Consider the following 55,501-nt stretch of genomic DNA (forward strand, 5'->3'; position numbering starts at 1 on the left):
CAGAAGTTCGAGTCAGGACGCTGGGTGCCGTTTGGTGACCTCGTGAGTGGGGAATAGCGGGCCATCAGGCCCTTTCTTTTGCACAGACAACCGGGACCAGCTCTTCCCAAGGCTTGTTGCCGACCTTCCGCAGAGCACGATTCGTCCGCGAGGCGCCATGTTGTTGACCGCTGCTTGCAGAATTTCTCCACCGACATTGTCGTAATAGACATAGACATGGCCGCTGCACCCGCTCAAGCTTTTCTATCGGCCTTGCTGCAAGTCTTGTCGTTGACGTCTTCGAAGACGGACGGAAATCACACGAAGTGATTCAATGCCCCATCTCGATAATAGATTGATAAATCGACGGCGGACGCTTCCGAGGTGCGCTCAGCGTGAGTCGAAAGCCGGAAGCATTGAAGAATGCGTGAAACTGCGACAGCAGCGACGAGTTGCCAGGCCCCCCTGCTGCCGCGGGCATACAACTGCCAAGCGACCGAGCATTTCGCACGTCCACAATTGCCGGCGGCAGCTGTAACTGCGTCAGAGTCCTCTGGATGCTGAGCAGGCAGACGATCAACTACCAGCGCCCACCCTGAAGACAAATCCCCGCGGCCGCAAATCGCACAACCCAAAATAGTCTCATTTCTTTTTCATGACCTTGGCAGTTGGTCGTCATGGATAACCGGTCGCGGCAAGCCGGCCGATGAGAGCAAACAATTCGCGCGCGACAGGCGGCGCAAGACCGGCAGACGGCTCGTCGAGCAGGATCAAACTCGGCTCGGAGACGAACGTGACCGCAAGCGCCAATGCCTGCCGTTGGCCGCCGCTAAGCAGTCCGGCTTTTCTTTCCCGCAATGTTTCGAGTATCGGAAACCATTCCCACACCTGATTGATCTCGCGCGGCGTACGACCCCGTGCGCGCGCCAGCCGCTGTCCCAGAACGAGGTTCTGTGTCACCGTCAACGAGGCAGGCAGCCTCCCGCCTTCACGAAGCAGCGTGAGACCCTTCAGCGCTCTTTCCGAAGCTCGCAAGCCGGCGATAGACAGATCGCCCAGCCGAATCTCGCCGCTGCAGTGGTCGTGAAGGCCAGCGATCGACCTGAGCAGAGTTGTCTTACCGGCCCCATTGTGACCGAGAATTCCAACGACGCGGCCTTTCTCGACCGTAAGACTAATATCGTCCAGAGCGAGAGCCTGGCCGTACCAAGCCGACATGTGCGCCACCGCAAGGTTCATGATGCTGCCCGCACCGGAGTTGGAGTCGGATCATGTCGGAGATATGCCGCCAGGCTGGCGGGAAGCCGTTCCTTCAGATCGGCGCGGCAGGTCACCTGACCGTTTTCCAACAGCAACAGTCTGTCGCAGACCCTGAGAACGAATGGCACATTGTGTTCGACGACAAGGATGGTGATGCCTCGTGCGGCGATTTCTTTCAGCCGGTCGCCTAGATCCTGCCGTTCCGAATCGTTCAATCCGGCGCATGCTCGTCGAGCAGCAGGATCGTCGGCGCCGAGACCGCTGCCCGCCCAATTTCGACGATCCGTTTGAATCCGAGCGACAACTCGGCAACAGGCCGGCTCAGACTCTCGGGCACGAATCGCATCGCGCGGAAAGTGGCAAGCGCGGCCTCACGACGGAGCCGATTGCGCCTCAGATCCACCGGAAGCCGAAGAAGCGCCGCAGCCAGGCCACCCTTTTCGCGGCCGACTAGACCGATCTCGATGTTCTCGATCGTCGTCAGTTGATCGATCAGTTGCGGCACCTGAAAGGTTCGGCCGATTCCCGCCCGCGCGAGCTCGTCCACCCGCCAGGCGGTAACATCCTGGCCACGGAAGCTGATCGCGCCTGCGTCAGGCGTAAGGAATCCCGAAAGGACATTGAGAAATGTGGATTTACCCGACCCGTTCGGTCCGATGAGACCAATCAATTCGCCCCGCCGGATTGAAATATCGATAACCCTGTTAAATCGGACGGACCGCCGAGCGGATCACCACCGAGGCAATCCCAAGGCACGCGTGAACAACGATCTCGTGTCGCCACTGACGATGTTCAGGGCGATCCGGATGTGGATGGACGAACCCAAGCTGCAGGTGGACCACCGGGTCTCGGCCCTCTCCGATCTGCTTCGGTCCCTGGATTGAAGTCGCGGAGGCGCCGCCGCCGTTCCCACTAACGGCGCGCGAAGGCCCCGACCTTGTTCGACGGCTGTATTTTCGGAACGACGAGTAAACAGCGAAGCTCATCGATCTGGCCGGCCATGCTCAGGGCCTGCCGCTTGAGCACTTCCACCGCGAGGCCGCGATGGCCTTCCGTTTCCAGTTCCTTGATGCGCTCGTTGAATACAGCGAGGTCCTGATGCAGGACCTCGATCTGGTGCTGGACCGGATAACGCGCGGGGTGAAACCTGTCGCTCGCGCTCTGCTTTGCAGTGTCCGGCTTCGACGCGACGCCGTAAAAACGCTTCTCACCCTCTACGTCCATGAATCACACCCCCGTGCTGCGTCTTAGCATTGCGGAAGTGTGGCGGTCTTACAAGGGGGAAGAAGGCCGGATGACCGGCGCCCCGTAGTGGTACCGGGCAACCCTGAGCCGGCATCGGCCAAGCGCTGGAGCGGGTTTGTTTTTTATTAGCAATCCCAATTACTTACGCGTTTCGATAATTCTCATATTGGACGTCATTGGACACTCCTGCGCAGCTCAGCCTGGTTCGGTGCCCCACAAGATCCGTTTCCGCCTCTATTCCCGTTTGTACACCGCACGCGGCGCGTTGGCGGCTTTGATCAGTGTTTCGGCTGCCTTTCGATCAAGAGCGATAAAATTTGCAAACTCTTCTGGCGAAGTCGGGGCCGCAACGACTGCTTGCTGCTCCAGAAATTCAACGAATTTTGGTTCCTTGAACGTTTCGACAAAAGCGGCATTCAATTTGTCGATGAATGCAGCAGGCGTGCCCTTGGGCGCCGCCAGGCCCCACCACCCTACGCCCGGATAATCACCGAAGCCCGCCTCGGTGTCCGTTGGCACATCGGGGAGCAGAGGCGACCGCTGCCTTGACGTAACCGTCAAGGCCTTGACCGAACCGGTCTGCAGCAGGCCGATGAAATTTCCGAGGCCGAAACGCGTCAACTGTACTTCGTTCGCGGCCGTGGCCTGGGCGGCCGGTCCGCCGCCTTTATAGGGGATGCCTACAATCCTGGTTCCCCATTGGTTATTCAGCCACTTCAGAAACAAATCCTGAGAGGACCCATCGCCCAGCGTCGCGAAATTGAGTCCGTCAGGCTTGGATTGCGCGAGGCTTTTGAGTTCTGAGACGGTGTTTACCCCCAGCGCCGCAGGCACGAACGTGCCTTCGGTGAGAAAGAACAGTCGGGTAATCGGAACGATGTCGTCCGGATTGTACGGAAGGTGTTCAAACAGCAAGGGATTGTAGGACAGCGTCGAATGATAGATGACGCACAAATTGTAACCATCCGGCGCTGCGGCAGTGCAGGCCTGGCCGCCGAGAATGCCCGAAGCCCCGCCCTTGTTTTCGATGATGAGGGGCTGCCCGAGCTTTGGCCCGATCTCACTTGCCGCTTTGCGCATGATCACATCGGTAACGCTACCGGCTGCAATCGAGACAATCAGCCGGATGGGCCGTTCCGGATAGGTTTGCGCCTGCGCGCTGGTGGCTGCGCCAACACCGAGAAGACCGATCAAAACCATGCTGATCCACTTCATGTCGCTCCTCCCGATTATTCCCTCAACCCACACCTTGCGCCGGCAGCGTTCTAAAGCGCCTGTTCAAATGCATCCGTGATGAACTGATCGAGCCAGCGATAGCTCTGCCGCGCTGCGGGCTCGTTGTATTCGGCGATCCCTGGTACGCCCGCCTCCGGCTCGCAGAATGAGTGCACGAGGCCGCCGAATGTGAGCATCTGCCACTTCGCCTTGGCCGCATCCATCTCCGTTTCGAAAGCATCACGCTGCGCCTTGTCCGAGACCGGATCGCGCGACCCGTGCAACACGAACAGCGGGGATTTGATCTCGCCCGGCTTCGTCGCAGGCTTCGACGTCGTCAGGTCGCCGTGCAGGCAGACGACCGCCTGGACGTCCGCGCCGGTGCGCGCGAGTTCCAGCACGTTGCCGCCGCCGAAGCAGAAGCCGACGGCGGCCTTGCGGCTTGCGTCCCCGATGCCACGCTTCTCGGCCTCGACGATGAGCGTCACCAGCGCGGCGTTGATTCGCAGCCGCCGCTCGTCCGGGGCGTTGCGGAGCGCTTCCGCGAGGTGGGCCGCCTCCGGCGGGCCGCTCGATGTCTTGCCGTCGCCGTACATGTCGGCGACGAAGCCGATGTAGCGAGAGCCGGCCATCATCTGCGTGCGCGCGATGGCGTCGTCGGTCACGCCGAGCCAGTTCGGCGCCATCAACATCAGCGGTCGCTTGCCGCTTGTGCGTTCGTCGTAGACGAACGCTCCGATGAAGCTGTTGCCGCCGGCCTGATAAATGAAGCGTTCGACTGCCATGTCTGTTCCTCAACCTGGTATGACTTCGCCGATGAAGCCGCCGTCGAAAGCCGTAAAGAACAACCGCCCATCCGCCCATGCGCAGATGCAGCGCGCGCCGGCATTCGGTGCCGGAATGTCGTATTCGCCGAAAACTGTGCCTTTCGGCGTCATGCGGCCGATCTTGTTGGCTTGGTTCGCGGTGAACCACAGGTCGCCATCCGGCGCGACGCAGACCCCGCGCAGCGAGGAATTGGGAGTCGCCACCGGATGTTCAGTGATGGTCCCGTCGCCATCGATTCGAGCGAGTGCGTTCGTGCTGGTCTCGACGAACCAGATGCTGCCGTCCGGGTGCTCCGCCATGGCGCGCGGCTGGCTGTCGTGGCTCGGGATCGGATACTCCGTAACGCAGCCATCGATGGTGATACGGCCCACGCGGTTGCCTGCGGCCTCGCTGAACCAGAGCGCGCCGTCGCGCATCGCGATCGAAAGCGGTCTGCTTCCGGGCGTGATGCCATCGCGGAACTCGGTGACAGTGCCGTCCGGCGTTATGCGCCCAATCTGACCGGCGTCGCTCTCGGAAAACCAGACGTTGCCGTCCGGGCCGGCAAGAATGCCGTCGGGCCCGGCATGCGGCGTCGGCAGATCGAACAGCGTGATTTCGCCGCGCACGGTGATCCGGCCGACCTTGTTGGCCTTCTTGGCGCAGAACCAAAGGTTACCCGCGTTGTCCGCGGCTATGCCGATCGGCATCGCGTTCTCGACCGGCAGCTTGAATTCAGCGAAGGTGTAGTCGGTGACGTTCAGGCGGCCGATCGTGGACGCACCGCTTTCACAGAACCAGAGATGGCCGTCGGGGCCCGCTACACAGATATAAGGCTCGCTGTTCGGAGAAGGAATTCGATGGGTCCGGATGGTGACCCTCGTTTCGGTTTGCGGTCGCGCTGTCCCCGAGACCATGGATATGCTCCCTCCTCACGCTGTACCGTTATGCAGTACAACTGTATTGTTGAAGAGTATTCAGCAGCCCCGTGTTCTGGTCAATCGGAAACGGCGGTGCGACACACGACCGTTTGAGATGCCTCGGTTGCGTTGCACACCTCTTGATGAGAGGCGCGGCTACCGCCTTCCAACAAACGTCCGAAGCTTCTCGCGAAAGATGAGCAGAGCCTGGGAGAGCGCCTCACGTTGCTCGTTGAAACGATGGTTCGGCGCGGGAATCGAGACCGCGACCGGCCTGCCAAAGGGATCAAGCACGGCGATCCCGACCGCGCTGATGCCGATGCCGTGCTCCGCCGGATCGAATGCCAGGTGCTTGCGCCGAGCCGTATCGAGCTCGCGCACCAGCTTTGCGCGATCCCTGAGCGGATGCTCGGGATGCTCCGTGGCGCTCTTTTCGATCAGCGTGGCGGCGTCTTCCTTGGAAAAGCACGACAGGATCGCCTTGCCGTTGGCGGTGCAGTGGAGCGGAAAGCGTTCACCGATGCCGGACAGCGCGACCAGCCGTTGCTTGCCCGGTATCTGATCAATGAAGACCGCGGAGCCCCCCGACAAGATCGACAGGTCGACGGTTTCGCCGACCTCGTCGCGCAGCGCGACCAGATGCGGATGCAGGATCTCGGTGAAGTTCGAATTCAGCGACGCCGCAATCCGGGCGAGACCCGGGCCGATGCGCACGCCGCGGCCGGGCTGCGCTTCGGTGACGAAATCCTCGGTGACGAGCGCCGCCACGATGCGCTGGACCGTCGAACGGGCGAGACCGATCTCGCGCGCGATCTCACCGAGACTGAGCCCGTCGGGTTTGCCCTCGAGAGCGCGCAGTACGCTTGCCGCCCGCGCGATGACCTGCACGCCGAGGCCGACGCCTTTCTCATCCTCATCCGTCATCCGCACGTTCACCGCGAATCCCCCTGGCGACTCGTTGCCGCACCAAGCCATAGCGCGCCAACCGCACGCAAACAAATCACGTCGACCGTCTTGACTGCATTGTGATACACATGTACTGACTACCAGTACAGTAAAAAATGAGCGGGGCCGCGCGGCCGCGCCGGTGGAAACGCAAGATCAGGAGGCACGTGCCGATGAAAATTCGCGGCATCGAATTCGAGGGCAACCTCGACAACGCGATGGGGCTGGAGTTCTACAATCTCTCGCATCGCTTCGGATTCCAGTCGCCGAACTGGCCGTATTTCGAAGACGTCAAAATCGAGCGCATTCATTACATGGCGAAGTCGGGGGTGCTGTCGCAGCGCATCACGACCAGCATGCACAACACCACCCATATCGACGCCCCCGCGCATGTGGTCGAGGACACGCCGTTCATCGACGAAGTGCCGCTTCCGCATTTCTTCGGATCGGGAATTGTGGTCTCGATTCCCAAAAAGCTGTGGGAGCCGATTACCTATGACGATCTCGAAAAGGCTGCCGGCCATGCGGTGCGGCCCCACGATGTGGTGATCGTCAACACCGGCTGGCATCACAAATATCGCGACAGCGAAGAGTATTTTTGCAAGTGCCCGGGTTTCGTGCCGTCAGCCGGCGACTGGTTTGTCGAGAAGAAGGTCAAGGTCGTCGGCCACGACACTCAGGCCAATGACCATCCGCTCGCCACTGCGATCGGACCACACCGCAACGGGCCGTTGCATCCGCATCTCGCCGAAGAATTCAAGAAATGGTCGGGCGGAATCGACTGGAAGGAAGCCCATCCCGAATGGGAGCCCGTGCATCGCAAGCTCTTCACCAACGGCATTCTCGGCATCGAGAACGTCGGCGGTGACCTCGATGCGGTGACCGGCAAGCGCGTCACCTTCGCCTTCTTTCCATGGAACTGGGACCGCGGCGACGGCTGCATCATTCGCCTCGTCGCGATGCTCGACAAATCGCAGAACTACCGCATCGAGAAGGGCGACGCGTTCGGCAAATAGCAAACGCCGACCACCCAACAGATCACGGCCACGGCTGGAGGAGACGTCCATGCATGTCAAACGGTTTGCCGACGCCAAGCCCTATGAGGCGCCCAACCACCGCGGCGTGATGGGCCTGCGGCTGCAGGGTTTTGAGCCGGGCGGCCCGACCAACCAGTGGATCGGCTACTCGCAGTTCCTGCCCGGCGGCGGCGCCGGGCCCGATTCGACCCCGTTCGAGAAGGTCTATGTGGTGCTGAGCGGCCAGATGACCGTGCTGATCGACGGCAAGGAGACCGTGCTGGAAGCCATGGATTCCTGCACCATCGCGCCCAACGAGGTGCGCGAGATCGTCAACCGCACCAACCATGTCTGCAACATGCTGGTTGTGATCCCCTATCCACAAGGAGGTGCGCCGCGATGACCGCCCCTACCGATCCACTCGCGCTCTTCTCGGTGAAGGGCAAGGTCGCCATCATCACCGGTGCGTCAGGCGCCTTCGGCACCGTCGCCGCACAGACACTGGCCTCCGCCGGCGCCAAACTGGTGCTGACCGCCGGTCGGGCGCCGGAATTGCACGAGGTGGCGGAAGATTGCCGCAAGCGCGGCGCCGAGACCGAAGAGATTGCCACCCGTCCCTCCGACGAGGCCGCCTGCGATCGCATCGTCGCAGCCGCCGTTGCGCGCTTCGGCCGGCTCGACATCCTGGTCGTTGCATCCGGCAAGAACGACGTGTCGAAAATCACCGAGATGGCGCCCGCCCGGTTCCTCGACGTGATGGATGCCAATGTCACCCAGAGCTGGCTGATCGCCCGCGCCGCAGGCAAGCAGATGCTGGCACAAGGCGACGGCGGAAAGGTCATTCTGATGTCTTCGGCGCGCGGTCTGCTCGGCCACCCCGCCGGATATACCGCCTATTGCGCCTCCAAATCCGCGGTCGACGGCATCACACGCGCCCTCGGTTGCGAATGGGGACCCGTCGGCATCACCGTCAACGCCATCGCACCGACGGTTTTCCGTTCGCCGCTCACGGCCTGGATGTTCGGCGACGACGAGCGCGCGCGAACGACGCGCGCGGGCTTTCTCGCGCGCGTGCCCAAGGGACGGCTCGGCGAGCCCGACGATCTCGCGGGGCCGTTGCTGTTCCTCGCCTCGAAAGCGTCGGATTTCTACACCGGACACATTCTTTATGCCGATGGCGGCTACACGGCGGGATGACGATGGCCCCCCAGTGCATCAGCATCGTCGGCGGCGGCCTGATGGGACACGGCATCGCGCTGGTGTTTGCCGCGGCGGGACACCATGTCAGGATCACCGATCCGGTCGCAGAGATACGCGCGCGCATTCATGACCGGATCGGCACGACGCTCGACGAACTCGGCAACGATCGCGCGGCACTCGACCGCATCGCGATCGCCGAGACCCTCGAAGCCTGCGTCGCCGACGCGCAATGGGTGATCGAGGCGGCGCCGGAAGATCTGGCGCTGAAGCAGCGCATCTTCGCCGACATCGAGAACGCGACGCCGGCCGACGCGATCCTTGCTTCCAATACATCGGTCATTCCGATCGGCCAGATCATGGCCAGGATCGGGCGCAAACAGCGCGCGCTGGGAACGCATTGGTGGAATCCACCCTATCTGGTGCCGCTGGTCGAGGTCGTCCGCACCGCCGAGACGTCGGACGCGGCAATCGCATCGACGATGGCCCTGCTCAAAAGCGTCGGCAAGGCTCCCGTCGAGGTGAAGAAGGACGTGCCCGGCTTTGTCGGCAACCGGCTGCAGCACGCGCTGTGGCGCGAGGCCATCGCGCTGGTCGCGGAAGGCGTCTGCGACGCCCGGACGGTCGACGACGTCGTCAAATCGAGCTTCGGCGCCCGGCTTGCGGTGCTGGGCCCGCTCGAAAACGCCGACCTCGTCGGCCTTGATCTGACCCGATCCATTCACGGCTACGTCTTCCCCGCGCTCGATCGGGCCACCACGCCCTCCCCCTATCTCGACCGGCTGATTGCCGAAGGCCGGCTCGGATTCAAAAGCGGCCGCGGCTTTTCCGACTGGACCGCGGAGCAGCAGGCCGCCTTGCGGGCTCGGCTGACGCAACACCTCAAGGCCAGCTTCGGCCCATCGGCCGCGCGCAGGGAGTAGACCATGGCGAAGCCTCGATCCGACAAGGTCATCATCACCTGCGCCGTCACCGGCGGCATCCACACCCCGACGATGTCGGATGCCCTGCCCTTCACGCCCGACGATATCGCCGCGCAGTCGATCGCAGCCGCCGAGGCCGGCGCCTCGATCCTTCATCTGCATGCACGCGATCCGAAGGACGGCCGGCCGTCGCCGGATCCCGCGGTGTTCATGCAATTCCTGCCCCGCATCAAGCAGTCGACCGACGCGGTCATCAATGTGACGACCGGCGGCAGCCTCAGCATGACGGTGGAGCAGCGGCTCGCAGCTCCCCTCGTCGCCAAGCCCGAGATGTGCTCGCTCAACATGGGCTCGATGAATTTCGGCATCTTTCCGCTCGCCGATCGCTACAAGACCTGGAAGTACGACTGGGAAGAGCCCTATCTGCGCAACACCGACGATTTCATCTTCCGCAACACGTTCCGCGACATCGAGCGGATCCTGAAGCTGCTCGGCGAGGATCACGGCACGCGTTTCGAGCATGAATGCTACGACGTCGGTCACCTCTATAACCTTGCACATTTCGTCGACCGCAAGCTCGTCAAGCCACCGTTCTTCGTGCAGACCATCTTCGGCATTCTCGGCGGCATCGGCGCCGAGATGCGCAACCTGATGTTCATGAAGGAAACCGCCGACCACCTGTTCGGCGACGATTATCACTGGTCGGTGCTCGCGGCCGGGCGATCGCAAATTCCCTTTGCGACACAGGCCGCGATGATGGGCGGCAACGTTCGCGTCGGCCTCGAAGACTCGCTGTTCATCGGCCGCGGCAAGCTCGCATCCTCCAACGCCGAACAGGTCGCCAAGATGCGGCGCATCCTCGAAGAGCTCGGCCATTCGATCGCGACGCCGGCGGAGGCCCGGGAGATGCTCAAGCTAAAGGGCGGCGATCAGGTTGGTTTCTAGCAGCGGACCGGACTGCACAAGGGGACGGCCATGAAATTTGAAGACGCTAATGACCTGCTGAAGCCGGGCTACCTGCCGTTCGAATCCGGATATCAGGAAATCGAGGACGGCAAATGGGTGGTGGCCGGCCTCACCCGCATGCCGGGATGCCGCGCCAAGATGGTGGACTGGTGGTTCTCCTGGCTCGGCGACATCGAATGGTACCGGCTCTGGCATCCACGCGACCACGTCTATAGCGGCTGGGAAAACCGCGTGAACGGCAAATATATCGGCGCCTCGCATCTCGTGCACGAGTACCTGGCCGGGAAGGACGGCCCGCTCTACAAGCTGCGCGTCGACTTCCACGATCCGGCCGAGACTTTCGACGCCTCGCGCTACAAGGCCTCGGGAATGCTTGCCGTCTGCGCCCGTCCGGGTTTGCTGGAGGCGCCGTTTTACGTCGGCCGCATGACGCATCTGGTCCGCGACACCGATTACGGCTGCGAAATGCGGTCGCGCTTCTGGCTCGGCATGATCGCACATCGCCATCCCACGATCACGCTGCCGGAGGCCCAGATCAGGCAGATGCGCGCCGAAAATCTCAATGCGGAATTTTCCCGCCGGCTCCACCAGCATTGCGTCGAAGAGATGGGATATCTCGCCGAGGTTCTGCCGGCGCTCTATCGCCGCGTCACGCTCGACGACACATTTTGAGGACATCCTGACTGCACTGAACAACACAAGAAAAGCACAAAGACATTTGGAGGAGGAAACAGATGAAGCGTCATATTGGAACGTCTCTCGCCACCACCATGTTCGCTTCGGCAATGTTGGCGCTCGGTATCGGCGCCGCGGCAGCCGATGACATCGTCATCGGCGCTTCATTGCCGCTTTCCGGCCCGCTCGCGGGCTTCGGCAGCTTCCAGCAGTGGGGCTACAAGCGCGCCATCGACCAGGTCAACAAGGCCGGCGGCATCGCCATCAACGGCACCAAGCAGCAGGTCAAGCTCATCATCCGTGACGACAAGACCGATCCCAACGCCACCGCCTCCAATACCGAGACGCTGATCTCACGCGATCGGGTGGTCGCAATGCTAGGGTCCTGCACGCCGGCGCTCGTCAATGCCGGCGCGCTCGTCTCCGAACGCGCGAAAAAGCCGATGGTTACCGGCTGCGACCCGCTCGAGGCTTTCAAATCGGTGCGCAAGTGGAATTATGTATGGGACATCTTCTTCCACGAGCCCGAACTCGCGGCAGCGCAATTCAAGGCGATGGACGAGCTCGGCGCTAAGACCAACAAGAAGCTCGCGATCTGGCATGACAACGGTCCCGACGGACAGGTGATCGGCGGCAAGATATGGCCGGCGCTCGCCAAGGAATTCGGCTACGAGGTGGTTCAGAACGCCGAATTCCCGATCGACAATTCCCAGTTCATCTCCATCATCGGCGAGGCCAAGAGCAAGGGCGCCGAGGTCGTGCTCGTCGATGCGATCACGCCGCAGGCTATCGCGATCCGCAAGCAGATGGCGTCCGCCGGCTACACACCCAAGGTTCTCAATATCGAGAAGGGCGCCGAGCCGGTGCAATTCGCCGAAGCGCTGGGCAAGCTGTCGGACGGCATCATGGTCGGCGGCTATTGGGACCCGACATTCCCCTATCCCGGAGCCGCGGACCTTGCCAAGGCCTTCGAGAGCGAGACCAAACTGAGCAGCAGCCAGCATATCGCGGATTCCTATGCCGCCGCGCAGGTCCTGCTCGATGCCATCGCCGCGGCGGGCTCGACCGATCCCGAGAAGATCAACGCCGCCATTGCCAGGACCGACAAGTCCTATGTGGTCGGCCCCGTGAAGTTCGACGAGAACCACACCGCCAAGCTTCCGATCGTCTCGCTGCAATGGCAGGGCGGCAAAGCCGTGATCGTCTGGCCGAAAGCCGCCAAGACCGGCGACTTCCTGTTCCCGCTGCCCTGACCGCGGAAGGCCCAGCCGGCATGTTCGACGTCAGCATCATCTCCAGCACGATCGTTTCGGGCGTGTTGCTCGGCGGGATCCTCGCGCTCACCGCGCTTGGACTGTCGATCGTGCTGGGCGTGATGCGTCTCGTCAATCTCGCCCACGGCGACTTCCTGGTGGTCGGCGCCTATGCCGGCCTGTTCTTTCTGCAATTCACCGGTATCGATCCCCTGCTCGGCGTGCCGGCGGTCGCCGTGCTTGTCGGCCTGCTGGCGCTGCCCGTCTATCGCCTGCTGCTCGCCCCGCTCGCCGACCGCGGCGCGGAAGCGCAGATGATGACGATGTTCGCGGTGTCGATCATTCTCGAAAACGCCTTCGTCCTCGCGTTCAGTGCCGACACGCGTTCGATCGCGCGCAACTATGCCACTGTTCCGCTGACGCTCGGTCCGGTCACGTTTCCCTTGATCTACCTGATTGGCTTTGTCATCTCCGTCAGCCTGATCCTGGCCGTACACTGGCTGGTGTCCGTCACCGCGTTCGGCCGCGACCTGCGCGCCAGTGCCGTCGACGCCGAAGCCGCGTCGACGCTCGGCGTCGATGTCAAACGGGTTCAGATGCTGACTTTCGCGCTGGGCGCGGCCTGCGCCGGCGTCGGCGGCACGCTGATCGGCGCCGCCTTCCAATTCTCGCCATCCAGCGGGGGGGCCTATCTGCTCAACAGCCTCGCGGTCGTGGTGCTCGGAGGGCTCGGCAGCGTGATCGGCACCCTGGTCGGCGGCATCGCGCTCGGCGCCCTGCAGAGCATCGGCGGCCTGACACTGGGCGACGGTTACCGCGACCTGGTCGGCATGGCGGTGTTCCTGCTGGTGCTCGCGTTCCGGCCCGACGGCTTTCTGGCGCGGGGACGGACATGAGCGAAGCGGTCGCATCCTGCCCGCGCCACGGCTACGCGCGCGGCCCCGGACTCGTCGAAGTCGCCGTTCTCGGCGGCGCGCTCGCAGTATTTTGGTTCGCCCCGGATTTTGCCGGCGACTACTGGCTGCAGCTCGGCTTTCGGACTTGCATCTTTGTTGTCCTTGCCCAGGGGTGGAACCTGATGGCGGGATCGGCCGGGCTGGTCTCGCTGGGCACCTCCTGTTTCGTCGGGCTCGGCGCCTATGTGGCGTTCGGCCAGCTCAATCATCTCGGCATGCCACTGCCGCTCGCACTGCCGATCTGCGCAATTGCCGGCGGAGCATTGGCTGCCCTGGTGTCTCCGGCGCTGTTCCGGCTGCGTGGCCTCTATTTTACGGTGGGCACGCTTGCGCTCGCGGAACTGCTGCGGTTGTTGATGGCCAATGTCAGCACCTTTGGCGGCGCAAGCGGTATCTTCCTGCGGGAAGATCCACCGGCGCTCGCCGTATTGTTTCGCTACGCGCTTGTGCTGGCGCTGCTCGCATCGCTTGCGATGACGCTGTGCGCGCGAACCCGGATCTCGGTGATCCTCCGCGCGGTTCGCGACGACGAGGACGCCGCCGCGCAGATGGGCGTTCGTCCCTATCGCGTCAAACTCGGCGCCTTTGTGCTCGCCAGCGCGCTCGCAGCCATGGCCGGCGGCGTTCAGGCGGTAAAGCTTGGCGCCATCGAACCTTACGGCATGTTCGGGCTGCAATGGTCGATCGACGTGCTGTCGATGGTGATCATCGGCGGCGTCGGGATGCGGCTCGGGCCGCTGGTCGGCGCGCTGTTCGTGGTGGTGCTTGGCGAAGCGCTCGCCGATTATCCCGAGGCGCATATCGCGATCGCCGGCACAATCCTGATCGTGCTGATCCGGTTCGCGCCCCATGGCGTCGTCGGCCTTGCCGCAAAGCTTCCCTTAACCCGGCGGATGCCGGCATGAACGCGATGGACCCGCAGCCGCTGCTCCAGGTCGACGGCCTCGTCAAACGTTACGGCGGGCTTGTCGCCATCGATCACGTCGATCTTGCGCTCCGCGCCGGCACCATCACCGGGGTGATCGGCCCCAACGGCGCCGGGAAATCAACGCTGATCGGGCTGATCGGCGGCGCCGTCATGCCCAGCGCGGGCTCGGTCAGGCTCGATGGCCGTGACGTGTCCCGCCTGCCGGCATCCGAGCGCGCCCGCGCCGGCATCGGGCGCACTTACCAGATCCCGCGACCCTTCCTCGATATGTCGGTCGAAGAAAACCTGGAAGTCGCACAATACTCGATTGCGCCGTTCATACGGGCAGCGGCCGCCCGCAACGAGCGCGAGGCCTTGCTGGCCCGCACCGGACTTGCCGACGTCGCGCAGCTGACGGCGCGTGCGCTGCCGCTGCTTCGGCGCAAGCGGCTGGAAGTCGCGCGCGCGCTCGCACTCAAGCCGCGCGTGGTTCTGCTCGACGAAGTCGGAGCCGGCCTGGTCGACAGCGAGATCACCGAATTGATCCGGCTCATTCACTCGATCCTCGACGCGCGTACCGCGATCCTGATCGTCGAGCATGTGATCCGCGTCGTCCGCGAATGCTGCTCGCGCACGATGGTACTCAATTTCGGCAAGCCGCTGATCGAGGGACCGACCGCCGACATCCTCGGCAACGACCAGGTCGCCGCCGTCTATCTCGGCACCGGCGGCACACGCGTGGCTGACGCGGCCGTACCGGCGACCGATGGCGCCATCCATGTCGGCGCCCCCGAGACCGAGACCAGGGTTCTCGCGCCTCTCACGGCACCGGCGCCGGCGGAGACGACCAAAGCACCCGCGCTGCAGCTTACCGGGATCTGCGCGGGCTACGGCCAGGCGCGCGTTCTGCAGGGCGTCGATCTGACCGCGCAGAGCGGCCAGGCGATCGCCATTCTCGGCGCCAACGGCGCCGGCAAGACCACGCTGGCGCGAACGATCAGCGGCGTCATCGCCCCGACGGCCGGCGCGCTTCTGATCGATGGCCAGAACGTCTCGGGCCGCCCACCGCACCAGATCGCCGCAATGGGTGTCGCCCACTGCATGGAAGGACGACGCATCTTCTCCACGCTTTCGGTGCGGGAGAACCTCCTGATTGCGGCACGCGGCGCCGATGCACCGACCGCGCGCGCCAGGCTGGAGGCCGTCTACGATCTCTTCCCGATTCTCGCCGAGCGCAGGAACCAGGGCGGCACCTCGATGTCCGGCGGCCAGCAGCAGATGCTGGCGATCGGGCGTGCCCTGATGGCCCGTCCGCGGCTGGTGATCTTCGACGAGATCAGCCTCGGCCTCGCACCTATCGTGTTGGACAAACTCTACGAAGCGCTGGCGTTGCTGAAAAAGGCACGGATGACCCTGATCGTGATCGAGCAGGATGTCGACCGGGCACTGGCGCTCGCCGACCACGCTTACGTGCTGGAGCACGGCACGATCGCGCTGTCGGGAACGCCGCGGCAAATCGCCGACGACCCGCGGCTGCGGCACATCTATATCGGGGCCGCCGAAGGAGCGCTTGAACATGCGGCTGGCTGATGCAAACCAGTTGTTGGACAGCCCGATCTCGCCGTTCGAGAGCGGCTGGATCCGGCATCCGGACGGTCGCGCCCATGTCGCGGCACGCACGCACATGATCGGATGCAAGGCCGCCATGGTGAGATGGTGGTTCGGCTATGTCCACACCACCGAGCAGTACAAATGGTGGCATCCGCGCGACCATGTGTTCAGCGACTGGATCGGCGAACGCGGCACCGGCCGCTACATCGGCGGCACCCACATTGCGCACGAATATTTCGGCGGCGGGCCGACCCGGTTCAAGCTCAAGATCAATTTTCGCGATCCCGGCGACATCCTCGATCTGTCGCGATTCAAACAGGCCGGCATTGGTGCGGCGATCTATGCCAGGACCGGACCGCTCGATCGCGATCTCTGGATCGGTCACACGCTGCACCTTGTTTACGACACGCCGGACGGATGCGTCATGCGCTCCCGCTTCTGGCTGGGCGAAATCGAACCGGCGCCGACCGGTATCTCGCCACAGGACATGCGGGTGCTGGTCCCCGACGAACGCGTGCAAGGCTTGCACCAGCATTGCTCGGAAGAAATGAGCATTCTCGCAGGCTTTCTTCCGATGCTGTTTCGGCTGAACAACCCCGGCGTGGAATGATGATGTCGACGATCACGAGAGCAAAACCACAAGCGCGAGACGCGCGGCAAAGGCCGAACAAGGAGACCTCCATTGGTTAGCAAGATCGCGCTCGAAGAGCATTTTCTCTGTCCGGGTTTCGAGGGGTATTGGGCGACGACCGTCGGTGGCGTGGCACCCGAAGCCTTGCAGAAGATCAAGGGGCGGTTGTCCGATTTTGACGACAGCCGGATCGAAGCCATGGATGGGGCAGAAATCGCCAAGGCGGTTCTTTCCCTCGCTGGCCCGGGCGTGCAGATCGAACCCGACCGCGCGACCGCAATCAAGCTGGCCATTCAGGCCAATGATTTTCTCGCCAAGGAACTTCAAAAGCGTCCGGATCGCTATGCCGGATTTGGCCACCTGGCGATGCAGGATGCATCTGCCGCGGCCGACGAACTGGAGCGCTGCATGCGCGATCTCGGTTTCCGTGGCGTGATGATCAACGGCCACACCAACGGCCAATATCTGGACCATCCGTCGCTGGCACCGTTCTGGGAAAGGGCCGCGGCACTTCGCGCACCGGTCTACATCCATCCAGGCGATCCGGTGGCACTTAGCCCGGTGCTCGACGGACATCCCGCGTTGCGACGGGCAACGTGGGAATGGGGATTCGAGACGGGGTCGCATGCGTTGCGTCTGGTATTCGGCGGCGTGTTCGCGCGCTATCCGGATGCGACGGTCATTCTGGGCCATCTCGGAGAAACCCTGCCCTATCTGCTGTGGCGCTTCGATAGCCGCGCCAAGCTGTACGGCGTAGAGCTCCCTCGTCCGCCCTCGGCGTACATCAGGTCCAATATCGCGGTGACGACATCGGGCATGTTTTCGGCAGAGCCCTTGAATTGCGCGATTGCGGCAATCGGGCACGAACGCGTGATGTTCTCGAGCGACTATCCATTCGAAGCGCCCGAGGAAGCCGGCCGCTTCATGGATCAGGTCGCGCTGCCGGAGGACGTCCGCGCCGCCATCGCCTTCAACAACGCCAAGCGAATTCTGAACCTGTGAACTGATCGATATTCCGTCCGCAGCCGGCACCAGATCGGCAGGACTTCACGCCCTGGAGGAAACCATGATGAAGGCTATTTCCCGAAGAACATTCGCGCTTACCGGCGCTTGTGCACTGATCACCTCACATTCGGCGTCCGCCCAGACCGCCGAGTTGAAGGTGTCGCACTTCCTGCCGCCGAACCACACGTTCCAGAAGGCGATGGTGGCGTGGAGCGATGACCTGGAGAAGCAATCGGCAGGCCGGATGAAGCTGCGGATCTATCCGGCGGGCCAGTTGGGCGGCGGCCCCAACCGGCAATTCGATGCAGCACGAAACGGAGTCGTCGACATCGCCATCAGCCTGCACGGCGCGACTCCGGGTCGCTATGCCATGACCGAACTCGCCAGCCTTCCGTTCGCCTCGCCTTCGGCAGGCAACACCAGCACGGTAGCGTCCCGCCGGCTCAGCGAGGTGGCACCGGACTACCTGTCAAAGGAGCACGAGGGGCTTCGGGTTCTTTGGATGGCCGTCACGCCGCCCTTGATGTTCCACAGCAAGGCGCCGCTCCGGACCATCGCCGATTTCAAGGGCAAGCGCATCCGCTACGCCGGGGTGCAATTCAAGAACATCATCGACAGCCTCGGCGCGGTGCCACTGCTGATTCCGCCGCAGGAAACGCAGGATGGCCTTGCCAAGGGCATTATCGACGCCGCGACCTTCCCCTACGAAGGCGCCGCCAGTTTTGATATCGCGACGATCGCCAAATACACGCTGGAGCCCGGCGTCAGCTCGGCGACTTTCGCTGTGGTCATGAACCCGGCGAAATACGGCTCGCTTCCCGACGACCTCAGGACCTTGATCGACAAGACCACCGGACCGGAAGCCGCGGCCAGGTTCGGCGCGATGTGGGACGAGGCCGAACGCGAGGGAAAGGTCTCGATGCTGGCGAAGGGTACGCAGGTGTCAACGCTTGCCGAGGACCAACTCGCGCAGATGAAGGGCATTTTCAAATCTCAGGTCGAAGCAGCGCTCGCCGAGGTGGAAAACCAGGGCAAGCCTGGCCGCAAATTCTTCGCCGCCTATTTGAAATAGACGCCCCATCATGAAGAACCAGGTATCCCCACCTTCGGCACCGCCGGCCAACGTTCACCGGCTGCAGGCCGCGCAGCTTCGACTCGCTGCGGTCGCGCTTCTGACCATGATGACAGGGACGGTGCTCGATGTATTTTTCCGTTACGCTTTCAACAAGCCGTTGCGAATCTCCTACGATCTCGTCGAGAGCATGCTCGTGATCTACGTCTTTCACGGCATATCGAGCGTGTTCCTGGCGCGGCGCAACATCGTGATCGACGTGATCGATTCGCTGGTCAGTCCGCGCATTCTGCGCGTGCTGGCCGTCATCGCCGATATCGTCTCGGTGATGTGCCTGTTGCTGTTTGTCTGGGGGATGTGCCAGCCCGCGATGCAGGCTTTCCAGTACGGCGATCGCAAGCTTGAACTGGGGATGCCGCTTTATGTGTTGTGGGGTTTCGCGCTGGCGGGACTCTTCGGCACCGTCGTCTGCGCCATGGCTGCCTTTGTCTACATTTCCCTGCGCCAGCTACGGAGCCCACAGTGAGCCCAGGCATTATCGGCGCCATCGGCATTGCATCGCTGCTGCTGCTGTTATTCATCCGCATTCCGGTGTGGGCGGCATTGGCGCTGGTCGGCTTTGCCGGCAATTTCATCCTGTCGGGGCTGCCAAGCGCGTTGACCCTGACCGGTACGTCGGCGTTCGATGTGTCGTCCGCCTACACGCTATCGGTCATTCCGCTGTTCGTGCTGCTGGGCGAGGTCGCCTCGAACACGCGGCTGTCGGCCGACCTCTTCAATGCGGCGCGCCTGCTGCTTTCCGGCGTGCGCGGCGGCCTTGCGATTGCCACCATCGCCGCCTCGGCCTGCTTTGGCGCCGTGTGCGGCTCGTCGATCGTCACGGCCGCGACCATGACACGGATTGCCCTGCCGGAGATGCGCAAGGCGGGCTATGACGACAGGCTGGCGACGGGATCGCTGGCCGCGGGCGGCAGCATCGGGATACTCATCCCGCCGTCGATTATCCTGGTGATTTACGCCTCGATCGCCGAACAATCGGTCCCGAAGCTGTTCGCGGCGGCTCTGTTGCCGGGACTGTTGCTGACGGCGCTCTATATGGCTGTCGCGGTCGGCATCGCTTTCGTCTATCCGGACTATGCACCCCGCCAGAAGCGGGCCTCGACGCGCGAACGGCTCAAGGCGCTCGCCGGACCTTGGCAGTTCATCCTGCTGTTCATCGTCACGATCGGCGGCATCTATGCCGGAATCTTCAGTCCGACCGAGGCCGCCGCGGTCGGCGCCTTTGGCAGCATCGTGCTCGGCGCCATCGCCCGCCGCCTGACATGGAGGACGCTGTGGCAGTCGATCGAGGCATCGATCCGGACAAGCTGCATGCTGTTCGTGATCATCATCGGGGCCAACCTTTTTTCATCCTTCATGGTGCAAACCCAGTTTCCGACCATGCTCGCAGACGGCGCCAGTGCCCTGAACCTCTCGGCGCCGGTCGTGATGATCATGATCGTGCTCGCCTATATCGTGATGGGATGCTTTCTGGAAGGAATCGGCATGGTGCTGATCACCGTGCCGGTATTCCTGCCGCTGGTCGTCAAATTCGGCTATGATCCGATCTGGTTCTCCATCCTCGTGGTCATCGTCGTCGAAGTCGGACTGATTCATCCGCCGGTCGGCATGAACCTGTTTGTGATCCAGGCGCAGGCGCCCGATGTCCGGATCACGAGCATCTACCGCGGCATCGTTCCGTTCCTGATCGCGCCGCTCGTCCTCATTGTCATTCTGTTCCTGTTGCCCGGCCTGGCGCTGTGGCTTCCCAAACTCCTGTACGGCTAAGCCCATGACCAATGTCCTTGTTCTCGAAGCCCATGCCGAACCCTATGCCGGCGGTCTGCGCGGTGAATTCCGAGACCTGAAGGTTCAGGTGGCGCGATCGGCGGCCGATACCCATGTCGACTATGGCAAGGTGGAGATCCTGGTTGCGTTCGGCATGGACGTGACGGATCCACTGTTTGCCCGGATGCCTGCATTGAAATGGGTGCAATCGTTGGCGACCGGCGTCGATCATTTCCTGCGCAGCAAAACCCTGTCTGCCGAGGTGATCCTGACGAGCGGTCGCGGCATTCACGGGCCGGCGATGCGGGAAACCGTCCTGCATCTGATGCTGTCGGTCGGCCGTGACAGCCTCGGATTGGCCAGCGACAAGGCCGGCCGCCGCTGGGATCGTCGTCCCTGGTCACTGCTTGCCGGCAAGACCGCGGTCGTCGTCGGCACCGGCGTCGCCGGTTCGGCGATCGGCTTGCTGCTGCAGGCACTGGGCATGCGCGTGGTCGGCGTCAGCCGTACGCCTCGCGACGCAGAGGGATTCGATAGCGTGCTATCCCAAGGCGAATTGAAGGAGGCCGCCGCAATGGCGCACTACCTCATCAACGTCCTGCCCGGCGACCCAGCAAATCGAAACCTGGTCGGTCGCGACGTCTTTGCGTCGATGAATCCGCGCGCCCATTTCATCAATGTCGGGCGCGGGGAAACCGTCGACGAGGCCGCCCTCATCGAGGCTCTGCACGATCGCAAGATCGCCGGCGCCGGCCTCGATGTCTTCGCCACCGAGCCGTTGCCGGCCGAAAGTCCGCTGTGGGCTCTGCCCAACGTCTTCATCACGCCGCACACTGGCGGCCTGTTTCACGAGTACCAAGAGATGGCGATGCCCCTGATTATAGGCAATATGCGCGCGTTTCTCTCCGGCCGGACCGACCAGATGACGAACGTGATCGATCGCTCACCTCTCGCAGCAAAGGTGCATTGACATGACCATCGTGATAGATCCCGCCAGCCGTATTCTGACCCGGATTTCGCAAGCTGAACTGACGCGGCGCTGGAACGAGGTTCGTCGCGTCATGAAGGATCGCGACATCGACGCTATCGTGATGCAAAACACCAACGACTGGCTGGGCGGCTACGTAAAATGGTTCACCGACCTTCCCGCCAACAACGGCTATCCTCGCACCGTGGTTTTCCACGCGGAGGCCCCGATGAGCCTGGTCGAGATGGGACCGTCGAATGCCCGGCGAGCCTTCGCGGCTGACGAAACACTGCACCGCGGCGTCGGCGAGATGCTGCATACGCCATCATTTACGTCGATCGGTTATACCGATCTTGATGATGCCCGGCTGACGATCGATGCGCTCCGCCGTCACCGCCATCATACCATCGGCCTCGTCACACCCGGGGCGCTGCCTTACGGATTCGTCGCGGCGCTAAAGGACCAGCTTGGCTCGACCTCATTCGTCGACATCACCGCTGATATCGACGCCATCAAAGCCATCAAGAGCGACGAGGAGATCGCGCTTATCCGGCGTACCGCCCGGCTGCAGGACGAGGTCTTCGCAGAAGTTCTCAAGGAGATTCGTCCGGGATTGCGGGACATCGACGTCACCTCTATCGCCCAGCGCAAGGGCCAGATCCTCGGCAGCGAGCAGGGTATCTTCCTCGGCGGCTCCTCCCCGCTCGGAACCCGGTCGCCCTTCGTCCCGCGCTACATGCAGGGCCGGACGCTTCAGAGAGGCGACCACCTCTCTCTGTTGATCGAAATTAACGGACCTGGTGGCTTCTATACGGAAATTGCGCGAACGATCGTCCTGGGCAAGGCCACCTCGGAGCTGACCGACGCGTTCGCCGCCGTCAAAGCCGCCCAGGCCTACTCGCTCAGCCTCATGAAGCCCGGCGTATCCGTCAGGGACATCTTCGCCGCGCACAACGTCTATATGAAGCAAAACGGCATGCCCCAGGAAACGCGGCTTTATGCGCATGGCCAGGGCTACGACATGGTGGAGCGGCCGCTCATCCGGCAGGACGACGATATGGAGCTGCGGCAGGGCATGTGCCTCGCCGTCCACCCCGGCTATGAGACCCCCTCTCTGTTCGCGGTGATTTGCGATAATTATGTGATCGAGGAAAACGGCGTCGGCGAATGCCTTCATCAAACGAAGAAACAGATCTTCGAGGTCGACTGACCGGGTCGACGGCTGGGATCACTCCATGATGGCTCATTCCATCACAGATTCTCCTTGGCGTTCATCTGAGGCGACAGCAGCAGGAAGAGAACAGCGCTGGCAACCAACGCAAGTGCGTAGGCAAGGAGCCCGGGCGCGTAGCCACCGAGGTAAGTTCGACTGAGCGGCAGTACAGTTGCACCGAGTGCTGCTCCGAACTGGAACACGGCGAAGATCAGCCCGTAGACGCGACCAAAGATGGCGAGCCCAAAGAAGCGCTTTACAACATAGCTCAGCACATCGAATTCGGCGCCATAGATCGCACCAATCAGGATGGCGCAGATGAATTCAACGCCCCAAGCGGATCCGATTGCATAAAGGCTGCAGGCAACCGCCCCACCGACGCAGACGATGCTCATCAGCTTCTTTGCCGCGACATAGTCCAGCAGCACTCCGGTCAGAAACCGACCGATCAGCACCGACAGACCAAAGACGGACTGAACTGCAGCCGCATGTGCCGGGGTTGCTCCACCGTCGAGGTGCCGTCCGGAATGCGGTTGGAATTCAGTGTGGTGCATTCTCCGGGAACATGAAGGTATCGTTTCAGGCGGCGAGGTCAATCGGCTGATCGATGGGTTTTGTGGCGAGCGTCTGCCAACCATCAACCTTGCGCATGTTGATCTGACCGAGGCGAGCAGTGCCGATGCCGGTATACCAATCGTGGGCCGCCCTGTAATAGGTGCGCCGGTAAGGTGCGCCGCCGGCCGCGCCCATAGCCGCCATCCACATGCGGATCTCTTCGCAGCCATTGCCCGCCGTATGGACGAAGTCGGTCGCGTACGAGATCGTGCCGTCGATATCGCCGTCTTCCATCAGGCCGAGGAAAGTGCGGTCGAACTCCTCGTTCACCATGCCCATTCGAGGCGTGGCGATGTCATGGCTAATTCCGCCTAATGCCATTACGATCATAATATGAAATTACGATCGTACGTCAATGGTGATTTTCCCGTCCATGCTGTGTTGCCGGACACATGTTCGTGAGGCGCCGATGACACCGTTGATCGAGGGGAGCAATCAACCGTTCGACGAATGACCATCAGTGACGCAGGGCCTGCACACACCCTCTATTCGCGCTTTCAACCCGCGGCGCGATTGCTGGCCTACGTCATACCGAAGCAGGGGACGGCGTTTGTCGGGTCGAGTAGATGACTTCTGCATTGGGTCAATCGCTACACGAGCGACGGAGCGGCAAGTCCGGCCACGTCAGCTATACCGCCGAAGCGGAAGCAGAGCGTAAGCCGCTCCGCCATAGGCCAATGCGGGTTGATGGCGCTGCTCGCGGGTGCCGCCGACTAAGAACCGTTAACTAACCCCGTGCGCGCCGCAACGCGGCTTCCAATCGCTCCTTCTCCTTATCCCAGCGGGCTTCTTCGGCTTGCAATCTCTTCTCAAGAGCCTCGATCTCGGAATGGATGGTGATGGCCCGCTTGGCGCGCCCCTGCCCGGCCTTGTCCAGCGCAGCCTGCGCCTTGTCGATCGCCTGCTGACGGCGTTTACGCTCCTTCTGCTTGGCGGCCTCTTCCTTCGCCCGTTCAAGCTCGCCGCGCGACTGCTCTCGTTCGTAGCCGAGAGCGGCCTTCCGCTCCGCAGCCTTGTCGACGGGGCGAGACGAACGCTTCTTCGCCTTTGGGCCTTTCGACTTGCGGGCGGCTTTCCTTGGTCCACCGACGCCAAGATCGGTGGGCAGCTCGGCATGTTCGTTGAAAGGCCGGTCGGTGCCAACCGGGCGCCTGAGAACGACGCCGGGCTTTGCCATGGTGGCGGCGATGACGTCCGGATCGTGGCTCTCCTTCGCCGCACCCTGATGGAAGAGATTGCTGTCTGCGCCCAGGCTTCCAGAGCCGCTTTCATGGAGGGAGCGGCCATCGCCAGATCGAAGAAGCCCAGCGAAGTCTGGTAGGTCTTGAGTTTTCTCGCCATCTGTTTCGCCGCCCTCCCCGATCATCAACGCCCGCGCTATTGGATTGTCCCGGCGCATGACGGAACATGGCGCGGCCGTGGAGCGTTCCTTAATCCTTGAAGGACGTCCATGCATTACGCAACGAGTTCTGAAGGATTGGCCCGCGAATGAGCCGGACGTCGACCCTGCCCAAGCGCCTGTAGCCGATGCTCGCTACGCTCACCGACGCGCCGTTCGACGACCCCGGCTGGGTTTTCGGGGACAAGTACGACGGCTTCCGGATGATCGCGGTCATCCGGCGGGGCAAGGTTGCGCTCTACAGCCGCAACGGCAAAATCATCAGCCGCAGTTATATGGAGGTCGCCAAAGCGCTGGAGGGCGTGAAGGGCGACGCTGTGATCGATGGCGAACTCGTCGCGATCGGAAAGGACGACGTCTCGCATTTCCAGCTGCTCCAAAATGCGCTGCGCCATGAAGCGAAGCTCCTGTATTGCGCTTTCGATCTCATATTTGAGAACGCAGTGGACTTGCGCAGGCAGCCTCTCCTTGAACGCAAGAAGCGGCTGAAGGCGATTCTACCGCGCGACAAGCTGGTCGCCTTCAGCGCGCTCACCGCAAAGGGGATGGTACCAAATTCTTCTCCGAGGCGGAGCGGAAGGGTTTGGAAGGCGTCATGGCGAAGCGCGCCGACAGCGCGTATACGTCCGGAAGCCGGACCCCGGATTGGCTGAAGATCAAGACGGTAAAGCGACAGGAAGTGGTGATCGCCGGCTTCACAGCGCCCAGACGCACCAGGCCGTTCTTCGGCGCCCTGGTCCTCGCCGTGCGGGAAGACGACGCGTGGCGCTACATCGGACATGTAGGCACTGGCTTCAGCCACAAGGTCCTGGAAGACCTTCACGCCAAGCAGGTGAAGCTGGCGGCTCCCAAATCACCCTTTCCTGCCAAAGTGAAGGACGAGGCCGCCACGTCCTGGGTCAGGCCCTCGCTGGTTGCCGAGGTCCAATTCGCGGAGTGGACGGGCAAGGGCGAACTGCGTCAGCCCGTCTACCTCGGACTCAGGTCCGACAAGCGGGCGAAGGACGTCGTGCGCGAACGAGAACGTTCACGTAAATAGCGATCCCACCGCGGCGGTGGTTCAGTCGCCTCCAAGGTCGTGGATTTCCGGTCGTATGCCCTCAGGCGTGACTTCGAGCGTCGCAAGCGTGATCGGCAACTTGAAGCGCCGCCGTCCCGCGCTGCCGGGATTCAGGTAGAGAACGCCGCCGACCGTGTCGAAGTTCGGTACGTGGGAATGCCCTGAGACGATCACGTCGATGCCGGCGCCGGGATCGACCTGCAGCGTCTTCAGGTCGTGCAGAACGTAGATCGACTTTCCCGCCAGGCGCACGAGTTTCGTGTCGGGGTATTCGCGGGCCCACTCGCCGCTGTCCACGTTTCCACGGATGGCGGTGACGGGCGCGATCCGGCGAAGCGCGTCGACAATCTCGGGGCGCCCGATATCGCCGGCGTGAACGATGTGATCGACGCCCGTCAGGCGTCGTTCCGCCTCGGGCCTCAACAGGCCGTGCGTGTCCGAAATGATTCCAATCTTGAACATCATTTCCCGGCGCTCTCACCCGCGATCGCCAAAAGACGATCGAGAAGCTCCATTTGTCCGGACAGCATCTTCGTTCGTGCGAACTCGATATCGAACCATTCTGCGCGGTCGACTTCGGGAAAGTTCTGTCGCCGACCGCTTCGGGGCGGCCATTCGATATCAAAAATATTGCTCGCCAGTGTCGCCGGGTCAAAATGTCCCTCTCCGGCGAATGCGATGACGCGTTTGCCTCCTCGCTGGCGAACCTCCCCTAAGGCCTGCAGCCGACCAATCGAGGCGCTGGTGCCGAGTTCCTCGGCAAACTCACGTCGCGCGGCCTGCTCTGGATCTTCCGCGGCATCGATTTCACCCTTCGGGATGGACCAGGCGCCGTCGTCCTTCTTGCGCCAGAACGGACCGCCGGGGTGAACGAGCAGAACCTCGAGCCCGTGAGCGCCTTTCCGGTAGGCCAGAATGCCCGCGCTCAATGTCGATCGCCTGGTAGTCTTTGTCAGCGCTGCCATATCGCTTCCAGTTTGCGACGCAAATCGAGGCTGAGCAACAGCGCAGGATCCGAGGCGCGACGTTTGGCTATTTGCGCAGCAACGAACGTTCGAAACAGGCTAGTAGCGCAGCAGGCCCCGGATATACCTCGACGCATCCGGCTTGCCTCAGCGAGCTCTCAGCAAAGCCGCCGCAAAGCACGCCGATGGTCGCGATGCCAGCCTTCCCCGCCGCTTCAGCGTCATAGGGCGTGTCACCGATCGCGACAGCGTCGCCGCCTTCGATCTTGAGCTTCTCGAGCACGATCTCGAAGATATCCGGTGCGGGTTTGGATTCTTCTACATCGTCCGAAGATGTTTTCAGGTCCACCAGGTCGGCGATGCCTGCGATGTCGACCGATCCATCTCGAAGAGAGCATCCGGAGCATGATCGTGTCCAATAACCACGCGCACGAAGGCTATCGCATGCTCTTTGACCATGTCGGACCTCACAATCCTGATGGCCCTCAGAACATGGATCGGGTTCTGGGTCTATGTACCAGCGAGCTAACTGCAATTCTCATTCGCTTTCTCGCCGGTCGCGAAGAAGAACCAGTTCGTGATGAGCTTCGTGATTTCGATTTTCCGCACGAACTGCCGGAACTCGATCCCGCTCGCTGGTCTATCCAAGACATCCAGAATGCCAAATACGACCTGCAAACCATTGCAATCCAGGCGTCGGACTGGCAGCTCAGGCCGCCGCCTCCCGCTGCGCCAGGGGACACTTTGGAGGGCTGACCGCGGCTGCCCCTCGTTGAAACGACCGCCTGCAATATGCCCGTTATCCCGCCGGGCGAGACAAGCCCAGCGAATCGCGCAAGGTCGAGCCGTCGTACTCGGTCCGGAACAAGCTACGGCGCTGCAACTCCGGCACGAGGCCGTGGACCAGTTGCTCCAGGCCCCCTGGAAGATATGGGACCTGCAGCATGAAGCCGTCGCAGGCACCGGCCTCGAACCACTCCTGCATGCGGTCAGCCACCGTGCCGGGCGTGCCGGCGAAGCCGCTGGTGGTTCTCCCCGCGCCATAACGCTGTCCCAGATCCGCGAGGCTCAGGCCCGAACGACGCGTCAGTTCGGAGACCTCCCGGTAGTGCCCTTCGACACCGGGCACGTCGAGATTCTCGGGCAGGACCTGATCCTGTGGGAAGCGCGAGAGATCGACGCCGAGATGATAGGACAATGTCGAGAGGCCGGACTCCGGATGCGACAGTTCATGGAGTTGGTCGTGCAGCGCCTTGGCCTGTTTCTCCGTGTCGCCGATCACAGGGACGATGCCGGGCAGCACCTTGATCGTATCGGGGTCTCGACCGAAACACACCGCGCGAGCGCGCAGGTCATTGCGGAATTCGACAGCGACGTCGATCAGGCCTGGCGTCACGAAGATGACCTCCGCCCATCGCGCAGCAAAGTCGCGACCACGATCCGAAGCACCGGCCTGGATGAAGACCGGGCGTCCTTGCGGCGGCCGGCTGACATTGAGCGGGCCGCGCACGTTGAACCATTTGCCGGAATGATCGATCCGGTGCACCCGTGCAGGGTCGGCGAACAGCGGTGTCTGGCGATCGCGAACCAGCGCACCATCCTCCCACGAATCCCATAGCTTGGTCACGACCTCGAGAAATTCGTCAGCGCGTTCGTAGCGCCCCTCGCGAGACAGCTGCTCAGTCAGGCCGAAATTGCGAGCCTCGGCCTCCTGGAACGAGGTGACGATGTTCCAGGCGGCGCGACCGCCGCTGAGATGATCGAGCGTCGCGAGCGCGCGCGCCAGGACATAGGGCTGGGCGTAGGTTGTCGAAATGGTCGCGCCAAGACCGAGATGCTTGGTCGCGCCCGCGATGATCGAGAGCACCACCAGCGGATCGAGCCGCAGCGCGCCCAGCGCGCCGTACCGCAGCTGGCTGTCCAGGCTGCCGCCTAGCGTGTCCGGGATCGCGAGGATGTCGGCAATGAACAGAAGGTCGAACCGCCCCTGCTCCAGCAACCGCCCGATGTTCTGATAGTAGACAGCGGACAGCAGGTCGCCGTCGGCATCCGGATGCCGCCATCCGGCGTGGCTTCCGGAGACGGGACCTGCGGAGACAAAGGCGGCAAGATGCAGTTTCTTGTCGGGCATGGATCAGCTCACAGTCCAGGAGATCTCGACGGGACCGCCGCGCTTCAGCGTGTTGTAGATCGGACAGTTCGCGGTGAAGCCAGCGACCAGCGTCTCAGCCTCGCCCGCCGTCACGCCGGACAGGCGCACGGCGATGCGAATCCATTCGTACTGGGTCGGATCGGTCGCGTGACGGCGGAATGAGACTTCGGACCTGGCCTCGCGCAGCACGATCCCCTGCTCCTTCGCGGTCTTTTGAATGAGCCCGAGCGAGCAGCTCCCGAGCGACGACAGCAGTAATTCGCCGGCGTTGATCGCCTCACCGGGGCCACCGATGGCGACGCGCTGGTCCGAAACGAAATGGTTCCGACCCGCGCTGAGCAAATAGCGGCCAAACTGGCCGATGGTGGCAGAGGTGATCGATACCGTCTCGCCGCTTTGAGCGTTCATGATGTTTCTCTCGTGTTACCGGCGTGGCCGCTTAGGCGCCGAGCTCCAGCGCAACGGCCTTCTTTGTCGTGTCGAACTGCGTGCCAAGCAGGAACGATCGGACGTCGACCTTGTTCGGAAGCACGCCGAGCGCCTGGAAATTGTCGGCGAGATCCTGAGTCGACGCTGCCGCCGCATCATCGATCGGCTTGAGCGCAACCGCGGTCGACTCCGACAGCCTGGCATCGCGGACAAGCTTCTCGTAGACGGCCTGCTCGGTCCCGTTCGGCGGAAAGCCGCCCTGCGAGGCCCACAGCGCAACGGACTCGGCCGGATGCGCGAAAATGTAGGCCTGGGTCTCCCGGATAATCTTCACGAACCTGGCGAAGAGCTGCGGATATTTCACCGCGACGTCACTGCGCGCGACGTAGAAGGCGTAGTCGTAGGTCTTCACGTCAGGCAGCAGACGTGCCTTGCCGCCGAGCTTTGTCAGCGCCAGCGCCGTGGCCGGCTGCCAGTGAATCCAGCCGTCGATGCTTCCTTGCGCGAAGGCCGTGAACGCATCCGCACCGCTCAGGCTGACGGCCTGGACGTCAGACAATCGCAAGCCGGCAGTCTCCAGATATTTGATCAGGCTGTAAGTCCCGGTCGTACCGTTCTGATGGGCGATCTTCTTGCCTTTCAGATCGGCCGCCGTCTTGATCGGCGAGTTGGTCTGCACCAGGAAATCGACTTCATCGACTGGCAGCGGATAGGCCGCAAGCGGCACGATCGGTACGCGCGCAGGAACGGCGTTCACAACCGCGGTTGCGGTTGCAAACGTGAAATCGACGGAGCCGGCCTTGATCGCCTCCATAACCGGCAGCGACGCGGTAAAGCCGGGTTGCCAGACGATCTTGGTGCCGAGCTCCTGCTCGAGATTGCGGCCACCCACGCCTGCGCGCAGCGATGCCCAGACGCCGGTGCGGCCGTCTCCGATGACCGCGACGGTCAGTTGCGACGGCGCCGGCTCGGCGGCTTTCGCGCGCGGCATTCCACCTAAACCTGCGGACGCCGCAGCAAGTCCCGCGCCGACCGACAACACCGTTCGCCGGGAGATACCAATGCGATCGCTGGTCGAGCCATTCAAAGTCATGTCGTCATCCTTTTGTCTATTCATGCAACGGCAGCCAAGTCGCGCTCGGCCGTCAGCAGACCGTCGAGCAGTTCCTCCTTCAGGGTCGCCAGCACCGGATCGCTGCGATGCCGGGGACGCGGCTGATCGAAGATCAAGTCGCGTGCGATGCCTCCATCCTTGACCAGGAGCACGCGATCGGAAAGCAACAAGGCTTCCTCGACGTCGTGCGTTACCAGCACGACGGTGCGGGGCCGTGCGACGAGCAACTGCTCCAGCAGCAACTGCATCGCAGCGCGGGTGATGGCGTCGAGCGCGCCGAACGGCTCGTCGAGCAGCAACAGGTCTGGCTCGTGGATCAGCGCCCTCGCCAGCGCCACGCGCTGGCGCTGGCCGCCGGACAGTCCGACCGGAAATTCACTTTCGCGCCCCTGCAACCCGACTGCGTCGAGGATACGCCCGGCGTCCTGCTTCCTGCCCTTGACGCCCAGCAGCACGTTGCCGAGCACGGTCCGCCACGGCAGCAGGCGATCCTCCTGGAACATCAGGCGCACGTCAGCCTTGTGGCCCGTCGCGCGAAGCTCGATGAGACCGTGCGAGGGCGCGTCCAGACCTGCCACGAGGCGCAGAAGTGTCGACTTGCCGGCTCCGCTCGGCCCGATGATCGAGACGAATTGGCCGGCGGCGATGTCGAGATCGACGCCGTTCAGGACCGTGCGGCCGGCGAACGATTTGCCGACCGAACGCAGGCTGACGCTGGCTCCGCTCATGCCTTCAGCCGATCCGCATAGTTCGGATGCCAGCGCAACAGACGCCGTTCGATCACACGCGTGACGAGATCCGACAGCCAGCCTGCGATGGCGTAAAGGATGATGGCGAGCACGATGATGTCGATGCGCAAAAGCTCTCGGGCATTCTGCACGAGGTATCCGACGCCGTCCCGCGACGCGATCGTTTCCCCCACGACCAGGGTGAGCCAGGCTACGCCGAGCGCATAACGCATGCCGACCAGGATCGGCTGCAGCGCCGCCGGCAGAATGATCGACCAGACCAGTTCGGCGCGGCCAAGCCCGTAGGATCTTCCGAGTTCGATCAGTTTGGGATCGACGTTGCGGATGCCCCCGACCGTGTTGATGTAGACCGGGAAGAGCGAACCCATCGCCACGAGAATGAGCCGCGGCTCCTCCCCGATGCCGAACCAGAGGATCATCAGCGGGACCAATGCCAGGTGCGGAATGGTCCGGATCATCTGCAGCGACCGATCGAAAAGATCGTGCAACAGCTCGAACAACCCGACGGCCAGGCCGAACAGCAGCCCACCAAGGGCACCGATGCTGAAGCCGATGGCGACCCGGCGAAGGCTGACAAGGACGTCGTGCTGCAATTCGCCGCGCTCAGAAAGCTGCCGCGCAGCGTCCCAGATGTCGGAAGGAGCGGGCACGATGGCTGTAGACACAATTCCTGTCGCCGACAGGAATTGCCAGACCAGAAGCAGGCCCAACGGTAGAAGCCAGGGTAAAAAAAATGAGCGCCATGGCAGACCGCGCACGCTCGATCCCGACATGCCCGACGGACGCGCAACGTCGGCCACCACCGTCACCACGGATTCACAGGGAAATGGTTCCGTGCGACCGGCCGCCGGCGACGCCGTCGCATCGGCAGGCCCGGAAAGTAGCGACGCATCCGTCATGAAATCGAACTTGCTCCGTCTCACCTGAGACGGCGTCACCTTCGCAAACTCCGGCGCGCAATTCGATGGTAGTAAAATTCAATTTTCGCTTGCCGGCATCAGTGCCGTTCTACTGCGCTCCGCCTTTTGCAGAATGTCTTTTCAATTTGGCGATGCGTCACGCGACATAATGCGATCGAGAGGATCGTCTCGAAGCTGAACCCGGCCCAACGCGCGAGCGAGGCGACAACAGTTGCGGTGTTCGGTCGCAGACTGCCCCCAATCGCGCGCATTCGCGCTGGAAACGAAGCAGCTATCACGCTCACTGCCCCGATCCAGAGGCATTTGTTGTCCGTCTCGTGCGAAATTTGGAATGGCCACGCCTCTTCATTTCGCTTCTCCTGTGCATCTTCTCAGATCCGAAAAATGTGACCCGATCGACGCCGCCGATCATCAGGAGCTATCCATGACCGCACGCTTCTCTTCGCTCTCGCCTTCCCGGCGACGCCTGTTGGTCACCATCTCCGCAGTGACGGCCGCCGCCTTGACGACAATGGCGGGTCTGTCTCAGGTTCACGGTGCGGGCGGTCAGAAGAATGGCGGCGACATCACCTTCCTGATCGACTCGCTGGGCAGCACCTGGATCCCGAACAACAGCTCCATCTCCAGCTTCCAGGGCCACATCTGGGGCCATGTGACCGACAAGCTCGTCTATGTCGACGCGGACGGCAAGGTCAGCCCCTGGATCGCCGAGAGCTGGGAGCAGAACAACGACGCCACCCAGTTCACCCTGCACCTCAAGAAGGGAGTGACCTTCTCCGACGGCACGCCGCTCGACGCTTCGGCGGTCGTCGCCAACCTCGACATCTGGTACGCCGGGCGACGAAACGAGGGCATCAACCCGGTTGGCCTCTTCCCGAAGACCTACGACCGCGCCGAGGCGGTCGACGCCAACACGGTGAAGGTCGTATTCAGGGCGCCGACGCTCGGCTTCATCCCGACCCTCGGCTACCACGGCTCGATCCTCATCTCTCCGAAGACGATCGCGCAGCCCGCTGCCCAGCAGGCCGACCTTGCGAAGACATCCGGCAGCGGCCCGTACCAGGTCGCGTCCTGGAAGGAGGGAGACTTCGTCAAGCTGGTCAAGCGCAAGGACTACAATTGGGGTCCTGCAGCCGTCGGCCACACCGGCCCGGCCTTCCTCGATTCGATCACCTACAAGCTGGTGTCCGAGCCATCGCTGCGGGTCGCCGCCGTCCAGTCCGGCCAGGCCGAAATCGCCTACAACGCCTCGCCGCAAGAATTGAAATCGCTCAAGCAGGCGGGCTTCACCGTCGCGACGCCGCGCTATCTCGGCTTCGTCAACGGCCTGGCGGTCAACACCAAGCTGGAGCCGTACAACGATGTGAAGGTGCGCCAGGCCCTCCAGGCCGGAATCGACCGGAAGGAAATCCTCGACACCGTCTACACACCCGACTGGAAGCCGGCGACGTCGTTCATCCAGAGCAACGTACCCGGTGCAACCGACCACAGCGACCTCCTGGTCTACAATCCCGGCAAGGCCGAGAAGCTGCTCGACGAGGCCGGCTGGACCAAGGGCGCCGGCGGCATCCGGACCAAGGACGGCAAGCAGCTGACGCTGACGCTCTACTCCAACCCATACCTCGCGACTGCGAAGTCGATCGACGAACTCATCGCCCAGCAACTCGGCAAGATCGGCTGGAAGGTCACCATCCGGGCCTATGACGTCGTGACGTTCGGCGAGAAGGTCAGGTTCGGCGGACCGGCCGTGCCGGCCTACGAGGTGACGCGCAGCTTCATCGACGCCGGCACCGTGGCCAGCATTCTCACCGACGCCAACAACGGCGAGAACTGGTTCAACCTCGGCGACAGCGACAAGAAGCTAAACGACCTGCGTGACAAGATCGCCAGCGCCGCCTCGACCGAAATTCGCAATCCGCTTCTCGACGAGTTGCAGACCTATGTGCTCGAGCAGGGCTACTTCATCCCGCGCACGCAGATCGTTCAGCGCATCTACGTGCAGTCCCCCAGGCTGAAGGGCGAGGTCTACAACGGCATCGCTTACGCCAGCTATTACACGGCCACGATAGGCGAATAACGATGCGACCGAGCGGCGTGAGAAGGAGGCCGGCATGAGCAATGCCTATTTGCGCTATGCCGCAAAGCGCCTCGCTCAGGCTGTCGTCGTCATCCTGCTGGCCTATGTCTTCACCTTCGTCGTCGTCAGCATCCTGCCGGGCGACCCCATCACCAACGTCCTGCGCGACCCGCAGAACGGGTTCACCGAGAGCCAGATCAAGGAGATCATCGCCGCTCAGGGCCTGGACCGGCCGATTCCGGTCCAGCTATGGACGTCCTTGTCCAACTTCGTGACCGGCGATCTCGGTCTGTCGATGCGGTCCAACCGGCCCGTGACGACGCTGGTCGCCGAGGTGCTCCCCTCGACGTTGCTCCTCGCGTCCGCGGCTTTTGTCATGGCGCTGCTGCTGGCGGTGACGATCGGCTACGGCACGCAGTTCCTTCCGAAGCGCTTCGGCGGGGGCCTGCTGCGGGGCTTCCCGTCGTTGTTCCTGTCAGTGCCCAACTTCGTGATCGGCCTGGTGCTGATCCACGTCTTCGGATTCCAGCTCGGCCTCTTCCGCGTGATCGATCCCAACAGCTTCTGGGCGACCTTCTTCGCCGCGGTTGCGCTCGGCGTCCCCGTCTCCGCACGGATCGCCGAGGTGCTGATCGCGAACCTCGACAACGAATCCGAGCAGGAGTACGCCGCGGTCGCGCGCGGTCGCGGTCTCACGCAGATGCGCCTGTTCGCCAAACACCTGCTCAAGCCGTCTTCGCTTCCGGTCGTCACCGTGATCGCTCTCGCCATCGGCGAGCTGCTCGGCGGCTCGCTGATCACCGAGACGGTGTTCGGACGCACAGGCATCGGCAGCCTGGTGCAGCGTTCGGTGAGCACGCAGGACCTGCCCGTCCTGCAAGCAGTCGTCTCGCTGGCCGCAATGGTGTTCGTGCTCGTCAACTTGATCGCCGACCTCGTCTACCCCCTGCTCGACCCGCGCGTGAAGCTGATCGGCGGTCGCAAGGTTCGCCCGACCACCGCTGACGACAGCTCCGCTGGCATGTCCCATGCGATGACATCATGACTCTCGCTTCCTTCCCCTCCGCATCGCGGGTCACGACGATCAGCCGGCTGACAGCCTTTCGACTGCCGCCGACTGTCGTGCTCTCGTTCGCGGTCATCGCGCTCGTGATTGCATGGTCGCTCGCACCTGGCTTGTTCACGAGCCATAGCCCGGTCATCGGCGTCCCCGCCGACAAGCTGCTTGGCCCCAGCGCAGCGCATTGGTTCGGCACCGACCATCTGGGCCGCGATCTCTACACCCGCGTCGTCTATGGCACGGCGTCATCGGTGACGAGCGCACTCATCGCCGTCGTCATCGCCACTGTTACCGGCGGCCTCATCGGCCTTTTGGCCGGCTTCCTCGGCGGCTGGGTCGACATCGTACTTGCCCGCCTGGTCGATGTGCTGCTGGCGATCCCGAACTTCCTGTTGGCGGTCATCGTCGTCACCGCCATCGGTTTCGACACGACGAACGCAGCGATCGCGACCGGCGTGTCGGCGGTGGCCGTGTTCGCCCGGGTGATGCGTTCGGAAGTGATCAAGACCCGGCAGGCGACGTTCGTCGAGGCGTCGTTGCTGCTGGGCGGCTCGCGCTGGCATATCCTGCTGCGACACGTGCTGCCGAACGCATCACGCTCGGTGCTCCCGCTCGCCGTGCTGCAGTTCGGCCTGTCGATCCTGGTGATCGCCAGCCTCGCCTTCCTCGGCTACGGCGATCCGCCGCCGGCCTCCGACTGGGGTCTGCTGATCTCGATCGGCAAGGACTACCTCAAATGGCCGTGGCTGGTGTACGCGCCCGCCTTCGTCACGATCGCGACCGTCCTCTCTGTGAACAGGATCAGCCGATGGCTGCGCAAGACAGACTGACCACCCAGCCCGCTCGCGCCGAGATTACCGCGCCGATCCCGCTGCGGTCGATTCCGCTGCTCCGGGTCGACGGCCTGTCGGTCTGCTACGGCAAGCAGGAGGTTGTTACCAAGATGGGGTTCGAACTCGGCCGCGGCGACAGCCTCGCCCTGATCGGAGAGTCCGGCTCGGGCAAGTCGACGATCGCCCGCGCGGTCCTTCGGTTGCTCCCCAGCGGTGGCCACGCCACCGGCCGCGTCGCGTTCGACGGCCAGGAGGTTCTGGGGATTTCCGAGCGTGGCTTCCGGCCGCTGCGGGGGCGCGCCATCGGGTTCGTCCCGCAGGACCCCGCCAACGCACTCAACCCGGTGCGCACGATCGGCGCTCAGGCGCAAGAGGCCGCCGCGCTGCTCGACGAGCCCGACAGGGCGATCCGCAAGCAGCTCATATTAGACACATTCGCCCAGGTGGGGCTCGACAATCCACGGCGCGTCTACGACTCCTACCCGCACCAACTGTCCGGCGGCATGCTCCAGCGTGTGCTAATCGGCCTCGCAATTCTCCCGCGGCCATCACTGCTAGTCGCCGACGAGCCGACTTCCGCGCTCGACGTCACGATCCAGAAGCGGATCCTCGACTTGCTCTCGCGGCTACAGCACGAACTGAATATCAGCCTGCTGCTCATCACCCACGATCTGGCGATCGCAGCCGAGCGGGCGAATTCGCTGGTGGTGCTCAAGGACGGCGTCATCCAGGAAGCCGGCAAGACCGCTTCTGTCTTCTCCGCGCCGGCTTCAGTCTACGCAAGGAAGCTGCACGCCGACGTCCCGGCGCTCAACCCCGACCGCTACGCCGCGCTGCGCGACCCCGGCTTCCGTTCGCTTGGGACTGACGCTGGCGAAGCACCCAAGATCGAAGTCAGCGCCGTCACGAAGACCTTCACTGTCGATGGCAAGACGACGACCGCCGTCGACAATGTGTCGTTCTCCGTCCCGGCTGGCACCACGCACGCGCTGGTCGGCGAGTCCGGTTCGGGCAAGACCACGGCGGTGCGGCTGCTGCTTGGCCTCGAGCAACCCGACACCGGGACCATCTCGGTCGCCGGGGAGCAACTCACCGGCCGCTCGCCCGGTGAGTTGCGCGCGGCGTGGCGCCACCTTCAACTCATCTACCAGAACCCATTCACTTCGCTCGACCCGACCTGGACCGTCGAGCGGCTGGTGCGCGAGCCGCTCGACCGGTTCAAGATCGGAACCGACAAGGAGCGGGTCGAGCGAGTCCGTCAGTCTTTGGCCGATGTCGGGCTCCGCGAGCATTTGCTCACCCGCAAGCCGGGAGCCCTGTCAGGCGGCCAGCGCCAGCGCGTTGCGATCGCCCGATCGCTGGTGCTCAAGCCCGACGTGATCGTGCTCGACGAACCAACTTCCGCGCTCGACGTCACCGTTCAGGCCGGCATCATCGAGGTCCTGCTCTCGCTGCAAGCCGACCTCGGCCTGACCTATGTCTTCGTCTCTCACGATTTGGCCCTGGTGCGCCAGTTTTGCCATACCGTCTCGGTGATGCACCGCGGACGCATTGTCGAACACGGGACCGTCACCGACATCTTCGACAATCCCCGACAATCCTATACGAGGTCGCTGCTGGCTTCGATTCCATCAGGTGGCGCCGGTGTCGCACATGGGGCGCAGCCGCGCCCTCGGCTGGTCATGGCTGCCGATTGATCGAGCGACGTCGTCCTGGATTGCAGCAGACGTTCGCAGGCGCGCTCATTCATCATCATCGAGCGCGAGAACGGCGAAGCTCGCGAGCCAGTGCTCTCCCATATAGTGCTCAGCGAGATGGGGAAGGCCTGCGGCCAGATGCTCCTGCGCCGCGTCATGAGCAACGGCGCGACGGATGTCGCCTGCCGGCAAGGCGTCACCGAGAGAACGCCAGCACCAGGCCCGGCTGAGATTGAGGCCATCAAGATGGGCGATCTTGCCGTCGGTACGATCGGTCACCGTCGCGGGCCGGAACAGCGTTGCCGGCTGCCCCTCGGTGAGTCGCGGCAGAAACCGATCGAACCAGGGCAGGAACGCATCCGGGGTCAACAGGCGCCGCATGCACTCGGCCTCGATGAGAGCGGAGGACTGGAAATCGTCGCCGCTCGGCTCACCCCAGGCCGGGCAGTCGCTGTCCTCACCGTACCAGCGCAAGCCAGTCTCCCGCAGTAGCGCGACCAGCGATTCATCCTTCTTGATCCCGGCATAGTCGGCCGCCATCCGCAGGCCAAACGCTGTGTTGAAATGCGTGCCGACGCGGACCGGATAATGCGCCAGCGGCAGAAAGTCGCGAAAGCGCTGCGCGATGACCTCGGCCAGCGGTGCGAGATTGCGGCTCCAGCGATCGTCGGGGTGGAGTGCGAGCTCGGTCGCGAGCTTCAGGAGCCAGCCCCAGCCATAGGGCCGCTTGAAGCCGCGGGCAGTTGGGCGAACGAAGTAAGCACGCTCGGCGGCGACCTTGTCGGGCACGAATTGCGTATCGAACAGAGCGCGGATGTCGGAGCCCGGCGCAAAATCAGGATAGCGGCGCAGCAGTCGCGCCAACATCCAGTAGCTGTGGACGCAGGAGTGCCAGTCATAGCTGCCGTAGAAGATCGGGTGCAGCTGGCTCGGCGTACGAGCGTCCGACGGCTCAGCCAGCGCGTGGTCCACATTGTTGGGATATTCCCGCCTGACATGGCCGAGTGCGATGCGAGCGAAGTGCTGGGCGTGGTCGAGGGTGAGATCGGGCGTGGTCACGGCTTGGCCTTTCTAGTGTGTCGGCCGATCAATGTTTCGATCAGGCGCGGCAGGAGGTAGATCGGAAATTGCGTCGCGGCGAAGTATAAGGCCACGCGTGGCGAGGCGGCAGCACCGAGCGCCGACCAGACCAGGCCGACATTGCGATTACCGAGGATAAGGCCGATCATCAAGCGCTGGCTCAGATTGCCCGGCAGCAGAGCGGCGCCCGCCATTTGAAGGGCGATATTGCAGGCAAAGGCGAGTCCAAGGCAGAGCGTCGCGGCTTGCACATCGGCCGCGATCTGCGCGCGAGTGCCGGCCATGGCCGCAACGGCAAAGACGAGGAGCGCCGCGACGATGACCGCGTCGACAACCCCGCCATGGGCCGCCAGCATCGAGGCCGCGTGCCGACGGACGAGGAAAGCCACGCCTTCGGCGCTGCCGATCAACAGCGCCAGCCGAATCGCGAGTTCGAGCGCACCGATCTCGAGTCCCCCGAACCAGCCCGCAAGAAGCGGCACGGTGATCGGGGCCAGCACCATGGACAACACCGTCACCACGAGCGGCACCGCGCCGTCGAGCCCTAGCATACGTGCCACCGCCGCCGTGCCGCTCGATGGCGGTGCCGAGACGGCGAGCACGACCGCAAGCGCGATCTCCGGACCGAGACTTAGAGCGTGTCCGGCAACACCGACCAGCAGCGGACAGGCAACCATGACGATTGCGGGCAACAGCACGGAGAGCGATGGCTGCCGCAGCGCGGCGATGACAGCCTGGCTGTCGATCCGCAACAGCTTCCAAGTACGATCAGGAAGATCGTGGCCGGCATCAACGGGTGCGCCAGATTCGCGAGAGCTGGAAAGACCAGTCCAAGCAGGACGCCAAGCGCCAGCAATGTCGGTCCGCGCGGAATGAGGCGCAGGAGTGAAGGTCGCATACGCCTCGTCCAGTCGTGTTCTCTCGCAACAGGATCACGCCTGGCGTCATTCTTGAAATCGATTATTACCATATCTATCATTGCTCACATGAATTTAGCTTCCATCGATCTCAACCTCTTGGTCGCCTTCGAGGCGCTGATGGAGGAGCGACATGTGACCCGCGCTGGAGAGCGCATCGGCCTGGCGCAACCATCGATGAGTAGCGTATTGACGCGGCTGCGCGCCCTGTTTGGCGATGAACTGTTCGTGCGCTCGGCCTCCGGCATGCAACCGACGGCCAAGGCGCTCGCGCTGATTCAACCGATCGGCGACGCGCTGGCGCAGATCAGGGGCGCGCTCGCACCCACGCCAACGTTCGATCCCGCGACAGCTCGCCGTCGCCTGTCCGTTGCGGCAACCGATTATGGCGACCTCGTCGTGGTGCCACCACTGGTTAAGGCGCTGCGGCGGGCGGCTCCGGGCATCGATCTCTTGGTGCGTCCCATCATCGATCCCGTCGCGAGCGTCACGAGCCTGGAGCGCGGCGATGTCGATGTGCTGATCGGCGGCCATCTTCCCGCTTCCCCGCGCGTCACCCGATGCACACTGTTCACGGAGAACTTCGTCTGCGTTCGTGACACCAAGCGCGCCGAAGGGAAAGCCCGACTCACGAAGGACGATTACGCGCGTCTTCCGCATGTGCTGTTCTCTTCCGCAGGCGGCGACGGGTTACCGGGCGCAATCGACACGATGCTGGCCCGGCACGGACGCAAGCGCCGGACGGCGGTTACGCTCGCCCATGTGGTCGCGGTGCCATTTGCAGTTGCCGGAACCGATCTCGTGGCGACCATGTCCGAGCGCATCGCGCGCCGCTTCGCGAGGACCGCCGGCGTATCCATCGTTCCGGTTCCTTACGATGTGGAGGCATTCACGATCGATCTGCTCCACACCCGCCGCGCCATGGCAGATCCGGCCCTGCGCTGGTTCATCAAATTGGTCGGTCGTGTTTGCAGGGAGCTTTGACAAGATCGTTCCGGTAAACGGCACTTCAACAGAGTGTCATCCCTCTTTTTTGGCCCGCGACGAGAATATAGAACTTGTCTGACAATCAACGCATTTGAGCGGTAGAACCAAAACCGATCCTGCAGCGTTAATCGGCTGATCAGTGGGGCGGCACGATGGGTCCGGAAGGGCGGCATGCGATCGTCATCGGCGGGGGCGCCAGTGGCGTTCTTCTCGCCTTTCAACTCCTGAAGACCAATCCGTCTGATCTCTGCGTGACGCTGATCGAAAAGCGAGCGGAGATCGGACGCGGACTTGCCTATCATGCAGGCAATCCCGAACATCTCCTCAACGTGCGCGTGACCAATATGAGCGCACTGCCCGACGAGCCCGAACATTTTTGGAATTGGCTGTGCGGCCGGCCCGATGGGCCGCTATGCCCAGATCCCTACTGCTTCGTTCCACGGCAGACCTACGGGGACTATCTCGCCGATCTGATCGCGCCGCTGAAATCGCATGATACGCGTCACGGCCTCACCATCGTGCATGGCGAATGCGCGGCTATCCGGGAAACTCCCTCCGACGTCGCAGTCACCCTTGCAGACGGAACATTCGTCACCGGGAGCACGGCCATTCTCGCGACCGGCCATGACGCCGCGGCCCCGCTGCTGGCTGGCCATGCCGAGCCCTGGACCTCACCCAAAGAGGCCGGCATCAACACGGAAGCCACCGTGCTCATCCTCGGCACAGGTCTCTCGATGGTCGACTATGTCCTGTCGTTGCTTCGCTACGGACACGAGGGGCGGATCGTCGCAATGTCGCGGCGCGGCCTGCTGCCGAAGGCCCACCGGCGGGTCGATCCCATGCGCTTCGCCGAGCACGAGATACCGTTCGGCGCGGAGATCGGGCCGCTGCTACGCTGGTTTCGTCGCCGTATCGAGCTGCACGTCGCCGAGGGCGGTGACTGGCGCGGTGCCATCGATGCGATCAGACCTTTCACTCAGCGGCTTTGGCAGGAGCTGCCATTGAGCTCCCGGCGCCGTTTCCTGGAACACGCTCGCGCCTGGTGGGATGTCCATCGCCACCGCACCGCGCCGGAGGTAGAGACTCGCATCGCGGAAGCTCTGGCGGCAAAGCGGCTGACGGTCATCGCCGGCAAGCTCGCCGCCTTCACTCCGAACCCCGACGGTGCGCTCGTTCAATACCGCAGACGCGGCCAAAGCGAAACGTCCGAGCTGCAAGTCGGAGCCATCATCGACTGCACCGGTATCGTCCGCGACCCCGGCGCCTGCACCAACCCGGCCGTCCGCAGCCTGCTCGACCAGGGCCTTGCCCGCATTGATCCCCTGCGCATCGGTATCGACGTCACACCCGACTGCGCGATCGTCAATCGTGACGGATCCCCCTCGCGTCGTCTTTACGCCGTCGGCCCGCTGACGCGGGCCGCGTTCTGGGAGATCATTGCCGTTCCCGACATAAGGCAGCAATGCGCGGAACTGGCAGGGCGGCTCCGTAGCCATTCGCTTTAAGTCACAGGGCGGAGAGCGAACTTCGCCGTAAGCGGTCTCTATCCCCGTTTAATCACCTGCGCGATCTCCCAGACATGACCTGAAGGGTCGGCAAAGGACGCGGTACGCCGTCCCCAGGGGCGATCGATCGGCCCGTTGACCAGATCGACGCCAATCTCCTGAAGGGCCGAACACACTTGGTCGACGTCAGCGACCCTAATCGTCAGGAGCGCGCGCGCCCCTGCCGAGGACTGGGCGACGCGCAACGGTTCAACGAGCGGCGGCGCCTGAGACACCTCGAGAAGATTGATCAGGAGGCCACCAAATCGAAGCACGGAGGAGACCGCATCCTCCCAGACCTTCTCAGATGCAAAAACCTTGGCGTAAAACGCCTTCGACGACACGATGTCATCGACGAACAATGTGATGACTTCAACTTCGCTCGGCAGACCCTTGACCACGTCGCCCTGCTCCTCACCGCTGCGGCAGCCTGCACAAGCGCGACAAGCCGCCTGCCCCGAATATCTCACGATGGCCGGGCGCGACGCAACGCAACGAGTCGGGCCATCGGCCCGGCTCAGAAGGCCAGGTTCTAATTGAACAGGTCCGGCTCCGCCTCGGTGATCCAGTCCCAGAGCGGCTGGAAGCTGAAATAGCCGCCCTTGTGCGTACCGACCTGCCGCGAGGTCAGGCTGGCGATCTCATGGGGGATCGGCTTTGGCGTTCCGGCGGCTTCGGCGAGCAACTGAGCGCGCGCGGCATTGTCCATCGCGATGTACCACCAGGCGGCCGCCTCGATCGTCGGTCCGACCGTGAGCAGGCCGTGGTTCTGCAAGATGGCGGCCTTCTTGGATCCCAGCGCTTGCGCGATCTTGCGGCCCTCTTCCGCCTCCAGCACGACGCCGGAAAACGGATCGAACAACACGTGGTCCTCGTAGAAGGCGCAGGAATCCTGCGTCAGCGGATCGAGCAGACGGCCGAGCGCCGACCAGGCCTTGCCATAGGTCGAATGGGTGTGGGCGGCCGCGATCACCTCCGGATGGGCGGCGTGGATCGCAGAGTGAATCACGAAGCCGGCCTGGTTGATCGGCTTGTCGCCGATCAGGATGTTGCCGTCGTGGTCGACCAGTTGAAGGTCGGAGACCTTGATCTGGCTGAAATGCTTTGACAGCGGGTTGATCCAGAACCGCTCGGGAAATTCCGGGTCGCGCACGGTGACGTGGCCTGCGAGGCCCTGATCGAAGCCGTAACGCGAGAACAGGCGGAAGGTTGCGGCAAGCCTCTGCTTGCGATGCAACCGCTCCTCCTCGAACGTCGCCGCCGGCGTGCGCTCGACCAGCGAATACTTCTTCGGCTTCTCGATGACCTTGTTCATTGGTTGCGGTTCCTTTTCTAGTACTCGAGGTTCCTATCGAACACGTCGGCCAGCGCCACGCCATGCGCATAGGCGTCGAGGTTGACCAGCGTCTTGTCCGCCAGCCGCTTAGCATCCTCGCCACCCTTCCATGACACATGCGGGGTCAGGACGACCTTGGGATGACTATAGATCGGATCGCCTTCCGGCGGCGGCTCGGGGTCGGTGACATCGAGCGTGGCGCCGGCAATTTTTCCCTCGTCGAGCGCCTGCAACAGGGCGCCCTGGTCGACGATCCGTCCGCGCGCGACATTGATCAGGTGCAGCGATGTCTTGGCGCGCGCCAGCACGTCGGCGTTGATCAGACGCGCCGTCTTGCTCGTCGCTGGCAGAGCGAGGACGAGATGATCAGAAACCTCGACCAGTTCCTCGATGCTATCGGCCGGCCGGATGCCCGGAAGGACATAGGGCCACGCCGAGCGCCTGAGAACCCTGATGTTGACGCCGAACGGCTTGGCCCGCTCGGCAACGGCACGGCCGATGGCACCGAAACCCGCGATACCGATCGTCTTGCCGCTAAGCGAGCCCAGCGGGGTGATCTTCCATTCTGCACGGCTACGCGGACGGATATCGTGGATGCGCTTCTCGAAGCCGAGGATTGCCGCAAGGACATATTCCGCGATTGGATCGGCCGAGATGCCACGACCGACGGTAACCACGGGCCCGTCGAGCAGCCACGCCGGAAAGAAATCGATGCCGGTCGATGCGGTCTGGATCCAGCGGAGGCCAAACGGCCAGCCCGCCGGCTTCTCCCTGGGCGCGCCGTGCCAGCCCGCCAGCGGCCGCGTCAGCAGCACGTCGGCCTCGGGGGCGATCTCCCATGGCGCGCGATCGGCGGGATGATCGATGATCAGCGGTCGCGACCAGTGATCGGCCAGCGCAGCACGAATGTCCGGGCCAAGGTGATTGACGATGATCGGTGATCGCACGCTGGTGGATGCGCGCCGGCTTTCAATTCGGGGGGTATTCATGTCGCGACGTTCACAATAGCTTTGATGCGGACATGCTAGGCGCTCGCGACAAGATAGTCTTTTCAAAGATCATCGGCATCAGGCAACAACAGGATGACGCTTCCGACCGTGACATAAGGATTCGTCTCTGCACACGATCTGTCGGCAGCGCTTCGGCGCGCACGGCTTGACATCATCGCGAGCGATCCGATCTTGAGCGGAGATCAAGGAGTTCGCTCATGAAAATCCTCAACATCCTGACCCGTCGCTGCCTGCCGCTGGAACAACTCGACCCGGCCGTCACCTTCTACGAAACGCTGATCGGCCAGAAAGCGCGTCTCCGCTTCGATTATCCGGAGTACGATCTGAGACTGGCGCAGGTCGCGTCGATCCTGCTCATCGCCGGGACCGAACAGAGCCTGAGGCGGTTCACCGCGACTCACATGACGTTCATGGTGGAGGACATCGAGGCGTTTGCCGCGCATCTGCCGACGGTCGGCGCGACGATCCTGGAGGCACCGAAGCCGGTGCCGACAGGCCGCAACATGCTGGTGCGTCATCCGGACCAGACGCTGGTCGAATATGTCGAGCACGACGACAAGCATCCGGCGGACGTGCTGTCGTCGGCCTCTCGCTGATCGGACCGCTTCTATTCCTTTCCGCGAAGGCCCTCCGGCCGCACTGCCCGCGATTGGGCCGCGGCCTCGCCGGCGCGGCGGAACACGGTCTCCATCAGCCATTGCTCGTTGGGAAAGTGCTCCGCCCATTCATCCCAGCCGGAGTGCTTCCGATATTGGCCGAGGCTACCGGACGCCAGCACGTCCTCCTCGCTCACGGAGACGCGGCGGTCGCAATCGGACGCGACGTAGATCGCGTCTGCACGGCAATAAAGCTCACACATGAAGCAAGTCTGGCAATCTTCGACGCGCGCGAGAACCGGCAGGCCATCGGGACCGGGATCGAGCACGTTGACCGGGCAGACCTCGATACATGCCCCACAATCGGTGCAGCGCTCCGCGACGATGAGTTCGATCATGACGCCGCCTCGAGTTGACCTAGTTGTACGCCCGCAGATGGACGATCCGGCGCAACCCATACCCGATCCAGTCCACCGCTGAGCAGGCGCCCGGCCAATCGCGCATCCTGCGCTGGATAATCCTCACGACGGTGAAGTCCCCTGCTCTCATTACGAACTGCCGCCGTGGCGACGGACCAGCGCGCCGTGGCCAGCAGCGCCGCTGTCTCCCGCAGGGCGAGCGAGCCCGCCTGTCCGTGACTGGCCACCTCACTCCACAAATCATCGAGCGCCTGCGAAGAGGCCGCAAGTCCTGCCCCGGTGCGGAACAAGTTCTTCTCGAACGGATGCATCTCGGCGCGCACGCCGGCCCTGGCTGCGGCCACGTCAATATCCTTTGACCGGCCATATGGACGCAGCCCGGCCTGCCCAAGCGGCGTGAGCTCCGTGGAGCGACTTTTCATGTTGCGCGCCACGCGCGCAGCCGCAGCTCCCGCGAACACGCCGGACGACAATGCCCACGCCGAATTGACGTTGCCGCCGCCGGAAATCGCACCCGCGACCTTTTCGCGCGATGCGTTGTCGCCGGCGACGAACAGTCCCGGTACCGATGTCGCGCAATCCGCGTCGTGAACGCGCACGCCGCCGATCCCGCGGATGGTGCCGTCATTGTGCAGCGTGACTTCGAACCGATCCCGGTAGGGGTCGATGCCCCAGCGGTCGAATACCAGCGGAACGTTGGGCGAGATGGTATGCAGCCTTGCCTTGATGTCGTCGGGCAGCCGGTGCAGCGAGCAGTAGACCGGTCCGCATTGCAGCGCCCGGGCGAGATGCGCGGTCTGCTCGGGACCGAACGGCAGGTCGAGCTCCCGACCGTCAGTGTCAGAATAAATCGCGAAGGAATAAGCCATGCTTCGCGTCATCGTCGAATGCGCCGGCGCGATGGTGTAGGCAGCGGTGAATTCCATGCCGGACATCTCCGCGCCCGCCTCGGCCGCCATGAGATAGCCGTCGCCGGTGTTGGTTTGCGACCCCAGCAGGTGTGACAGGAAGCTGGTGCCGCCGGCCGCGAGCACCACCGCTTCGGCCTCGATCTGGTACGGTCTCCCACCATCCTGCCGGCGCTGGCCACGGGCACCGCCGATCGAGCCGTCGGATCGTGCCAAAAGTTCAAGGATGGGCGAATGATCGAGGATGGTGACGCCGTGACCCAGCACCTGCTGGCGCAAGGCGCGCATGTATTCAGGGCCCCGCACGGCGCGATAATTCACCCGTCCCTCGTCGTCGGCGCCGAACTTGTAGTAGCGCGCCAGCGTCGGCAGCGTGCGCCAGGTCTGGTCGAGGATGCGATACATCCACTCCGCTTCGCCGAGACCAAGGCCGCTTGCGACGCGATTGGCGACGGTTGCGTCGCGCGCCGCTGGAGGATCCGGCGGGACCCACCAATGGCCCGGCCCTGCGGCGGCCGTGACGCCACTGGTGCCGCAATAGCCCTTGTCGACCAGCACGACTTTCGCTCCGGCCTGCGCGGCGGAGGTCGCCGCCCAGGCGCCTGCCATCCCGCCGCCGACGATCAGTACGTCGGTCGTTATCGAAAGCTCTTCAAGTAAGGACGACGCCACGATCTCTGCCTCTGGCCAACAGCGGCGGCTTCGTCGGCACCGGAGAAATGCCAGGTCCACGAAGGCAACGCCCCAGCACATGTTTTGAACCGAGCGACATTCGCGTCAATGAAAGGCAAAACTCTTTTGGCCGCCCATCGCGAACGAGTCATGTCGTCAGAGTTGAGGTCAGGAAAATGGCTGCTCCGGCATAGAACAGACTTCTCTGGCGCTGACGGCGAATGAAACAGAGCTCTCCAGAATTGATCAGCGAGCAAGCTCTCAGGAACGGTCAAATCGCCGCCACGTATCCAATATTACGGATTCATTTCTGTTATATCGGCAAACCCAGTCCCCAAGCTTCACAAGCCTTCCATTTTCTTGGACGAAAGCGAATGAGACGAACATTTCCCAATTCTCTTCCAGCGCAGCGCACTTTATCTCTTTGGGCAGCGCAAATGAGTGCTTCCTACTTCCCCCCGGAGAGCGACAATGAACACCGCGATGCAGATGATGCCGATGCCGATGATGATGGGCGGCATGATGAACCCCGCCATGGCCGGCAGCATGATGCCGATGATGAACATGATGGGCATGCCGATGATGATGGCCTGCCAGATGAAGTACACCATGACCCCCACCGGCATGACCTGCGAGATGACGCCGGTGGATCCGTCCATGAAGGACATGTTCATGAAGTGCTGCGAGAGCATGACCAACATGATGCAGATGGGCATGCCCATGATGATGAGCTGCGGCGGCATGATGATGATGTGCATGCCGATGAAGGCGGCCTGATCACCCTCGTACACCGACGAGCGATGACGCGGGTCGGCCTTGTGCCGGCCCGTTTGCTTTTAGCCGACGGTCTCGGCGTAGGTCATGACGAGATAGAGGACGGCCTCGCTGGCGACGAGATTCCGGTAGACGTGCGGCACATCGGCCTCGAACAGGATGGCATCGCCCTCGGACAATGTCTGCGGTTTGTCGAGGCCGGCTGTGATCTCGACCACACCCTTGGCCACGAAGAGATTTTCGCGCGTACCCGATGCATGCGGTTCCGCCGCCTCACGATGCAGCGGAGCTATTCTCAGCTCGTAGAATTCGACCTGGCGACTGCCGTCGAACGGAAATAGCGCGCGCGAGGTGAATTGTCCCTGGCTCGACGACAGCAGCTTGGCATCGCCGCCCCGCAAGACTACCGGACCCCGCGCAACTTCCGTCTGAAGGAGGTTGGCAAAGGGTACATGGAGCGCGTTGGCAACCTTCCACAGCAGCGCGATCGTCGGGACGCTCTTTCCCGTCTCGATCTCGCCGAGCATCGCCCGGCTCACTCCGGATTGCTTGGCGAGCCGCTCAAGCGAATGGCCCTGGCTGGTTCGGAGCCGCCGCAAGTTGCGTCCGAGAACGGCCGGCAACTCCGGGTCGGCGTGGGAGGAAGAGTTGTCGTCCGGCGATGTGGCGACGTTGCCGCCGCTCATGAAGCATCCCACTGCGCGGCAGACGCCGCTGGCACCGGCACGGCAACCCATACCCAGGTCGGCCAGAACCAGAAAAGCGGCATCGCGAAGTTGCCGACGGACGAGATCGCAGCAGCGCTCCCGTGCTCTGAGCTGGCCCTCGTCTGCTGCTGACGTCGCGCCGACCGATAGGCAGCCAGATCAATGATCGGCGCCGAGTTTGTCGCTTCTGTCACCTTTTCCAATCCACGTTCGATTGCAATGTCGCGTATCCTAATTGCGTTGCCGAGGCCGGCAAGCCGCCGCCAAACAAAACAACGCACGCTCTGTAAAGTCGGGCCGCGTAGTAAAGCCTTCTCGAGTCTGCACTTCCGGCAGCGGTCGGCTCCTTCTCCCACGCACACGCGGCGACCGCCGCGACGTTGATGGATCGTTTCGGCTCCTCGGGAGTGCCCGACGGCAGCCGAGGGACAATGGAGGAAACGCCCCCGCATCGAGAAAAAATTTCTTCGTCAAAAGACCATCGGAGAACAAGCCATCTAAAAAATAGGGCGAAGCGAGCGCGATTGTTTCGAAAATAGCGCAGCGACATCAGTTCACTGGACCCACTGCCTGATTTCCTGAAGTGTGCCGGCAAAAGGCTCGTATCGGACCGGATGAACGGGAATCCAAGAGATCTCAAATGAATACATTGAAGCTTTTGCAGGCAGCGGCGCTCGCGCTGACCATCACAGCAAGCGGCGCGAATGGCGCCCGCGCAGAAACAGCTCAGCTTCGCATCGCCCAGCAATTCGGGATCGCTTATCTTCCGCTCATCGTCGCCAGCGAAAAGGGACTAATCGAGGAGGAAGCCAAGGCGCTCGGCATCGCGCCGCCGAAGATCGAATGGCTCCGGCTGTCCGGTGCAGCGGCAATGAACGAGGCGCTCATTTCGGGCGGCCTCGATTTCGCGACCGCCGGCATCACGCCGATGATCCTGACCCGGGACAAGACGCGGACCACCGCCAAGATCATCGGCATCGCCGCATTGGGTTCGATGGCCAATATCCTGACCACCAACAACCCGAACATCAAGACGCTGGCGGATTTCACCGAGAAGGACCGGATCGCGCTCCCCTCGGTCAAGGTCGGCTTCCAGCCGATCGTGCTCCAGATGGCGGCGGACAAAGCTTTTGGCAAATACGACAAGCTGGACGAACTCACCGTCAGCATGCCGCATCCGGACGCGACGGCCCAGATCCTGTCGGGCCATTCCGAGATCACGGCACATTTCACCTCGCCGCCGTTCTCGCAGCAGCAACTGGCGAGCGGCAAGGTGCACCAGGTCCTCAACAGCTACGACGTGCTCGGCGGCCCCCATACGTTCAACGTGGTTTATTCCACTACGAAGTTCGTCAACGACAATCCAAAGACGATCCAGGCCTTCGTTCGCGGTCTCGACCGGGCCAATGAATGGATCAAGGCCAATCCGAAGGACGCGGCCGCGCTCTACATTAAGGCGGAGGGCTCGAAGCTCGCGCCGGACTTCGTCGAGAGCATCATTCGCGACAAGGACGTGAACTTCACGACGGCTCCGGAAGGCGCCCAGAAATTCGCCGACTTCGAGGCGAAGGTCGGCCTGATCAAGCAGGCACCGGCGTCGTGGCGCGACCTGTTCTGGTCCGGGCTCGGAGAGAAGCCGGGAAGCTGACATGAACGTCGCTCCGCGACTGACTGGTCTCGCCGACGACACCGCGTCGCCGACATTGCTTGCGCTCGATCACGTCAGCATCAGCTATCCGACCCGCGACGGCATACTCACTGCAGTAGAGGATGTCAGCTTCACCCTATTGGCCGGCGAACGCCTGGTTCTGCTGGGCCCGTCGGGCTGCGGCAAGTCTACGCTGCTGCGTGCCGTGGGCGGCTTCCTCAAGCCAAGCGCCGGCGAGATTCGCATGAACGGCCGGCGCATCGGAGCCCCCGGCCCCAACCGCATGACCGTGTTTCAGGAATTCGACCAGCTGCTGCCATGGCGCACCGTGCTCGGCAACGTGCGCTATGCTCTGGAGCGCGGCAAATCGCTGTCGCGCCGGGAGGCAGATGGCATCGCGCGCCGCTGGCTCGAACGCGTCGGGCTGAAGAATTTCGTCGATGCCTTTCCCCACACCCTCTCCGGCGGAATGAAGCAGCGCGTCGCGATCGCCCGGGCCTTCGCACTGGAGCCGGCGCTGCTGCTAATGGATGAACCCTTCGCCGCGCTGGACGCGCTGACGCGACGACAGATGCAGGACGAACTGCTCAAGCTGTGCGAGGAGACCGGCAATACCACCTTGTTCGTGACTCATGGCATCGACGAGGCGATCCGCGTCGGAACGCGTATCCTTGCTCTGACACCGCATCCCGGGCGGCTGGCTGCCACGTTCGATGTCCCTCCCGAAAGTCGTACGCGCGGCACCGCAGCTTTCGCCGAGCTGGAACAGCGGATCCAGCAGACCGTCTTTGCCGATCCGGAAGTCGACCATGTCTGATATCGCGGCTCCAAAGCTGGTTCGCGCACCGGCACTTCAACGCGCATTTGCGGGAACGCCCTGGCGGCGTGTCGTCATCCTCGCCGGCTTTGCGCTGGCCTGGGAGCTCTATGCGCGCTGGCTGGACAACGCGCTTCTGCTGCCGACCCTGGGCGCGACGCTGTCGGCGCTCTGGTCGGCGATCCTGTCGGGCGAGTTACCCAATCGCACATTGACCTCGCTGCGGGTTCTCATCACCGGTTACGCCATCGGGATCGCCATTGCCGCGGTCCTCACCACTCTCGCCGCCTTGTCGCGCTGGGGCAACGAAGCGCTCGGCCTGCTGACGTCGATGTTCAACCCGCTTCCAGCGATCGCGCTGCTTCCGATCGCGCTATTGTGGTTCGGTGTGGGAACGCCGAGCCTCGTCTTCGTCATCGTCCATTCGGTTTTGTGGCCGGTGGCGCTGGCCTGCTACGGCGGCTTTCTCGCCGTGCCGCCAACGCTGAGAATGGCTGGCCGCAACCTCGGTCTGTCCGGCGGTCGCTTCGTGGTCGAGATATTAGTGCCGGCGGCATTTCCCCAGATCCTATCGGGCTTGCGGATCGGCTGGGCCTTCGCCTGGCGCACGCTGATCGCGGCCGAACTGGTCTTCGGTGTCAGCGCCCGCTCCGGCGGAATCGGCTGGTTCATCTACACCAACCGGGCGCAATTGGAGACGGCAAGCGTCTTTGCCGGATTGCTCACGGTGATCGTGATCGGTCTTGTCGTGGAGGGTGTGATATTCCGCACCCTCACGCGGTTGACGGTGCAGCGCTGGGGGCAGGTGCAAGCCTAACAGATTTCACTTGAGCGAGAATCCCAGCGCGCGCAACTCCTCGATCAGGCGATCCCTGCCATTCAAGGACCGGACCGAACCGAGGCGCTTCAGCACAGCCTGGACCCAGCCGATCGCCGGCAAACCTTCGCTCTTCTGAAAGCCGCGGAGCGTCGCGTCATATGCCGCGATGCCCGCCTCATCGCCGGCATCCGAATAGCGCTCGTGATGGATCACGACGTCCTGACGCAGGCGCGGCTTCACCTGCGAGGGCCTCGTCGCATCGGGATAGCCGATGCAAAGACCGAAGGCGGCGGCCACGTTCGGCGGCAACCCTAGCTCTTCGGCCACCGCGCGAGGCTTGTTGCGGATGGCTCCGATATAGACCGACCCGAGGCCAAGCGACTCGGCGGCGACAACCGCATTCTGCGCCGCCAACGCGGCGTCGATCACCGCGACGATGAACGTCTCGAGAAAGTGCAGGCCTTCGTCCGGGTGCGCAGAGCGTCCCGCCAAACGCTCCGCACGCGAAAGGTCCGCAAGCCAGACCAGGAATAGCGGCGCTTCGACGATATGCTTCTGGCCACCGGCGAGCTCTGCGAGGCGCGCCTTGCGAGCCTGATCCTCGACCACGACGACGCTCCACGTCTGGAGGTTCGACGACGAAGGAGCCGACTGCGCTGCGGCGACCAGCGTTTCCACTGTCCGCGCCGGCACCGGGTCGGGACGATAGGCCCGCACCGAGCGGTGGGCGAGCAAATTTGCCAGCACGCCGTTCCAGGCCTCGCCGATCTCAGGCAGATCATTGCCGTACCGCGCGCGCAGGGCCTGCGTCACGGCATCCACCCTGGACGGTCCGGGGACAACTTTCAGGCTGGTCTTGGCATCGCTCACGACATTCTCCTGTCAAACTGCATCACGCTTCGACATCGACCACCACGCGATTAGCAAGCTTTGCCGGATCGGTGTTGGGCTTGATGATCGTCGCACGTTTCAGGTCGCTGGTGATCTTGATGACTTCCTTGCGCAGCTCGGCACCCGAGGGATGATGACCGTGGGTATGGCTGCGCAGCATCGCCGCGAGGTCGGCGACCGCCACCTTGGGGGTATATGGCGCGAAGATTTCGGCAGCGTCGTCGGGATTCTCGGCGACGTGATGAGCCGCCTCGCGGATTGCATAAGTCAACGATTTCACGGCAGCGGGGTCCGACGCCCAGAGCGAGCTGCGCACACCCAGCGTGCAGCATGACAGATTGGCATAATCGCCACTGAGGTTCGACGCGATCTCGACGAGATCGCCATTGGCTCGCCGCTCGGTCAACCAGGCATTCGGATCGGAATCCGCAATCGCCTGAATCTCCCCGCGTTGCAGGGCGATCAACTGCAGATCGGCCGGGTATTCGCGCCATTGAATGTCGGTCTGCGGGTCCAGGCCGTTGTCCGATAGCAGAATCGCGAAGAAGTTGCGTGGCGGTCCGGAGATGCTGGACACGCCGATCGTCTTGCCCTTGAGATCCCTGATGTCCTTGAAGCTGGACTCCTTGCTCACGAACAGGCGCGTGCAGCCGCCGTGGAGGCCCGTTGTCAGCTTGACGTCGATACCCTGCTCCAGCGGCTTGAGCCAGTTGAGCAGCATGCTCGAACCGGCGTCCGCCTTGTCGGTCGCCAGCGCCTGGAGCATCTGGTCCGTATTGCCTGCCAGTTGCAGGAATTCCACGTCCAGATTGTGACGCGCGAAGAACCCCCTGTGCAGCGCGACCGGCACCGCCGCCGTACAGATACCAGTGCCGTTATAGGCAAAGCGAATGTGACGGGGCGGGCCCTTCGGCGCTTCCTCCGAGCCCGCGACCTTGCAGATCGGCGCGCCGCTCAGGGGATCGGCGACTTGGCCGAGACCAAATGCCGGGAAGGCACGCGCAGCCTGCATCAGGCCGAACGGCGCAGTCACGCCGGCGAGCCCCGCCAGCCCGAGCACCCCGCGCCGGGACCAAGCATCGCGTCGATCTGATGTCATGGAGATCTCCTGAATTTCCTTGCCGATGCCAGCGCCCGCTTGGCGCTCGTGTGACGGCAGCGATGGCGTCAGATGCTAGAGATCACCGCAGATCGGGTCAGTTTCAAAGATTTGCGCAAAGCTAGTGAGTTCATGTCGCAACACTTGGCGCAGCAGAAATAGCTGCACTGAAAAAGGAAGGAGGACAACGCCGCGACGGGAGACACTACTCTTTGCGCCAGGGAATGAGCTTCTGTTCGAGCAAGGTTGCGCCGCGATCGATGACGAATCCGACCGAGCCAACGACCAGGATTCCAAGCAGGACGAGATCCATATCGAAACGCTCGCGACCCGCGATGATGAACCCACCGATGCCGGGACCGGCCGCCATAAAATATTCGGCGCCGATCGTGGCGAGCCATGCATAGATCAGCGCGAGATGAAGGCCGGTGAGAAGCGACGGCAGCGCTGCCGGAAGGTAGACGTGGAGCACGAACTGAAGGCGATTGAAGCGGAAGACTTCGCCGACCTCGACCAGCTTCTCGGACGTCGCATGCACGCCTTCGACGAGGTTGAGAATGACTGGTATCGACGCCGCGAGCGCGATGAACACGACCTTGGCGATCTCGTCGAACCCGAACCACAGCGAGATCAGTGGAATCCAGGCCAGCAACGCGATCTGCTTCAGCCCGTTGAACCAGGTCGTGCAAATGCGATCCGCGATTCGCGACAGACTGAGAAGCAGTCCGATCATGATCCCTATGCCTGAGCCAAGCGCAAATCCCAGGAGATCGCGGCGCAAGCTGGCGCCGAGCGCCCCGACCAGTTCGCCGCTGATCAATTCATCCCGGCCGCTAATGCCAACCTGCTCGAGCGGCGGTAAAAACTGGGGGTTGGCGAGGCCGGAATGGCTCGCGATCTCCCATAGAACGAGCAGCCCGAGCGGAAGAACCAGACCGCGCCCTGCGGTCTTGAGCGCGGGGTTAAGAGACACGGTCGATCCGCCAACGTTGCAGCCGGGCTTCGACCGCTGCCAGCCCCTTGTCACTGACAAAGCCGATGACACCGATGACGATCATCGCAACTAGCACGGTGTCGAGCCAGAACATCTGACGGCCCCAGACGAGAAGGTAGCCAAGTCCTTCGGACGAGGCCAGCAGCTCGACGCTGACGAGTGCGATCCATGCATGGGTCAAGCCGTAGCGCAGGCCGGTGAAGATCGGCGGCACCGATCCTGGAAGCACGACATGGCGCAGCATCTGCAATGACGTGAAGCGGAACGTCTCGCCGACCTCGACGAACGCCTTCGGCACGTTCGCGATGCCGGCGCTCGTATTCATGACGACGGGCACGAATGCCGCCTTGCCGATCACCACGATCTTGAGCGTTTCGCCGATACCAAGCAGCAACATCGCCAGCGGGATCCAGGCCAGCGCCGGCACCTGCGCGATCGCCGTGAAGAGCGGCCGCACATACTCGTCCACGTGGCGCGACAGCCCCATGGCGGACCCGATCACCAGGCCTGCTCCCGCGCCAACCACGAAACCATAGGCGACCCGCCGCAGGCTGTAGCCGGCATGCTGGGCGAGCTCTCCGCTCACGATCATGTCCTGCAGCGTATGCAGGACGTCGCCGGG

At 63.1% G+C, this 55,501-nt stretch carries 57 protein-coding genes and 4 pseudogenes (1 of these 61 cut by a window edge); 30 read left to right on the forward strand and 31 right to left on the reverse strand.

Going from position 1 to position 55,501, the window contains the following annotated elements; all coding sequences use genetic code 11:
* Nucleotides 1-654: 654 nt before the first annotated feature.
* From IVB46_RS04895 to IVB46_RS04930, 8 genes are all read right to left on the reverse strand, one after another.
* A complete protein-coding gene (locus IVB46_RS04895; protein WP_247309662.1) occupies nt 655-1,218 on the reverse strand; it encodes an ATP-binding cassette domain-containing protein in 564 nt (187 codons plus the stop codon).
* Complete coding sequence (locus tag IVB46_RS04900; RefSeq protein WP_247342188.1) at nt 1,215-1,454, reverse strand: hypothetical protein; 240 nt, start codon at nt 1,452-1,454, stop codon at nt 1,215-1,217. The genes IVB46_RS04895 and IVB46_RS04900 overlap by 4 nt, the downstream gene beginning before the upstream one ends.
* Nucleotides 1,451-1,936, reverse strand: coding sequence for an ATP-binding cassette domain-containing protein (locus tag IVB46_RS04905; RefSeq protein WP_346016118.1), 486 nt, complete (start codon nt 1,934-1,936; stop codon nt 1,451-1,453). The genes IVB46_RS04900 and IVB46_RS04905 overlap by 4 nt, the downstream gene beginning before the upstream one ends.
* 215 nt (nt 1,937-2,151) lie before the next feature.
* A complete protein-coding gene (locus IVB46_RS04910; protein ID WP_247302697.1) occupies nt 2,152-2,463 on the reverse strand; it encodes a hypothetical protein in 312 nt (103 codons plus the stop codon).
* A gap of 255 nt (nt 2,464-2,718) precedes the next feature.
* Nucleotides 2,719-3,699 carry a tripartite tricarboxylate transporter substrate binding protein gene (locus IVB46_RS04915; RefSeq protein ID WP_247302699.1) on the reverse strand — a complete coding sequence of 327 codons (981 nt, stop codon included), beginning with the start codon at nt 3,697-3,699 and terminating at the stop codon, nt 2,719-2,721.
* 50 nt (nt 3,700-3,749) lie between these two features.
* Entirely contained in the window at nt 3,750-4,484 is a 735-nt protein-coding gene (locus IVB46_RS04920) for a dienelactone hydrolase family protein (RefSeq protein WP_247302701.1), read from the reverse strand.
* Between the two features lie 9 nt (nt 4,485-4,493).
* Nucleotides 4,494-5,423, reverse strand: coding sequence for a hypothetical protein (locus tag IVB46_RS04925; RefSeq protein ID WP_247302704.1), 930 nt, complete (start codon nt 5,421-5,423; stop codon nt 4,494-4,496).
* Nucleotides 5,424-5,582: 159 nt separating this feature from the next.
* Nucleotides 5,583-6,350, reverse strand: coding sequence for an IclR family transcriptional regulator (locus IVB46_RS04930; RefSeq protein ID WP_247302707.1), 768 nt, complete (start codon nt 6,348-6,350; stop codon nt 5,583-5,585).
* Between the two features lie 194 nt (nt 6,351-6,544).
* Between IVB46_RS04930 and IVB46_RS04935 the strand changes: the two genes are divergently transcribed.
* The 17 genes from IVB46_RS04935 to IVB46_RS05015 all read left to right on the forward strand — a co-directional run bounded on the left by IVB46_RS04935 (nt 6,545) and on the right by IVB46_RS05015 (nt 22,587).
* The gene (locus tag IVB46_RS04935) at nt 6,545-7,387 is read left to right on the forward strand and encodes a cyclase family protein (RefSeq protein WP_247302708.1); all 843 of its coding nucleotides are present in this window, start codon (nt 6,545-6,547) and stop codon (nt 7,385-7,387) included.
* 49 nt (nt 7,388-7,436) lie between these two features.
* Nucleotides 7,437-7,790: a cupin domain-containing protein gene (locus IVB46_RS04940; protein ID WP_247302710.1), complete on the forward strand. Its 354-nt coding sequence runs from the start codon at nt 7,437-7,439 to the stop codon at nt 7,788-7,790.
* Nucleotides 7,787-8,584: an SDR family oxidoreductase gene (locus IVB46_RS04945; protein ID WP_247302712.1), complete on the forward strand. Its 798-nt coding sequence runs from the start codon at nt 7,787-7,789 to the stop codon at nt 8,582-8,584. Before IVB46_RS04940 ends, IVB46_RS04945 begins: the two co-directional genes overlap by 4 nt.
* Complete coding sequence (locus IVB46_RS04950) at nt 8,581-9,507, forward strand: 3-hydroxyacyl-CoA dehydrogenase family protein (RefSeq protein ID WP_247302714.1); 927 nt, start codon at nt 8,581-8,583, stop codon at nt 9,505-9,507. The genes IVB46_RS04945 and IVB46_RS04950 overlap by 4 nt, the downstream gene beginning before the upstream one ends.
* 3 nt (nt 9,508-9,510) lie before the next feature.
* Nucleotides 9,511-10,452 (forward strand): 3-keto-5-aminohexanoate cleavage protein, encoded by a 942-nt coding sequence (locus IVB46_RS04955; RefSeq protein WP_247302716.1) that lies wholly within the window; start codon nt 9,511-9,513, stop codon nt 10,450-10,452.
* 30 nt (nt 10,453-10,482) lie between these two features.
* On the forward strand, nt 10,483-11,145 hold the full coding sequence (locus tag IVB46_RS04960; protein ID WP_247342197.1) for a hypothetical protein: 663 nt from the start codon (nt 10,483-10,485) through the stop codon (nt 11,143-11,145).
* Nucleotides 11,146-11,207: 62 nt separating this feature from the next.
* A complete protein-coding gene (locus IVB46_RS04965; protein WP_247302721.1) occupies nt 11,208-12,401 on the forward strand; it encodes an amino acid ABC transporter substrate-binding protein in 1,194 nt (397 codons plus the stop codon).
* 20 nt (nt 12,402-12,421) lie between these two features.
* On the forward strand, nt 12,422-13,297 hold the full coding sequence (locus IVB46_RS04970) for a branched-chain amino acid ABC transporter permease (RefSeq protein WP_247302723.1): 876 nt from the start codon (nt 12,422-12,424) through the stop codon (nt 13,295-13,297).
* Nucleotides 13,294-14,262 carry a branched-chain amino acid ABC transporter permease gene (locus tag IVB46_RS04975; protein ID WP_247302725.1) on the forward strand — a complete coding sequence of 323 codons (969 nt, stop codon included), beginning with the start codon at nt 13,294-13,296 and terminating at the stop codon, nt 14,260-14,262. The genes IVB46_RS04970 and IVB46_RS04975 overlap by 4 nt, the downstream gene beginning before the upstream one ends.
* Nucleotides 14,259-15,854 (forward strand): ATP-binding cassette domain-containing protein, encoded by a 1,596-nt coding sequence (locus IVB46_RS04980; RefSeq protein ID WP_247302726.1) that lies wholly within the window; start codon nt 14,259-14,261, stop codon nt 15,852-15,854. Before IVB46_RS04975 ends, IVB46_RS04980 begins: the two co-directional genes overlap by 4 nt.
* A complete protein-coding gene (locus IVB46_RS04985) occupies nt 15,841-16,485 on the forward strand; it encodes a hypothetical protein (RefSeq protein ID WP_247302729.1) in 645 nt (214 codons plus the stop codon). Before IVB46_RS04980 ends, IVB46_RS04985 begins: the two co-directional genes overlap by 14 nt.
* A 165-nt stretch (nt 16,486-16,650) precedes the next feature.
* Nucleotides 16,651-17,508, forward strand: coding sequence for an amidohydrolase family protein (locus IVB46_RS04990; RefSeq protein ID WP_247302731.1), 858 nt, complete (start codon nt 16,651-16,653; stop codon nt 17,506-17,508).
* Between the two features lie 64 nt (nt 17,509-17,572).
* A complete protein-coding gene (locus IVB46_RS04995; protein ID WP_247302733.1) occupies nt 17,573-18,583 on the forward strand; it encodes a TRAP transporter substrate-binding protein in 1,011 nt (336 codons plus the stop codon).
* 10 nt (nt 18,584-18,593) lie between these two features.
* On the forward strand, nt 18,594-19,109 hold the full coding sequence (locus IVB46_RS05000; RefSeq protein ID WP_247302735.1) for a TRAP transporter small permease subunit: 516 nt from the start codon (nt 18,594-18,596) through the stop codon (nt 19,107-19,109).
* Entirely contained in the window at nt 19,106-20,410 is a 1,305-nt protein-coding gene (locus IVB46_RS05005; RefSeq protein WP_247302737.1) for a TRAP transporter large permease, read from the forward strand. The genes IVB46_RS05000 and IVB46_RS05005 overlap by 4 nt, the downstream gene beginning before the upstream one ends.
* A 4-nt stretch (nt 20,411-20,414) precedes the next feature.
* Nucleotides 20,415-21,380, forward strand: coding sequence for a D-2-hydroxyacid dehydrogenase (locus IVB46_RS05010; protein WP_247302739.1), 966 nt, complete (start codon nt 20,415-20,417; stop codon nt 21,378-21,380).
* A gap of 1 nt (nt 21,381) precedes the next feature.
* The gene (locus tag IVB46_RS05015) at nt 21,382-22,587 is read left to right on the forward strand and encodes a M24 family metallopeptidase (protein ID WP_247342200.1); all 1,206 of its coding nucleotides are present in this window, start codon (nt 21,382-21,384) and stop codon (nt 22,585-22,587) included.
* Nucleotides 22,588-22,628: 41 nt separating this feature from the next.
* Here IVB46_RS05015 and IVB46_RS05020 read toward each other — a convergent pair whose 3' ends face one another.
* The 3 genes and pseudogenes from IVB46_RS05020 to IVB46_RS05030 form a co-directional block, all read right to left on the reverse strand.
* Nucleotides 22,629-23,144 carry an MFS transporter gene (locus tag IVB46_RS05020; protein WP_247302743.1) on the reverse strand — a complete coding sequence of 172 codons (516 nt, stop codon included), beginning with the start codon at nt 23,142-23,144 and terminating at the stop codon, nt 22,629-22,631.
* A gap of 169 nt (nt 23,145-23,313) precedes the next feature.
* Nucleotides 23,314-23,535, reverse strand: a pseudogene (locus IVB46_RS44830) (2,3-dihydroxyphenylpropionate 1,2-dioxygenase); the annotation flags it as partial.
* A 397-nt stretch (nt 23,536-23,932) separates the two neighbouring features.
* Nucleotides 23,933-24,546: pseudogene (locus IVB46_RS05030) on the reverse strand (cell envelope biogenesis protein TolA).
* 186 nt (nt 24,547-24,732) lie between these two features.
* On the opposite strand from IVB46_RS05030, the pseudogene ligD reads away from it, so the two are divergent.
* Nucleotides 24,733-25,643 (forward strand): annotated as a pseudogene (gene ligD / locus IVB46_RS05035) (non-homologous end-joining DNA ligase).
* Nucleotides 25,644-25,664: 21 nt separating this feature from the next.
* Here the strand turns inward: ligD and IVB46_RS05040 are convergent.
* The 3 genes and pseudogenes from IVB46_RS05040 to IVB46_RS05050 all read right to left on the reverse strand — a co-directional run.
* Nucleotides 25,665-26,129: a metallophosphoesterase family protein gene (locus tag IVB46_RS05040; protein ID WP_247302745.1), complete on the reverse strand. Its 465-nt coding sequence runs from the start codon at nt 26,127-26,129 to the stop codon at nt 25,665-25,667.
* Entirely contained in the window at nt 26,126-26,629 is a 504-nt protein-coding gene (locus tag IVB46_RS05045) for an NUDIX domain-containing protein (RefSeq protein ID WP_247302747.1), read from the reverse strand. The genes IVB46_RS05040 and IVB46_RS05045 overlap by 4 nt, the downstream gene beginning before the upstream one ends.
* A 67-nt stretch (nt 26,630-26,696) precedes the next feature.
* Nucleotides 26,697-27,002 (reverse strand): annotated as a pseudogene (locus IVB46_RS05050) (HAD-IA family hydrolase); the annotation flags it as partial.
* Between the two features lie 32 nt (nt 27,003-27,034).
* Between IVB46_RS05050 and IVB46_RS45045 the strand changes: the two are divergent.
* On the forward strand, nt 27,035-27,385 hold the full coding sequence (locus IVB46_RS45045) for a hypothetical protein (protein ID WP_247303113.1): 351 nt from the start codon (nt 27,035-27,037) through the stop codon (nt 27,383-27,385).
* A 43-nt stretch (nt 27,386-27,428) separates the two neighbouring features.
* On the opposite strand, the gene IVB46_RS05060 is transcribed toward IVB46_RS45045, so the two are convergent.
* Genes IVB46_RS05060 through IVB46_RS05080 form a run of 5 tightly spaced genes read right to left on the reverse strand, consistent with a single transcriptional unit; the run spans nt 27,429 to nt 31,972 of the window.
* Nucleotides 27,429-28,760 carry an LLM class flavin-dependent oxidoreductase gene (locus IVB46_RS05060; protein WP_247342202.1) on the reverse strand — a complete coding sequence of 444 codons (1,332 nt, stop codon included), beginning with the start codon at nt 28,758-28,760 and terminating at the stop codon, nt 27,429-27,431.
* Nucleotides 28,761-28,763: 3 nt separating this feature from the next.
* On the reverse strand, nt 28,764-29,189 hold the full coding sequence (locus IVB46_RS05065; protein ID WP_247302751.1) for an OsmC family protein: 426 nt from the start codon (nt 29,187-29,189) through the stop codon (nt 28,764-28,766).
* Nucleotides 29,190-29,220: 31 nt separating this feature from the next.
* Complete coding sequence (locus IVB46_RS05070; protein ID WP_247302752.1) at nt 29,221-30,303, reverse strand: ABC transporter substrate-binding protein; 1,083 nt, start codon at nt 30,301-30,303, stop codon at nt 29,221-29,223.
* A gap of 20 nt (nt 30,304-30,323) precedes the next feature.
* Nucleotides 30,324-31,052: an ABC transporter ATP-binding protein gene (locus tag IVB46_RS05075; RefSeq protein WP_247302754.1), complete on the reverse strand. Its 729-nt coding sequence runs from the start codon at nt 31,050-31,052 to the stop codon at nt 30,324-30,326.
* Complete coding sequence (locus tag IVB46_RS05080) at nt 31,049-31,972, reverse strand: ABC transporter permease subunit (protein ID WP_247302755.1); 924 nt, start codon at nt 31,970-31,972, stop codon at nt 31,049-31,051. The genes IVB46_RS05075 and IVB46_RS05080 overlap by 4 nt, the downstream gene beginning before the upstream one ends.
* Nucleotides 31,973-32,417: 445 nt before the next feature.
* Here IVB46_RS05080 and IVB46_RS05085 point away from each other — a divergent pair, with 445 nt between their 5' ends.
* From IVB46_RS05085 to IVB46_RS05100, 4 genes are read left to right on the forward strand one after another with little or no spacing between them, the layout of a single operon-like run.
* Nucleotides 32,418-34,070: an ABC transporter substrate-binding protein gene (locus tag IVB46_RS05085; protein WP_247302757.1), complete on the forward strand. Its 1,653-nt coding sequence runs from the start codon at nt 32,418-32,420 to the stop codon at nt 34,068-34,070.
* 34 nt (nt 34,071-34,104) lie between these two features.
* The gene (locus tag IVB46_RS05090; RefSeq protein ID WP_247302759.1) at nt 34,105-35,115 is read left to right on the forward strand and encodes an ABC transporter permease; all 1,011 of its coding nucleotides are present in this window, start codon (nt 34,105-34,107) and stop codon (nt 35,113-35,115) included.
* Complete coding sequence (locus IVB46_RS05095; RefSeq protein WP_247302761.1) at nt 35,112-35,960, forward strand: ABC transporter permease; 849 nt, start codon at nt 35,112-35,114, stop codon at nt 35,958-35,960. Before IVB46_RS05090 ends, IVB46_RS05095 begins: the two co-directional genes overlap by 4 nt.
* Nucleotides 35,939-37,660 (forward strand): ABC transporter ATP-binding protein, encoded by a 1,722-nt coding sequence (locus tag IVB46_RS05100; RefSeq protein ID WP_247302763.1) that lies wholly within the window; start codon nt 35,939-35,941, stop codon nt 37,658-37,660. Before IVB46_RS05095 ends, IVB46_RS05100 begins: the two co-directional genes overlap by 22 nt.
* Nucleotides 37,661-37,705: 45 nt before the next feature.
* On the opposite strand, the gene IVB46_RS05105 is transcribed toward IVB46_RS05100, so the two are convergent.
* On the reverse strand, nt 37,706-38,719 hold the full coding sequence (locus IVB46_RS05105) for a DUF2891 domain-containing protein (protein ID WP_247302765.1): 1,014 nt from the start codon (nt 38,717-38,719) through the stop codon (nt 37,706-37,708).
* Complete coding sequence (locus tag IVB46_RS05110; protein WP_247302767.1) at nt 38,716-39,492, reverse strand: hypothetical protein; 777 nt, start codon at nt 39,490-39,492, stop codon at nt 38,716-38,718. Before IVB46_RS05110 ends, IVB46_RS05105 begins: the two co-directional genes overlap by 4 nt.
* Before the next feature lie 198 nt (nt 39,493-39,690).
* Here IVB46_RS05110 and IVB46_RS05115 point away from each other — a divergent pair, with 198 nt between their 5' ends.
* Together IVB46_RS05115 and IVB46_RS05120 are read left to right on the forward strand one after the other, a co-directional pair.
* Nucleotides 39,691-40,641: a LysR family transcriptional regulator gene (locus IVB46_RS05115; RefSeq protein ID WP_247302769.1), complete on the forward strand. Its 951-nt coding sequence runs from the start codon at nt 39,691-39,693 to the stop codon at nt 40,639-40,641.
* A gap of 155 nt (nt 40,642-40,796) precedes the next feature.
* The gene (locus IVB46_RS05120) at nt 40,797-42,149 is read left to right on the forward strand and encodes an FAD/NAD(P)-binding protein (protein WP_247302771.1); all 1,353 of its coding nucleotides are present in this window, start codon (nt 40,797-40,799) and stop codon (nt 42,147-42,149) included.
* Nucleotides 42,150-42,187: 38 nt separating this feature from the next.
* Here the strand turns inward: IVB46_RS05120 and IVB46_RS05125 are convergent, their stop codons facing one another.
* The 3 genes from IVB46_RS05125 to IVB46_RS05135 form a co-directional block, all read right to left on the reverse strand.
* Nucleotides 42,188-42,589, reverse strand: coding sequence for a VOC family protein (locus IVB46_RS05125; protein ID WP_247302772.1), 402 nt, complete (start codon nt 42,587-42,589; stop codon nt 42,188-42,190).
* A gap of 131 nt (nt 42,590-42,720) precedes the next feature.
* Nucleotides 42,721-43,503 (reverse strand): class II aldolase/adducin family protein, encoded by a 783-nt coding sequence (locus tag IVB46_RS05130; protein WP_247302774.1) that lies wholly within the window; start codon nt 43,501-43,503, stop codon nt 42,721-42,723.
* A gap of 17 nt (nt 43,504-43,520) precedes the next feature.
* The gene (locus IVB46_RS05135) at nt 43,521-44,513 is read right to left on the reverse strand and encodes an NAD(P)-dependent oxidoreductase (protein ID WP_247342207.1); all 993 of its coding nucleotides are present in this window, start codon (nt 44,511-44,513) and stop codon (nt 43,521-43,523) included.
* Nucleotides 44,514-44,731: 218 nt separating this feature from the next.
* Between IVB46_RS05135 and IVB46_RS05140 the strand changes: the two genes are divergently transcribed.
* A complete protein-coding gene (locus IVB46_RS05140; protein WP_247302778.1) occupies nt 44,732-45,130 on the forward strand; it encodes a VOC family protein in 399 nt (132 codons plus the stop codon).
* Nucleotides 45,131-45,141: 11 nt separating this feature from the next.
* Here IVB46_RS05140 and IVB46_RS05145 read toward each other — a convergent pair whose 3' ends face one another.
* Both IVB46_RS05145 and IVB46_RS05150 read right to left on the reverse strand, forming a co-directional pair.
* On the reverse strand, nt 45,142-45,528 hold the full coding sequence (locus IVB46_RS05145) for a ferredoxin family protein (protein ID WP_247302780.1): 387 nt from the start codon (nt 45,526-45,528) through the stop codon (nt 45,142-45,144).
* Nucleotides 45,525-47,129 (reverse strand): FAD-binding protein, encoded by a 1,605-nt coding sequence (locus IVB46_RS05150; protein ID WP_247302782.1) that lies wholly within the window; start codon nt 47,127-47,129, stop codon nt 45,525-45,527. The genes IVB46_RS05145 and IVB46_RS05150 overlap by 4 nt, the downstream gene beginning before the upstream one ends.
* A gap of 471 nt (nt 47,130-47,600) precedes the next feature.
* Between IVB46_RS05150 and IVB46_RS05155 the strand changes: the two genes are divergently transcribed.
* Complete coding sequence (locus IVB46_RS05155; protein ID WP_247302784.1) at nt 47,601-47,906, forward strand: hypothetical protein; 306 nt, start codon at nt 47,601-47,603, stop codon at nt 47,904-47,906.
* A gap of 59 nt (nt 47,907-47,965) precedes the next feature.
* Here IVB46_RS05155 and IVB46_RS05160 read toward each other — a convergent pair whose 3' ends face one another.
* Nucleotides 47,966-48,589: an XRE family transcriptional regulator gene (locus IVB46_RS05160; protein ID WP_247342211.1), complete on the reverse strand. Its 624-nt coding sequence runs from the start codon at nt 48,587-48,589 to the stop codon at nt 47,966-47,968.
* A 661-nt stretch (nt 48,590-49,250) separates the two neighbouring features.
* Between IVB46_RS05160 and IVB46_RS05165 the strand changes: the two genes are divergently transcribed.
* Genes IVB46_RS05165 through IVB46_RS05175 form a run of 3 tightly spaced genes read left to right on the forward strand, consistent with a single transcriptional unit; the run spans nt 49,251 to nt 51,892 of the window.
* On the forward strand, nt 49,251-50,258 hold the full coding sequence (locus IVB46_RS05165) for an ABC transporter substrate-binding protein (protein ID WP_247302788.1): 1,008 nt from the start codon (nt 49,251-49,253) through the stop codon (nt 50,256-50,258).
* A 1-nt stretch (nt 50,259) separates the two neighbouring features.
* Nucleotides 50,260-51,075, forward strand: coding sequence for an ABC transporter ATP-binding protein (locus IVB46_RS05170; protein WP_247302790.1), 816 nt, complete (start codon nt 50,260-50,262; stop codon nt 51,073-51,075).
* Nucleotides 51,068-51,892: an ABC transporter permease gene (locus IVB46_RS05175; RefSeq protein WP_247302792.1), complete on the forward strand. Its 825-nt coding sequence runs from the start codon at nt 51,068-51,070 to the stop codon at nt 51,890-51,892. The genes IVB46_RS05170 and IVB46_RS05175 overlap by 8 nt, the downstream gene beginning before the upstream one ends.
* A 6-nt stretch (nt 51,893-51,898) precedes the next feature.
* Here the strand turns inward: IVB46_RS05175 and IVB46_RS05180 are convergent, their stop codons facing one another.
* From IVB46_RS05180 to IVB46_RS05195, 4 genes are all read right to left on the reverse strand, one after another.
* On the reverse strand, nt 51,899-52,765 hold the full coding sequence (locus IVB46_RS05180; RefSeq protein ID WP_247302794.1) for an NADPH-dependent oxidoreductase: 867 nt from the start codon (nt 52,763-52,765) through the stop codon (nt 51,899-51,901).
* A 22-nt stretch (nt 52,766-52,787) separates the two neighbouring features.
* Nucleotides 52,788-53,885 carry an ABC transporter substrate-binding protein gene (locus IVB46_RS05185; RefSeq protein ID WP_247302796.1) on the reverse strand — a complete coding sequence of 366 codons (1,098 nt, stop codon included), beginning with the start codon at nt 53,883-53,885 and terminating at the stop codon, nt 52,788-52,790.
* 205 nt (nt 53,886-54,090) lie between these two features.
* The gene (locus tag IVB46_RS05190) at nt 54,091-54,858 is read right to left on the reverse strand and encodes an ABC transporter permease (protein WP_247302798.1); all 768 of its coding nucleotides are present in this window, start codon (nt 54,856-54,858) and stop codon (nt 54,091-54,093) included.
* Nucleotides 54,848-55,501 carry the 3' portion of an ABC transporter permease gene (locus IVB46_RS05195; protein ID WP_247302800.1) on the reverse strand. Its footprint extends 207 nt past the window's final position, so only the last 654 of its 861 coding nucleotides appear in the window; its start codon lies beyond the right edge, outside the window; the stop codon is at nt 54,848-54,850. Before IVB46_RS05195 ends, IVB46_RS05190 begins: the two co-directional genes overlap by 11 nt.

It is taken from the genome of Bradyrhizobium sp. 61 (genome assembly GCF_023073075.1).
Lineage (GTDB): Bacteria > Pseudomonadota > Alphaproteobacteria > Rhizobiales > Xanthobacteraceae > Bradyrhizobium > Bradyrhizobium barranii.

Excerpts from the sequence above, each read along its gene's own strand:
- IVB46_RS04895 (WP_247309662.1), bottom strand. The coding sequence starts at position 1,218 with ATGAACCTTGCGGTGGCGCACATGTCGGCTTGGTACGGCCAGGCTCTC.
- IVB46_RS04910 (WP_247302697.1), bottom strand. The coding sequence starts at position 2,463 with ATGGACGTAGAGGGTGAGAAGCGTTTTTACGGCGTCGCGTCGAAGCCG.
- IVB46_RS04915 (WP_247302699.1), bottom strand. The coding sequence starts at position 3,699 with ATGAAGTGGATCAGCATGGTTTTGATCGGTCTTCTCGGTGTTGGCGCA.
- IVB46_RS04920 (WP_247302701.1), bottom strand. The coding sequence starts at position 4,484 with ATGGCAGTCGAACGCTTCATTTATCAGGCCGGCGGCAACAGCTTCATC.
- IVB46_RS04925 (WP_247302704.1), bottom strand. The coding sequence starts at position 5,423 with ATGGTCTCGGGGACAGCGCGACCGCAAACCGAAACGAGGGTCACCATC.
- IVB46_RS04930 (WP_247302707.1), bottom strand. The coding sequence starts at position 6,350 with ATGACGGATGAGGATGAGAAAGGCGTCGGCCTCGGCGTGCAGGTCATC.
- IVB46_RS04935 (WP_247302708.1), top strand. The coding sequence starts at position 6,545 with ATGAAAATTCGCGGCATCGAATTCGAGGGCAACCTCGACAACGCGATG.
- IVB46_RS04940 (WP_247302710.1), top strand. The coding sequence starts at position 7,437 with ATGCATGTCAAACGGTTTGCCGACGCCAAGCCCTATGAGGCGCCCAAC.
- IVB46_RS04945 (WP_247302712.1), top strand. The coding sequence starts at position 7,787 with ATGACCGCCCCTACCGATCCACTCGCGCTCTTCTCGGTGAAGGGCAAG.
- IVB46_RS04950 (WP_247302714.1), top strand. The coding sequence starts at position 8,581 with ATGACGATGGCCCCCCAGTGCATCAGCATCGTCGGCGGCGGCCTGATG.
- IVB46_RS04955 (WP_247302716.1), top strand. The coding sequence starts at position 9,511 with ATGGCGAAGCCTCGATCCGACAAGGTCATCATCACCTGCGCCGTCACC.
- IVB46_RS04960 (WP_247342197.1), top strand. The coding sequence starts at position 10,483 with ATGAAATTTGAAGACGCTAATGACCTGCTGAAGCCGGGCTACCTGCCG.
- IVB46_RS04965 (WP_247302721.1), top strand. The coding sequence starts at position 11,208 with ATGAAGCGTCATATTGGAACGTCTCTCGCCACCACCATGTTCGCTTCG.
- IVB46_RS04970 (WP_247302723.1), top strand. The coding sequence starts at position 12,422 with ATGTTCGACGTCAGCATCATCTCCAGCACGATCGTTTCGGGCGTGTTG.
- IVB46_RS04975 (WP_247302725.1), top strand. The coding sequence starts at position 13,294 with ATGAGCGAAGCGGTCGCATCCTGCCCGCGCCACGGCTACGCGCGCGGC.
- IVB46_RS04980 (WP_247302726.1), top strand. The coding sequence starts at position 14,259 with ATGAACGCGATGGACCCGCAGCCGCTGCTCCAGGTCGACGGCCTCGTC.
- IVB46_RS04985 (WP_247302729.1), top strand. The coding sequence starts at position 15,841 with ATGCGGCTGGCTGATGCAAACCAGTTGTTGGACAGCCCGATCTCGCCG.
- IVB46_RS04995 (WP_247302733.1), top strand. The coding sequence starts at position 17,573 with ATGATGAAGGCTATTTCCCGAAGAACATTCGCGCTTACCGGCGCTTGT.
- IVB46_RS05000 (WP_247302735.1), top strand. The coding sequence starts at position 18,594 with ATGAAGAACCAGGTATCCCCACCTTCGGCACCGCCGGCCAACGTTCAC.
- IVB46_RS05010 (WP_247302739.1), top strand. The coding sequence starts at position 20,415 with ATGACCAATGTCCTTGTTCTCGAAGCCCATGCCGAACCCTATGCCGGC.
- IVB46_RS05015 (WP_247342200.1), top strand. The coding sequence starts at position 21,382 with ATGACCATCGTGATAGATCCCGCCAGCCGTATTCTGACCCGGATTTCG.
- IVB46_RS05020 (WP_247302743.1), bottom strand. The coding sequence starts at position 23,144 with ATGCACCACACTGAATTCCAACCGCATTCCGGACGGCACCTCGACGGT.
- IVB46_RS05040 (WP_247302745.1), bottom strand. The coding sequence starts at position 26,129 with ATGATGTTCAAGATTGGAATCATTTCGGACACGCACGGCCTGTTGAGG.
- IVB46_RS05045 (WP_247302747.1), bottom strand. The coding sequence starts at position 26,629 with ATGGCAGCGCTGACAAAGACTACCAGGCGATCGACATTGAGCGCGGGC.
- IVB46_RS45045 (WP_247303113.1), top strand. The coding sequence starts at position 27,035 with ATGATCGTGTCCAATAACCACGCGCACGAAGGCTATCGCATGCTCTTT.
- IVB46_RS05060 (WP_247342202.1), bottom strand. The coding sequence starts at position 28,760 with ATGCCCGACAAGAAACTGCATCTTGCCGCCTTTGTCTCCGCAGGTCCC.
- IVB46_RS05065 (WP_247302751.1), bottom strand. The coding sequence starts at position 29,189 with ATGAACGCTCAAAGCGGCGAGACGGTATCGATCACCTCTGCCACCATC.
- IVB46_RS05070 (WP_247302752.1), bottom strand. The coding sequence starts at position 30,303 with ATGACTTTGAATGGCTCGACCAGCGATCGCATTGGTATCTCCCGGCGA.
- IVB46_RS05075 (WP_247302754.1), bottom strand. The coding sequence starts at position 31,052 with ATGAGCGGAGCCAGCGTCAGCCTGCGTTCGGTCGGCAAATCGTTCGCC.
- IVB46_RS05080 (WP_247302755.1), bottom strand. The coding sequence starts at position 31,972 with ATGACGGATGCGTCGCTACTTTCCGGGCCTGCCGATGCGACGGCGTCG.
- IVB46_RS05085 (WP_247302757.1), top strand. The coding sequence starts at position 32,418 with ATGACCGCACGCTTCTCTTCGCTCTCGCCTTCCCGGCGACGCCTGTTG.
- IVB46_RS05090 (WP_247302759.1), top strand. The coding sequence starts at position 34,105 with ATGAGCAATGCCTATTTGCGCTATGCCGCAAAGCGCCTCGCTCAGGCT.
- IVB46_RS05095 (WP_247302761.1), top strand. The coding sequence starts at position 35,112 with ATGACTCTCGCTTCCTTCCCCTCCGCATCGCGGGTCACGACGATCAGC.
- IVB46_RS05100 (WP_247302763.1), top strand. The coding sequence starts at position 35,939 with ATGGCTGCGCAAGACAGACTGACCACCCAGCCCGCTCGCGCCGAGATT.
- IVB46_RS05120 (WP_247302771.1), top strand. The coding sequence starts at position 40,797 with ATGGGTCCGGAAGGGCGGCATGCGATCGTCATCGGCGGGGGCGCCAGT.
- IVB46_RS05130 (WP_247302774.1), bottom strand. The coding sequence starts at position 43,503 with ATGAACAAGGTCATCGAGAAGCCGAAGAAGTATTCGCTGGTCGAGCGC.
- IVB46_RS05135 (WP_247342207.1), bottom strand. The coding sequence starts at position 44,513 with ATGAATACCCCCCGAATTGAAAGCCGGCGCGCATCCACCAGCGTGCGA.
- IVB46_RS05140 (WP_247302778.1), top strand. The coding sequence starts at position 44,732 with ATGAAAATCCTCAACATCCTGACCCGTCGCTGCCTGCCGCTGGAACAA.
- IVB46_RS05145 (WP_247302780.1), bottom strand. The coding sequence starts at position 45,528 with ATGATCGAACTCATCGTCGCGGAGCGCTGCACCGATTGTGGGGCATGT.
- IVB46_RS05155 (WP_247302784.1), top strand. The coding sequence starts at position 47,601 with ATGAACACCGCGATGCAGATGATGCCGATGCCGATGATGATGGGCGGC.
- IVB46_RS05160 (WP_247342211.1), bottom strand. The coding sequence starts at position 48,589 with ATGAGCGGCGGCAACGTCGCCACATCGCCGGACGACAACTCTTCCTCC.
- IVB46_RS05165 (WP_247302788.1), top strand. The coding sequence starts at position 49,251 with ATGAATACATTGAAGCTTTTGCAGGCAGCGGCGCTCGCGCTGACCATC.
- IVB46_RS05170 (WP_247302790.1), top strand. The coding sequence starts at position 50,260 with ATGAACGTCGCTCCGCGACTGACTGGTCTCGCCGACGACACCGCGTCG.
- IVB46_RS05175 (WP_247302792.1), top strand. The coding sequence starts at position 51,068 with ATGTCTGATATCGCGGCTCCAAAGCTGGTTCGCGCACCGGCACTTCAA.
- IVB46_RS05185 (WP_247302796.1), bottom strand. The coding sequence starts at position 53,885 with ATGACATCAGATCGACGCGATGCTTGGTCCCGGCGCGGGGTGCTCGGG.